Annotated in this window: 58 protein-coding genes and 1 other annotated feature (2 of these 59 cut by a window edge); of the genes, 50 read left to right on the plus strand and 8 right to left on the minus strand. The window is 38.8% G+C overall.

Annotated elements, in window-relative coordinates:
* A protein-coding gene (locus HZ311_RS11955) for a TetR/AcrR family transcriptional regulator (protein WP_023519342.1) crosses the window boundary here: on the minus strand, positions 1-177 show its start. Its footprint begins 360 nt before the window's first position; the window shows 177 of its 537 coding nt (coding positions 1-177); the start codon lies at positions 175-177; its stop codon lies beyond the left edge, outside the window.
* A 146-nt stretch (positions 178-323) separates the two neighbouring features.
* Between HZ311_RS11955 and HZ311_RS11960 the strand changes: the two genes are divergently transcribed.
* The 4 genes from HZ311_RS11960 to HZ311_RS11975 all read left to right on the plus strand — a co-directional run bounded on the left by HZ311_RS11960 (position 324) and on the right by HZ311_RS11975 (position 3,788).
* Positions 324-929 carry a GNAT family N-acetyltransferase gene (locus HZ311_RS11960; protein ID WP_010736018.1) on the plus strand — a complete coding sequence of 202 codons (606 nt, stop codon included), beginning with the start codon at positions 324-326 and terminating at the stop codon, positions 927-929.
* 283 nt (positions 930-1,212) lie between these two features.
* Positions 1,213-1,572 carry a DUF1304 domain-containing protein gene (locus HZ311_RS11965; RefSeq protein ID WP_010736017.1) on the plus strand — a complete coding sequence of 120 codons (360 nt, stop codon included), beginning with the start codon at positions 1,213-1,215 and terminating at the stop codon, positions 1,570-1,572.
* Positions 1,573-1,696: 124 nt separating this feature from the next.
* Positions 1,697-3,331 (plus strand): SulP family inorganic anion transporter, encoded by a 1,635-nt coding sequence (locus HZ311_RS11970; protein WP_023519344.1) that lies wholly within the window; start codon positions 1,697-1,699, stop codon positions 3,329-3,331.
* A gap of 82 nt (positions 3,332-3,413) precedes the next feature.
* On the plus strand, positions 3,414-3,788 hold the full coding sequence (locus HZ311_RS11975; protein WP_010736015.1) for a MerR family transcriptional regulator: 375 nt from the start codon (positions 3,414-3,416) through the stop codon (positions 3,786-3,788).
* 70 nt (positions 3,789-3,858) lie between these two features.
* Here HZ311_RS11975 and HZ311_RS11980 read toward each other — a convergent pair whose 3' ends face one another.
* On the minus strand, positions 3,859-4,503 hold the full coding sequence (locus tag HZ311_RS11980; protein ID WP_010736014.1) for a uracil-DNA glycosylase: 645 nt from the start codon (positions 4,501-4,503) through the stop codon (positions 3,859-3,861).
* A 127-nt stretch (positions 4,504-4,630) separates the two neighbouring features.
* Positions 4,631-4,710, plus strand: a sequence feature (ribosomal protein L21 leader region).
* A gap of 20 nt (positions 4,711-4,730) precedes the next feature.
* Between HZ311_RS11980 and rplU the strand changes: the two genes are divergently transcribed.
* From rplU to HZ311_RS12100, 24 genes are all read left to right on the plus strand, one after another.
* On the plus strand, positions 4,731-5,039 hold the full coding sequence (rplU, locus tag HZ311_RS11985) for a 50S ribosomal protein L21 (protein ID WP_019723824.1): 309 nt from the start codon (positions 4,731-4,733) through the stop codon (positions 5,037-5,039).
* Positions 5,040-5,067: 28 nt separating this feature from the next.
* A complete protein-coding gene (locus HZ311_RS11990; RefSeq protein ID WP_010736012.1) occupies positions 5,068-5,412 on the plus strand; it encodes a ribosomal-processing cysteine protease Prp in 345 nt (114 codons plus the stop codon).
* A gap of 12 nt (positions 5,413-5,424) precedes the next feature.
* On the plus strand, positions 5,425-5,718 hold the full coding sequence (gene rpmA, locus HZ311_RS11995; RefSeq protein WP_010736011.1) for a 50S ribosomal protein L27: 294 nt from the start codon (positions 5,425-5,427) through the stop codon (positions 5,716-5,718).
* 380 nt (positions 5,719-6,098) lie between these two features.
* Positions 6,099-8,954 (plus strand): sigma-54-dependent transcriptional regulator, encoded by a 2,856-nt coding sequence (locus tag HZ311_RS12000; protein WP_010736010.1) that lies wholly within the window; start codon positions 6,099-6,101, stop codon positions 8,952-8,954.
* 163 nt (positions 8,955-9,117) lie between these two features.
* Positions 9,118-9,609 carry a mannose/fructose/sorbose PTS transporter subunit IIB gene (locus tag HZ311_RS12005; RefSeq protein WP_010736009.1) on the plus strand — a complete coding sequence of 164 codons (492 nt, stop codon included), beginning with the start codon at positions 9,118-9,120 and terminating at the stop codon, positions 9,607-9,609.
* A gap of 100 nt (positions 9,610-9,709) precedes the next feature.
* Positions 9,710-10,681 carry a mannose/fructose/sorbose PTS transporter subunit IIA gene (locus HZ311_RS12010; protein WP_010736008.1) on the plus strand — a complete coding sequence of 324 codons (972 nt, stop codon included), beginning with the start codon at positions 9,710-9,712 and terminating at the stop codon, positions 10,679-10,681.
* A gap of 32 nt (positions 10,682-10,713) precedes the next feature.
* A complete protein-coding gene (locus HZ311_RS12015) occupies positions 10,714-11,520 on the plus strand; it encodes a PTS mannose/fructose/sorbose transporter subunit IIC (RefSeq protein WP_010736007.1) in 807 nt (268 codons plus the stop codon).
* 16 nt (positions 11,521-11,536) lie between these two features.
* Positions 11,537-12,451 (plus strand): PTS system mannose/fructose/sorbose family transporter subunit IID, encoded by a 915-nt coding sequence (locus tag HZ311_RS12020; protein ID WP_019724014.1) that lies wholly within the window; start codon positions 11,537-11,539, stop codon positions 12,449-12,451.
* 315 nt (positions 12,452-12,766) lie between these two features.
* Positions 12,767-13,141, plus strand: coding sequence for a DUF956 family protein (locus HZ311_RS12025; RefSeq protein ID WP_010736005.1), 375 nt, complete (start codon positions 12,767-12,769; stop codon positions 13,139-13,141).
* A 77-nt stretch (positions 13,142-13,218) separates the two neighbouring features.
* Positions 13,219-13,464: a GlsB/YeaQ/YmgE family stress response membrane protein gene (locus HZ311_RS12030; RefSeq protein WP_010736004.1), complete on the plus strand. Its 246-nt coding sequence runs from the start codon at positions 13,219-13,221 to the stop codon at positions 13,462-13,464.
* 152 nt (positions 13,465-13,616) lie between these two features.
* Positions 13,617-14,681 (plus strand): M24 family metallopeptidase, encoded by a 1,065-nt coding sequence (locus tag HZ311_RS12035; protein ID WP_010736003.1) that lies wholly within the window; start codon positions 13,617-13,619, stop codon positions 14,679-14,681.
* A gap of 213 nt (positions 14,682-14,894) precedes the next feature.
* Complete coding sequence (locus tag HZ311_RS12040) at positions 14,895-15,320, plus strand: Asp23/Gls24 family envelope stress response protein (protein ID WP_010736002.1); 426 nt, start codon at positions 14,895-14,897, stop codon at positions 15,318-15,320.
* Positions 15,313-15,762: a transcription antitermination factor NusB gene (gene nusB, locus HZ311_RS12045; protein WP_010736001.1), complete on the plus strand. Its 450-nt coding sequence runs from the start codon at positions 15,313-15,315 to the stop codon at positions 15,760-15,762. The genes HZ311_RS12040 and nusB overlap by 8 nt, the downstream gene beginning before the upstream one ends.
* A gap of 94 nt (positions 15,763-15,856) precedes the next feature.
* Complete coding sequence (locus HZ311_RS12050; protein WP_010736000.1) at positions 15,857-16,711, plus strand: bifunctional methylenetetrahydrofolate dehydrogenase/methenyltetrahydrofolate cyclohydrolase; 855 nt, start codon at positions 15,857-15,859, stop codon at positions 16,709-16,711.
* The gene (gene xseA, locus HZ311_RS12055) at positions 16,708-18,048 is read left to right on the plus strand and encodes an exodeoxyribonuclease VII large subunit (RefSeq protein WP_010735999.1); all 1,341 of its coding nucleotides are present in this window, start codon (positions 16,708-16,710) and stop codon (positions 18,046-18,048) included. Before HZ311_RS12050 ends, xseA begins: the two co-directional genes overlap by 4 nt.
* 1 nt (position 18,049) lies before the next feature.
* Entirely contained in the window at positions 18,050-18,277 is a 228-nt protein-coding gene (locus tag HZ311_RS12060; RefSeq protein WP_010735998.1) for an exodeoxyribonuclease VII small subunit, read from the plus strand.
* Positions 18,274-19,161: a polyprenyl synthetase family protein gene (locus HZ311_RS12065; protein ID WP_023519346.1), complete on the plus strand. Its 888-nt coding sequence runs from the start codon at positions 18,274-18,276 to the stop codon at positions 19,159-19,161. Before HZ311_RS12060 ends, HZ311_RS12065 begins: the two co-directional genes overlap by 4 nt.
* A gap of 8 nt (positions 19,162-19,169) precedes the next feature.
* A complete protein-coding gene (locus HZ311_RS12070) occupies positions 19,170-19,991 on the plus strand; it encodes a TlyA family RNA methyltransferase (RefSeq protein WP_010735996.1) in 822 nt (273 codons plus the stop codon).
* A gap of 99 nt (positions 19,992-20,090) precedes the next feature.
* Positions 20,091-20,540: an arginine repressor gene (locus tag HZ311_RS12075; protein ID WP_010735995.1), complete on the plus strand. Its 450-nt coding sequence runs from the start codon at positions 20,091-20,093 to the stop codon at positions 20,538-20,540.
* Between the two features lie 17 nt (positions 20,541-20,557).
* Complete coding sequence (gene recN / locus HZ311_RS12080) at positions 20,558-22,237, plus strand: DNA repair protein RecN (protein ID WP_178946723.1); 1,680 nt, start codon at positions 20,558-20,560, stop codon at positions 22,235-22,237.
* A gap of 854 nt (positions 22,238-23,091) precedes the next feature.
* Entirely contained in the window at positions 23,092-24,549 is a 1,458-nt protein-coding gene (locus HZ311_RS12085) for a hypothetical protein (protein WP_023519348.1), read from the plus strand.
* Between the two features lie 54 nt (positions 24,550-24,603).
* A complete protein-coding gene (locus tag HZ311_RS12090) occupies positions 24,604-25,218 on the plus strand; it encodes a hypothetical protein (RefSeq protein WP_010735992.1) in 615 nt (204 codons plus the stop codon).
* Between the two features lie 187 nt (positions 25,219-25,405).
* Complete coding sequence (locus HZ311_RS12095) at positions 25,406-26,608, plus strand: hypothetical protein (RefSeq protein WP_178946724.1); 1,203 nt, start codon at positions 25,406-25,408, stop codon at positions 26,606-26,608.
* A complete protein-coding gene (locus HZ311_RS12100; protein WP_137072067.1) occupies positions 26,595-27,194 on the plus strand; it encodes a hypothetical protein in 600 nt (199 codons plus the stop codon). The genes HZ311_RS12095 and HZ311_RS12100 overlap by 14 nt, the downstream gene beginning before the upstream one ends.
* 131 nt (positions 27,195-27,325) lie before the next feature.
* Here HZ311_RS12100 and HZ311_RS12105 read toward each other — a convergent pair whose 3' ends face one another.
* Together HZ311_RS12105 and HZ311_RS12110 are read right to left on the minus strand one after the other, a co-directional pair.
* Positions 27,326-27,442, minus strand: a complete 117-nt coding sequence (locus HZ311_RS12105; protein ID WP_010735989.1) for a DUF4044 domain-containing protein — start codon at positions 27,440-27,442, stop codon at positions 27,326-27,328.
* 71 nt (positions 27,443-27,513) lie between these two features.
* Positions 27,514-28,470: a magnesium transporter CorA family protein gene (locus HZ311_RS12110; RefSeq protein WP_010735988.1), complete on the minus strand. Its 957-nt coding sequence runs from the start codon at positions 28,468-28,470 to the stop codon at positions 27,514-27,516.
* A gap of 209 nt (positions 28,471-28,679) precedes the next feature.
* Between HZ311_RS12110 and HZ311_RS12115 the strand changes: the two genes are divergently transcribed.
* From HZ311_RS12115 to ileS, 17 genes are all read left to right on the plus strand, one after another.
* Positions 28,680-29,048, plus strand: a complete 369-nt coding sequence (locus tag HZ311_RS12115; protein WP_010735987.1) for a DUF3397 domain-containing protein — start codon at positions 28,680-28,682, stop codon at positions 29,046-29,048.
* A 170-nt stretch (positions 29,049-29,218) separates the two neighbouring features.
* Complete coding sequence (gene mraZ / locus HZ311_RS12120; RefSeq protein WP_034691698.1) at positions 29,219-29,650, plus strand: division/cell wall cluster transcriptional repressor MraZ; 432 nt, start codon at positions 29,219-29,221, stop codon at positions 29,648-29,650.
* Positions 29,651-29,671: 21 nt separating this feature from the next.
* Positions 29,672-30,631 carry a 16S rRNA (cytosine(1402)-N(4))-methyltransferase RsmH gene (rsmH, locus tag HZ311_RS12125; protein WP_010735985.1) on the plus strand — a complete coding sequence of 320 codons (960 nt, stop codon included), beginning with the start codon at positions 29,672-29,674 and terminating at the stop codon, positions 30,629-30,631.
* A 4-nt stretch (positions 30,632-30,635) separates the two neighbouring features.
* Positions 30,636-31,034 carry a cell division protein FtsL gene (gene ftsL / locus HZ311_RS12130; RefSeq protein ID WP_010735984.1) on the plus strand — a complete coding sequence of 133 codons (399 nt, stop codon included), beginning with the start codon at positions 30,636-30,638 and terminating at the stop codon, positions 31,032-31,034.
* Positions 31,035-33,227 (plus strand): penicillin-binding transpeptidase domain-containing protein, encoded by a 2,193-nt coding sequence (locus HZ311_RS12135; RefSeq protein WP_023519351.1) that lies wholly within the window; start codon positions 31,035-31,037, stop codon positions 33,225-33,227.
* A 16-nt stretch (positions 33,228-33,243) separates the two neighbouring features.
* Complete coding sequence (gene mraY / locus HZ311_RS12140) at positions 33,244-34,206, plus strand: phospho-N-acetylmuramoyl-pentapeptide-transferase (protein WP_010735982.1); 963 nt, start codon at positions 33,244-33,246, stop codon at positions 34,204-34,206.
* Between the two features lie 12 nt (positions 34,207-34,218).
* Entirely contained in the window at positions 34,219-35,589 is a 1,371-nt protein-coding gene (murD, locus tag HZ311_RS12145; protein ID WP_023519352.1) for a UDP-N-acetylmuramoyl-L-alanine--D-glutamate ligase, read from the plus strand.
* Positions 35,590-35,607: 18 nt separating this feature from the next.
* Positions 35,608-36,696, plus strand: a complete 1,089-nt coding sequence (gene murG, locus HZ311_RS12150; RefSeq protein WP_023519353.1) for an undecaprenyldiphospho-muramoylpentapeptide beta-N-acetylglucosaminyltransferase — start codon at positions 35,608-35,610, stop codon at positions 36,694-36,696.
* A 14-nt stretch (positions 36,697-36,710) separates the two neighbouring features.
* A complete protein-coding gene (locus HZ311_RS12155; protein ID WP_137072070.1) occupies positions 36,711-37,886 on the plus strand; it encodes a cell division protein FtsQ/DivIB in 1,176 nt (391 codons plus the stop codon).
* 154 nt (positions 37,887-38,040) lie between these two features.
* On the plus strand, positions 38,041-39,369 hold the full coding sequence (gene ftsA, locus HZ311_RS12160; RefSeq protein WP_019723318.1) for a cell division protein FtsA: 1,329 nt from the start codon (positions 38,041-38,043) through the stop codon (positions 39,367-39,369).
* Positions 39,370-39,390: 21 nt separating this feature from the next.
* Positions 39,391-40,638, plus strand: coding sequence for a cell division protein FtsZ (gene ftsZ / locus HZ311_RS12165; protein WP_010735977.1), 1,248 nt, complete (start codon positions 39,391-39,393; stop codon positions 40,636-40,638).
* Between the two features lie 15 nt (positions 40,639-40,653).
* On the plus strand, positions 40,654-41,340 hold the full coding sequence (locus tag HZ311_RS12170) for a YggS family pyridoxal phosphate-dependent enzyme (protein WP_010735976.1): 687 nt from the start codon (positions 40,654-40,656) through the stop codon (positions 41,338-41,340).
* Positions 41,340-41,939, plus strand: coding sequence for a cell division protein SepF (locus HZ311_RS12175; protein WP_023519355.1), 600 nt, complete (start codon positions 41,340-41,342; stop codon positions 41,937-41,939). The genes HZ311_RS12170 and HZ311_RS12175 overlap by 1 nt, the downstream gene beginning before the upstream one ends.
* A gap of 30 nt (positions 41,940-41,969) precedes the next feature.
* On the plus strand, positions 41,970-42,239 hold the full coding sequence (locus HZ311_RS12180) for a YggT family protein (protein ID WP_010735974.1): 270 nt from the start codon (positions 41,970-41,972) through the stop codon (positions 42,237-42,239).
* A gap of 33 nt (positions 42,240-42,272) precedes the next feature.
* The gene (locus HZ311_RS12185; protein WP_178946725.1) at positions 42,273-43,055 is read left to right on the plus strand and encodes a YlmH family RNA-binding protein; all 783 of its coding nucleotides are present in this window, start codon (positions 42,273-42,275) and stop codon (positions 43,053-43,055) included.
* Positions 43,056-43,075: 20 nt separating this feature from the next.
* Positions 43,076-43,783 (plus strand): DivIVA domain-containing protein, encoded by a 708-nt coding sequence (locus HZ311_RS12190; RefSeq protein WP_010735972.1) that lies wholly within the window; start codon positions 43,076-43,078, stop codon positions 43,781-43,783.
* A gap of 244 nt (positions 43,784-44,027) precedes the next feature.
* Positions 44,028-46,820, plus strand: coding sequence for an isoleucine--tRNA ligase (gene ileS, locus HZ311_RS12195; protein ID WP_178946726.1), 2,793 nt, complete (start codon positions 44,028-44,030; stop codon positions 46,818-46,820).
* Between the two features lie 130 nt (positions 46,821-46,950).
* Here ileS and HZ311_RS12200 read toward each other — a convergent pair whose 3' ends face one another.
* The 4 genes from HZ311_RS12200 to HZ311_RS12215 all read right to left on the minus strand — a co-directional run bounded on the left by HZ311_RS12200 (position 46,951) and on the right by HZ311_RS12215 (position 51,343).
* The gene (locus tag HZ311_RS12200) at positions 46,951-48,246 is read right to left on the minus strand and encodes an ISL3-like element ISEfa11 family transposase (protein ID WP_010734358.1); all 1,296 of its coding nucleotides are present in this window, start codon (positions 48,244-48,246) and stop codon (positions 46,951-46,953) included.
* A 187-nt stretch (positions 48,247-48,433) separates the two neighbouring features.
* Entirely contained in the window at positions 48,434-49,957 is a 1,524-nt protein-coding gene (gene zwf / locus HZ311_RS12205; RefSeq protein ID WP_175401358.1) for a glucose-6-phosphate dehydrogenase, read from the minus strand.
* 14 nt (positions 49,958-49,971) lie between these two features.
* The gene (gene efaR / locus HZ311_RS12210) at positions 49,972-50,619 is read right to left on the minus strand and encodes a transcriptional regulator EfaR (protein WP_178946727.1); all 648 of its coding nucleotides are present in this window, start codon (positions 50,617-50,619) and stop codon (positions 49,972-49,974) included.
* Positions 50,620-50,998: 379 nt separating this feature from the next.
* On the minus strand, positions 50,999-51,343 hold the full coding sequence (locus HZ311_RS12215; RefSeq protein WP_010735968.1) for a DUF4828 domain-containing protein: 345 nt from the start codon (positions 51,341-51,343) through the stop codon (positions 50,999-51,001).
* A gap of 173 nt (positions 51,344-51,516) precedes the next feature.
* Here HZ311_RS12215 and sfsA point away from each other — a divergent pair, with 173 nt between their 5' ends.
* From sfsA to HZ311_RS12240, 5 genes are all read left to right on the plus strand, one after another.
* Positions 51,517-52,245, plus strand: coding sequence for a DNA/RNA nuclease SfsA (gene sfsA / locus HZ311_RS12220; RefSeq protein WP_019722912.1), 729 nt, complete (start codon positions 51,517-51,519; stop codon positions 52,243-52,245).
* Between the two features lie 15 nt (positions 52,246-52,260).
* Entirely contained in the window at positions 52,261-53,274 is a 1,014-nt protein-coding gene (locus HZ311_RS12225; protein WP_010735966.1) for a Gfo/Idh/MocA family protein, read from the plus strand.
* Positions 53,274-54,551 carry a DEAD/DEAH box helicase gene (locus HZ311_RS12230; protein ID WP_010735965.1) on the plus strand — a complete coding sequence of 426 codons (1,278 nt, stop codon included), beginning with the start codon at positions 53,274-53,276 and terminating at the stop codon, positions 54,549-54,551. The genes HZ311_RS12225 and HZ311_RS12230 overlap by 1 nt, the downstream gene beginning before the upstream one ends.
* A gap of 62 nt (positions 54,552-54,613) precedes the next feature.
* Positions 54,614-57,316 (plus strand): sigma 54-interacting transcriptional regulator, encoded by a 2,703-nt coding sequence (locus tag HZ311_RS12235; protein WP_178946728.1) that lies wholly within the window; start codon positions 54,614-54,616, stop codon positions 57,314-57,316.
* 151 nt (positions 57,317-57,467) lie between these two features.
* Positions 57,468-57,671, plus strand: the 5' portion of a protein-coding gene (locus tag HZ311_RS12240) for a PTS sugar transporter subunit IIB (RefSeq protein ID WP_010735963.1). 114 nt of this gene lie beyond the right edge of the window; only the first 204 of its 318 coding nucleotides appear in the window; the start codon lies at positions 57,468-57,470; its stop codon lies beyond the right edge, outside the window.

Genomic DNA, 57,671 nt, shown 5'->3' on the forward strand with positions numbered 1-57,671 from the left:
AATGATTTTTGAACGCAAATCATAGATATCCTCATAGTGAGTATAAAACGTCCCTCTCCCGATATCTGCTTGTTGTGAAAGCTCCGCAATCGTGATTTTATTGATGGGTTTTTCTTTCGTTAAATCTAAAAAGGCTTGTTTGATTGCGTGCTTCGTTCTTTTGCTTCGACGATCCATTTGTATCTCCTTTTTTAGACAGTATCTTTCTAAGTGTTCATTATTGGACAGATGTTGAATCATTGCCTATAGGAAGTCACTTTTTAAGTAATTATAATAAAGTTACGTAAAGAAAGAAAGTTTTGTTTCAAAAGGAGTAGATGGATATGGAAAAATTAACGATTCGTTCAATTGATAGAAAAGACTTAAACAAAGCAAGTGAATTTGCAGCACAAGGGATGAATTTTTCGAGCTATACAGAAAATCCTATTGCACTTTATCTCTATCGTCAGTATGCACTTACAGGCGCATTGATGAAATCAACCGTCACATTAGGTGCGTATCTAGACGGTCAATTTGTCGGCTTTCTTTTTGCTCGCTTCGATGGGGAAACAAAAGTGCCTGTTGGATGGGGGAGACGCTTGTTTGTCAACGTAGCAGAAAAATTGATGGGATTGACCGGATATCGAGAGGCGATAGGAACTTATGACCAAGCCAATCAAACAATGTATCATGAATTTGCATCCACTCATCCAGAAGGCGAAGTCACTTATTTTGCTGTTGATCCCACATTGAAGGGTAAGCGGATTGGTTCACGCTTGTTAGAAGAAATAGAGAGACGTTATAAAAATAAGCGAATATTTCTCTATACAGACTCTAATTGCAACTACCAATTTTACTTAAAAAAAGGATTTACCATTTTTGGCCGCCAACCAGTCGATCTAGGTGGAGGAGAATCAATAACCTGTTACTTATTAAGCACGACCTTATGACTAAATAAAGACTACTGCTAGAGGTCGGGACAGAAATGTTTAGCCTTATTTCCGAAGAGGTTACTTCTGTTCCCGCCGTTTATTCAGTTTTATAATATGCAAAAGGAGTAATGTCCCCGTCACTTGTTTGTATTGTTACACTCTTGATTTTTGAGAGTAAGTTGCAGAAAAAAAAAAGCAGTTCCTTTATAATCAAGGAGAGATCGTTTTCGGTTGGTACTCATAGCAATGATCCAGCTAAAAAAAGACGGTCGATCGCCGATTTTAGAAAGGAAGAAAACAGATGACATTATTATCTCAAATTTTAGTTACACTTGTTGCCTTGGAATTTCTTTATATCATGTATATTGAAACTTTTGCGACGGAATCTGCAACAACTAGTCGAGTCTTCAACATGCCAAAGGAAGAATTAGGACGTCAGTCCGTACAGACTTTATTTAAGAATCAGGGGATCTATAATGGGTTACTTGGTGTGGCATTGGTGTACGGCGCTTATTTTTCAAATGCACCAAAAGAAATCACGGGGCTATTATTGATCTATATTTTGCTGGTGGCGGCTTATGGTAGCTTTACTAGTGATCGCTTGATCATCGTCAAACAAGGTGGGTTAGCAGCGATCGCACTCATTACGTTATTCTTTTAGGATATAAAAGAATAACTGCTGAAAAAAATTATGAAAGTTTGTGAAAAAACTTACTTTAATCAACAAAATATGCTATCCTGTAACGTGCATTTTATCAATTTTTTATGAAAATGGGGTAGTAGTGTTGTTAAAGAATTATATTGGTTTATTGAAAAAAGAATTTTCTGGTTATAATCTTTCAGTATTTCAAAAAGATTTATTGGCAGGTATTACAGTCGCGGCGGTTGCTTTGCCACTCGCTTTAGCTTTCGGTGTTTCAAGTGGAGCAGACGCAGCTGCTGGTCTGATCACTGCTGTAATTGCTGGTCTAGTCATTGGTGGTTTATCTGGTGGGTTCTATCAGATTTCTGGTCCTACTGGCGCGATGGCAGCAATCTTGATGTCGATTGCCGCAAAACAAGGAATGCAAGGCGTCTTACTGGCTACTTTTTTGGCTGGAGTTCTTTTACTCGCTGCGGGTGTCTTACGATTAGGAACGCTGACTTCATTTATCCCTGCACCTGTCATCACAGGGTTTACCTCTGGTATTGCAATCATTATTGCTTTAGGTCAGATCGATAATTTATTCGGTGTTCATTCAGAAGGGGCCAATGTGATGGAAAAATTGGCTAGTTATCAAAACTTAGGCTTTGAAATTTCCTTGCCAACGATTTTAATGGGAAGTTTGGTCATTATTGGGATGTTGGTCTATCCTAAAAAATGGGGGCAAAAGATCCCAAGCTCATTGTTGGCAATCATCCTCACAACTGCGTTGATGATGATCGTTGATTGGCCAATTGCGACCGTAGGGGAAATTCCCCAAACGTTGATCAGTAGTAACCGTTTGGTACTTGGTGATTTTAGTTTGTCAGCGATCCAAACAGTGATTGTACCAGCAATCAGCATTGCACTGTTAGGTATGATCGAAAGTTTGTTGTGTGGTGCTTCGGCAGGCCGAATGGCGAATCGTCAGTTAGATAGTAATCAGGAGTTGGTCGCACAAGGAATTGGTAATCTACTGTTACCATTTTTTGGTGGGATTCCAGCTACAGCAGCCATTGCTCGAACGAGTGTCGCAATTAAATCCGGTGCTCAAACAAGAGTAGCTGGAATGATCCATGCAATCGTATTGTTTCTATCCATGCTTATTTTTGCACCAATCATGTCGAACATTCCGATGCCAGCATTAGCAGGTGTATTGATCGTCACAGCTTGGCATATGAATGAATGGGAAACGATCAAAGAACTATTCGCTAAAAGATACTGGTCAGCGCTTCTTCTATTTTTCTTGACGATGGGGTGTACAGTGATTTTTGATCTAAGTATTGCAATCGTTATAGGAATTATTAGTGGGTGTGTATTTTTTATTGTTAAGAGTGCAGCCATCACGATCTCAGTGGAGGAAATCGACTGGCAGCGAATGAGCTTACCGGAAACGAAAAAGTTGGATAATTGGGCAGTTGTTTATATCAGTGGTCCTTTATTCTTCATGTCCGCCGAACGATTGAAAGCGACGTTAACAGAATTAGCAGATAAAGAAGGAATCATTTTTTCAATGCGCGGGGTGCCAAGTATTGATTTGACGGCGCAAAGTTTATTTGAAGAATTTCAAGAAAAAGCTGCTATGAAAGAACAAACGATTATTTACACCTCGTTACAACCAGAAGTGGAAAAGCAATTGCAACATCTTTGGGAAAAACAAAAGACAGAACAACATCTTACGGTGGCTCATGCGCTGACCTCTTTACACAAACAATATATGTTAGACAGTGAAATATAGTCAGTGGATTCGCTAAAAAAATTGTGGCTGCCGCCTGTTCTAAGGTAAAATAAGTTTATAGACGTTCGGGAGGTAGGAATGGATGAATATCAAACAAGTGAGTGAAGAAAAAGGAATCTCTGCGGATACGTTACGCTACTATGAACGAATCGGTTTGATCCCACCGGTGAACCGAACAAACGGAGGTATCCGAGATTATACGGAAGAAGATTTACGTTGGGTCGATTTCACCTTATGTATGCGTAGTGCAGGTTTATCGATTGAATCTTTGACTGAATATATTCGTTTATATAGCGCGGGTGATGAAACAATTCTTGCTCGTAGGGATCTTCTTATGGAAGAAAGTGAACAATTGGCAAAAAAAATTGCAGAGATGCAAGCTTGTCAGGAACGTCTCCAAAAGAAAATCGCGCGTTATAACCAAGATTTGGTCAAAGGAGATCCAATCTTAGCTTGATTTAGTCGCTAAAACCAAGAACCAACCAATCGATCATGATTTGAGAGACTGGTTGGTTCTTTTGTAGCCTTTACTTTTTTTCAACAAGTATTTTTCCAAGTTCTTGCCAATCTTCTAAAATCGTTTCTGTCAGTGTTCGATTATAAAAAATGGCCGCCGGGTGGAAGAGGGGAAGAACACGATACTGTTTAGTGGAAAATTGATAAGCATCATGCTGTGGATTCAACTCTAAGACTGGTCCGGTATACAGTTTCCCATGATTTTTTGAAATCGTATAGCCGTTACCTAATAAACGTTGTAGCCCAATATTGCCTAGCGTGGCAATCAAAGAGGGCTGTATATGTTGCAGTTCGTAATCTAAGATTGGTGCATGAGCAAAAACTTCCGTTTTACTGGGCGTTCGATTCGGATAAACGATCTCTGATTTTTTTGTCCGTCCATTAATGCGTTGGACGATTCGATAAGGACGGCTTCTGACAGCGCTAGTAATATACACTTCATCTCGAGATAAACCGACTGATTTTAGTGCGTTCATCAACTCTTTGCCAGCTTGGCCGCTAAATGGAATGTGATTTTCAATTTCTGTTTTACCAGGGGCTTCGCCAACTAACATCAATTTGGGTCGGATAGGACCTTGCCCAGCGACAAATCCTTCCACACGGTGTCCTTGAATACGCCGAGTTGCTTCGTCAATCAAATGTTTTGGGTAATCCATAGTATCAACTCCTATTCTTGTCCATTATAGAAAGAAATCGTTCAATTGACGAATGATTGGCAAAATAAAAAAGTTGTTGACTATTATAGTAGGATTTGTTATTCTAGTAATGTTGTAATTGTGGTCTCCACAGCTACAACCGCACAGAATGAGTTTGATTAAGTACAGGACACCCTGTCACTCTGGATGGCGAGTCTAAGTATGAAAATAAGGAGGTGCTTTAAAGCATGTACGCAATTATTAAAACAGGTGGTAAACAAGTAAAAGTTGAAGTTGGACAAACAATCTACATCGAAAAACTTGACGTTGAAGCAGGCGAAAAGGTTGTATTTGACGAAGTTATTCTAGTAGGTGGCGAAACTACGAAAGTAGGCGCTCCAACCGTTTCTGGTGCAACAGTTGAAGGTACAGTTGAAAAACACGGCAAACAAAAGAAAGTCGTTACTTTCAAATACAAACCTAAAAAACACTCACACCGTAAACAAGGTCACCGTCAACCATACACAAAAGTGGTTATCGACGCGATCAACGCTTAATCTGCGTTTGAGAAAGAAGGCCTAAACAATGATCAAAGGGACTTTTAAACGAAATGACGCTGGTCAAATCGTTTCATTTACTTTGACTGGGCACGCTGATGCCGGTCCTTACGGAAGTGATATCGTTTGTGCAGGTGTTTCTGCTTTAGCGATCAGCACTGTCAATGGGATTTCATCATTAGCTGGTTTTGAACCGATTGTTGACATGAATGAAGAAGAAGGCGGCTATTTGTACGTCGAAGTAATTTCACGATTGACACAAGAGCAAAACAATATTGCGGAAATCTTATTGGAGAATCTCCTATTAGGTTTACAATCGATCGAAGCTGAAAACCCAGAATATATCCAAACAAAAACAATTAATGATAAATAGGAGGTGCAGACCATGTTGTTAACAATGAATCTACAATTATTCGCCCACAAAAAAGGTGGCGGTTCTACATCTAACGGCCGTGACTCAGAATCAAAACGTCTAGGTGCAAAACGTGCTGACGGACAAACAGTTACAGGTGGATCAATTCTTTACCGCCAACGTGGAACAAAAATTTATCCAGGTGTGAACGTAGGTATTGGTGGAGATGACACTTTATTTGCTAAAGTTGACGGTGTTGTTCGTTTTGAACGTAAAGGCCGCGACAAAAAACAAGTGTCTGTTTATCCAGTAGCTCAAGAAGCTTAATGAACAGTTGGCTCTATTCCTTGCCTAGCGAGGGATAGAGTTTTTTCATTTTTTCTGAATCAATAATGATTTCCGGCTCAAACAGAGTCAGGCTTTTTTTGCGTTAGGAGAATGATTGGCTGTAAAAATAGTTGGTTTACTATTTTCGCTAGTTCTAACTGGAAAAAGATATCGCGCAAAGTAAAAAAGAGATAATCGTTATCTGTTATCTGAAAAAATAGTACACGTTTAGACTTGTCTAAATTGCTTAATAAATAAACAACGAATGTTCTTTTTTATTTTAAGCGTGTCTTGTTTTCTTTTTTGATATAAATAGTTGACGAATAGTGATTAAATCAATAGTATTAGGTTTTAAGGACAAGAGAAGAGGGGCGAAAATATTGGCAAAACGAATTGACCGAATTTATACGTATGTCAAAGAAAAGACCGCTCATTTATCTATAGATGAAAACGATCAAGGTGTAACGACCCAAGAGATCGCGGAAGTTTTGGGTATTCAACGTACCAATAGTAGTAAAGATCTCAACAAATTAGTACGTGAAGGAAAACTAAAGAAAATGGATGGTCGTCCAGTTCGGTATGTCTATCAAGAAAGACCGACCATTGAGAAACCATTATCCAAATATGTACCTAGTTATAAAGAAGAATTGACTCACGTGAAAAAAACGAGTCTTCAAGTAGATACGAAAGATATTTTTGCCAAAATCATTGGCGCCAATGGTAGTATGAAAAATTCAGTGGAACAAGCAAAAGCTGCCATTTTGTATCCTCCCAGAGGGTTGAACTGTTTGATCACTGGTCCGACTGGTTCTGGAAAGACTTATTTTGCTCATGCGATGTTTCATTTTGCTAAAACCAACCATGTGGTGGAAGAAGACACAGAGTTGATCGTCTTTAACTGTGCGGACTATGCTAACAACCCTGAATTACTGATGAGTCATCTTTTCGGGTATGTCAAAGGTGCGTTTACAGGTGCGGAAGAAGAAAAAATGGGAATCATAGATCAAGCGGATGGCGGGATGCTTTTTTTGGATGAAATTCATCGACTCCCACCCGAAGGACAAGAAATGATTTTTTACTTTATGGACCATGGTACCTATAGTCGATTGGGCGAAACAACGAAATCTCATGAAGCGAATGTTCGAATCGTCGGTGCAACGACTGAAGATCCAGGTTCGGCATTACTTGAGACATTTGTACGCCGTATCCCGATCAATATCAAGTTGCCTGCTTTTGACCGACGTCCAGCGAATGAAAAAATCGATTTAGTCAAAATCATGATCGCTCACGAAGCGAATCGTACGCAAAGAAAAATTTCTTTAACAGAAGATGTTGTGAAAGCGCTAATAGGCAGTGTTACTTATGGAAACATTGGACAGTTGAAGTCGAATATCCAATTGGTATGTGCGCGAGGATTTCTAAACCACATGAACAAACCTGAAATATCGATCACGATCGATGATTTAACTGAAGGGATTCGAAGTGGTTTGATCCAACTAGCAAGTAATCGAAAAGAAATGGCAGAGTTATCCAAGATACTTGATCCTAAAATCACCGTTTTTCCAAACGATGATGTGATGCAGTTACAGGCAGACTCCTATGAGTTGCCTTATAATCTTTATGACATTATTGGTGATAAAGCTGCTTTGCTCAAGTCAGATGGCTTGGACCAAGAAGCAATCAATCACTTTATCTCAACAGATATCAATATCCATTTAAAGTCATTCTATAAAGATCACGGTTTTTCATTTAATGCAGATAATAAGTTGGCGGAATTTGTTGACCCTAAAATTATTGAAGTAACGAATCAGATTTATCTCATGGTGAAGCAATCTTTACCATATGAGTTTCAACAAAATTTTATTTATGCGATGAGTCTGCATATCAGCTCTTTTCTAAAACGAATCCATTTAGGAGAAGAGCGGCATACAAATGATAATATCCGAGAAATGGCCATTGATTTTCCTGAGGAATACGCACTGGCGAAAGAAGTACGGAAACATATCGAAATGTATTTCCAAGTGGAGATCCCAGAAAGTGAAGATTACTATTTGACTGTATTACTTGTTTCATTACGAGCCAATCAAGCAAGTGGTCGGATCGGGGTCGTTGTGGCTGCACATGGCAATAGTACCGCAAGCAGTATGGTGCAAGTGGTTCAACAGTTGCTAGATGCGGATAACGTCCGGGCAGTGGATATGCCACTAGACATGGACCCTAAAACTGCTTTAAGTCGGATTGAGCGTAGTGTGCAAGAAGTAGATGAGGGGAGTGGAACGATTCTTCTGGTGGACATGGGTTCGCTTGCGTCCTTCAATGCTCAGATACAGCAAGATACGGGTATCCCTGTCCGAACAGTCGATATGGTCACGACTTCTTTAGTTTTAGAAACAGTACGTAAAGTGTCGGTGCTGGGAACAGATCTTGACTTGCTTTATGAATCCTTGAAGAATTTCCGAGGGTATGCTGAAGTCTCAAGTGGAAATGTTGCAGAAGCGGACGACAAACAACGAAAGGCGGTAGTGGCGATCTGTGCCTCAGGAGAGGGAACAGCACAACGAATCAAATCATTGATCGAGCGTGCAGTCAGTAAAAGACAAGAAGCTCAATTGGAAGTAATTGCTTTGTCCATCGTTGATTTGAAAACTAAGCTACCAAAGATCCAAAAAAATTATCAAATCATTGCGACGACTGGGATTACGGACCCACATATCGATGCACCATTCATTCCTTTGGAAAGATTTATTGATCAAAACATTGAGGTGATTTTAGATCAATTACTGTTAGAGTCAGAGTTAGATGAAACCGAAGATGTTTTATTAAATGAAGAAACAGCCAAAAGTACATGTGTGTCATTTATCGCAGATAATTTTACATTTATCAATGGAGAAAAGTTAATCGATCCTCTCTGGAAATTTGCAGATGGGTTAATGGATTCAGCAAGCATTGATGTAAAAGAATACGGATTTATGATCAACCTTGTTCTACATGCGGCGGGAATGATTGAGCGTGTCATCTTAAATGAACCGCTCTCTTTAGAAAATCAAGATAATCGTTCGATTAAAAACGATCCGCTCTATGTTAAAATTGTTGAGCCACTAAATGATTTAGAAGAAAAGATCAAAGTGAAGTTTCCGTTAGAAGAAGTGTATTATCTATTGAAAATGATCACTAACCATTTGGAGAAAAAAGAATACACTAATGAAGATATACACAAAAACGATACACTAAAATAGTGTATCGTTTTTGTGTATTGTATAAGAAACCATTAAATAAAGTAGTGTATCTTTAAAAAGTTGGCACGGTTCTTGCTTTTAATAAAGTGTGCTTAACGGAAATGCTTCCGACAGAAGTGGGAAGATGTTTTGAGTAGTGATTTAATAAAAAGGAGATTTACGAATGGATATTCGATTAGCACGTATAGATGATCGTTTGATCCATGGGCAAGTTGCAACTGTCTGGTCTAAATTGACTGGCGTTGAACGTATCATCGTCATAAGTGACGTAGTAGCGAAAGACAAGTTAAGAAAGTTTCTTTTAAAAGAAGCTGCTCCACCAGGGATCATGGCAAATGTCATCACTGTTGAAAAGATGATCCAGATCTTTGAGAGTGGACTCTTAGCGCGAACGAAAGTGATGCTTTTATTTACTAATCCTAAAGACGTTGAGAAAATTGTCCGAAGTGGTATCCGAATTGATTCTCTAAATATCGGGGGAATGAGTTTTTCTGAAGGGAAGACCATGATCACAAATTTTGTGTCCGTCGATCAACGAGATATCGAAGCCTTTCATTTTTTGGATGGTCAAGGTGTGGAGTTGGAGATTCGGAAGGTACCCGCTGATCGGAAAATCTTTTTAATGGAATTGCTGGCCAAAGCCAAGAAAGCATAAAATTGTTGTTGCGTAACGGTCAAATGTATCTGTTGTAAAAGGCAAGCACTTATTTTTATTTTTGATTTTGTTACAACAAAAAGAAGTAGGAGGTATAAATATGGTAGGGATTATCCTAGCAAGTCATGGGCAATTTGCTGAAGGAATCTTACAGTCGGGTTCAATGATCTTTGGCGAACAAGAAAATGTCAAAGCTGTTGTTTTACAACCGAGTGAAGGTCCAGATGACTTGAGAGCCAAATTAGAAGAAGCAGTCGCTTCCTTCGATAACCAAGACGAAGTCTTATTCTTAGTTGATTTATGGGGCGGAACACCGTTCAATCAATCAAACACATTATTTGAAGAACACAAAGATAAGTGGGCAATCGTAAGTGGTTTGAACTTGCCTATGCTGATCGAAGCATATGCTTCACGTTTTTCAATGGAATCAGCACATGAAATTGCTGCTCATATCATTGAAACAGCAAAAGAAGGCGTGAAAGTCAAACCGGAAGAATTAGAACCAGTAGTAGAAACAAAAGCTGCGGCACAAGAAGCTGCACCTTCAGGAACACCTGGTAAGTTCACTTATGTTTTAGCACGTATTGATTCACGTTTGTTGCATGGACAAGTAGCAACTGCTTGGACAAAAACAACAAATCCAACACGGATCATCGTTGTATCTGATGCTGTAGCAAAAGATGAGTTACGTAAAAAATTGATCCAACAAGCTGCACCTCCTGGTGTAAAAGCACACGTTGTACCAGTTGAACAAATGATCAAACTTGCAAAAGATGATCAACACTTTGGCGGACAACGCGCATTGCTATTGTTTGAAAATCCTCAAGATGTCGTGCGTGCAGTTGAAGGTGGCGTACCATTAGAAACAGTGAACGTCGGATCAATGGCACATTCTCCAGGTAAAGTACAACCGAACAAAGTACTTGCTTTCAGTCAAGACGATATTGATTCATTCAATAAATTGAAAGAATCTGGCGTGAAATTCGATGTACGTAAAGTACCGAATGACTCTAAAGGAAACATGGATGAAATTTTGAAAAAAGCGCAAGAAGAACTAAAAAATCGTGCTTAATTAATTATCAGAAAAAATGGAGGATTACTATCATGGATTTAAATATTATTCAAGTGATCTTAGTCATCATCGTTGCATTTTTAGCTGGTATGGAAGGAATTCTTGATGAATTTCAATTCCATCAACCAGTTGTTGCATGTACGTTGATCGGCTTAGTAACTGGAAATCTAGTTCCTTGTCTTATCTTAGGTGGTACATTACAAATGATCGCTTTAGGTTGGGCAAATATCGGTGCCGCTGTCGCTCCCGATGCTGCATTAGCATCTGTTGCATCTGCAATTATTTTAGTTTTAGGTGGTCAAGGTTCAGCCGGCGTTTCTTCAGCAATCGCGATTGCTGTGCCACTTGCTGTTGCTGGTTTATTATTAACAATCATTTGTCGTACGATTGCGACAGCGTTTGTTCATTTGATGGATGCTGCTGCAAAAGATGGTAACTTTAGAAAAGTTGAATTATGGCATATTGTTGCAATTTGTATGCAAGGTGTTCGTATTGCGATCCCTGCTGGTTTGATCTTAGCTATTGGTGAAGGTCCAGTAAGAAGCTTGCTTGAATCTATGCCTGTTTGGTTGACAGACGGTTTAGCTATCGGTGGTGGAATGGTCGTTGCCGTAGGTTACGCAATGGTTATCAACATGATGGCTACAAAAGAAGTATGGCCATTCTTTGCAATCGGTTTTGTATTGGCAACTGTATCAGAAATCACTCTTATCGGTCTAGGCGCAATCGGTGTTGCTTTAGCTCTTATTTACTTGGCACTTTCTAAACAAGGTGGTTCAGGTAACGGCGGAAGCTCAAACACTGGTGACCCACTAGGCGATATCATCGATAACTATTAAAGGAGGCGTTCACGAAATGGCAGAAGAAAGAATTCAATTATCTAAAAAAGATCGTATTTCTGTTTGGTTGCGTTCGACTTTCCTTCAAGGATCATGGAACTACGAACGTATGCAAAATGGTGGTTGGGCATTCTCAATGATCCCAGCGATCAAAAAATTATATAAAACAAAAGAAGACCGTGCGGCTGCGTTGACTCGTCATTTAGAGTTCTTCAACACTCACCCATATGTTGCTTCACCAATTCTAGGGGTGACTCTTGCACTGGAAGAAGAACGTGCAAATGGCGCACCTGTTGATGATGTTGCGATTCAAGGGGTTAAGGTTGGTATGATGGGACCTTTAGCTGGTATCGGTGATCCAGTCTTCTGGTTTACAGTAAGACCAATCCTTGGAGCTCTAGCTGCTTCTCTAGCGATGGCTGGAAATATCTTAGGCCCAATCATTTATTTCGTAGCTTGGAATATCATCCGTATGGCATTTATGTGGTATACACAAGAATTCGGCTATAAAGCGGGTTCTAAAATCACAGAAGATTTATCTGGTGGTTTGTTGCAAGACATCACTAAAGGTGCTTCGATCTTAGGTATGTTCATCTTAGGTTCATTAGTTAACCGTTGGGTATCAATCGGCTTTGCGCCAGTAGTATCAAGCGTTAAACTTGACGAAGGTGCTTACATTGATTGGAGTAGTTTACCTGCAGGTGCAGAAGGTATCAAGAGTGCGTTGGAACAACAAGCAGCTGGACTTTCTCTATCTGACTACAAAGTAACAACATTACAAGACAACTTAGACAGCTTGATCCCTGGATTAGCTGCGTTGTTACTAACATTGTTCTGTATGTGGTTATTGAAGAAAAAAGTTTCACCAATCGTTATCATTCTTGGATTATTCGTAGTGGGTATTGTTTTCCACTTGATCGGATTAATGTAATCTAAGGCAATAAAAGACTAAATAAGCTGTGACAGAAATCAATCATTGATTTTTGTTGCAGCTTTTTTCATAGAATGCGACGAGACTTTACTTCAGCTTTCTTCTGATCGAATGGTGGACGATTGTGGAGAACCGTTTATTGGAGACAGTATCTATGCTCGAAAAGGTATACTATTTATGATAAGATGTCTTTGATATAGAAGTAAAAAACGTGAAATTAAAAGGATGGCTAAGCTGAACGAATAGCCAAATCATTGAAACGGTACGACTTCTAAGTACTGTAACTTTAGATTGATTAGAAATGGAGTGCTTGAAATGGTACAATCCCTGAATACAAAAGTTGACTTAACGATGAATGCGACATCTTATCTAGGTGTGGCAGAATATGGGAAGATCATGATTGGTGATAAAGGTTTTGAATTTTACAATGATCGTGATGCGCGGAAATTCGTCCAGATCCCATGGGAAGAGGTAGATGTCGTGATTGCCTCTGTGATGTTCAAAGGAAAATGGATTCCACGTTTTGCGATTCGCACAAAGAAAAACGGAACTTATTCATTTTCTGCAAAGCATCCCAAGGAAGTTTTGCGAGCAGTCCGTAAGTATGTTGATCCAAGTCACATGGTTCGCTCTTTAAGTTTGATCGACGTAGTCAAGCGAGGCATGATCGGTATTTTCAAGCGTAAATGATTTGTAGTTAGCCCTCATCGTTTGCCTGCTATTTATTTCTTATGATAAAATTAAAGAGTAAAGAGGGAGGTTATACGATGAGTTGGTTATGGACATTGATTGTTGGTGCAATCATTGGAGCGATTGCTGGAGCAATCACAAGTAAAGGAAATTCAATGGGATGCATCACAAATATTATTGCTGGTTTGATTGGTTCAACGATCGGTCAAGCGATTTTTGGCAACTGGGGACCAAGCGCTGCTGGTATGGCACTTATTCCATCTATTTTAGGGGCAGTGATCTTAGTTGCAGTTGTCTCATTTTTCTTTGGTAAAAGATCTTAGAAATGAAAGTCTAAAGCGTTTTGACTTGAGGGAAAAGCTCAAGCCAAAACGCTTTGTTCGTTTCTATTGAAGGAATTTATCTTTCCTATGCCTTTAAAAAAGAAAGTTTGCTATAATGATAAAAAGAGTGCAAAGAAAGAAGGAATTTACACATGATGTTACGAGTAGAAAAGTTACGCAAAAAAATGCGAGAAGCGAATCTAGATTCATTTTTAGTGACAAGTCCTTACAATCTCCGCTATTTGACTAATTTTACAGGAACGACTGGGTTAGCGGTCATCACATTAGAGAAAGCCTTCTTTATTACGGACTTCCGTTATACAGAACAAGCAGCTGCGCAAGCGCAAGGTTTTGAGATCATCAAAAATGTCGCGCCGATTTTTGAGGAAGTCGCTGATTTGACTCGAAAAGAAGGATTGAAGAATCTAGCATTTGAAGAACGTACAGTTTCATTTTTAGAGTATTCAGTATTGGAAGAATTACTGGATGCAGAGTTGATCCCAGTTTCTGACATGATCGAAGAATTACGGGAAGTAAAAGATGAAGATGAATTAGTGATCATTGAAAAAGCTTGTAGCATCGCTGATATGGCTTATGATCATATCCTTAAAATGATCCAACCAGGGATGACAGAGATCGAGGTCGCGAATCAATTAGATTTCTATATGCGTTCACTAGGTGCATCAGGTGTGTCTTTTGAAACCATCGTGGCAAGTGGTGTTCGTTCAGCAATGCCACACGGAGTGGCTAGCCAAAAGATCATTGAACAAGGTGATATGATCACGATCGATTTTGGTTGCTATTATGAAGGATACGTTTCTGACATGACACGTACGTTTGCAGTCGGCGATCCTGGAGAACAATTGAAAGAAATCTATCAAATCGTTTTAGATGCCCAATTGGCAGTTCTAGAAGCAGCGAAACCTGGAGTGACAGGTATCCAACTGGATGCAGTAGCAAGAGACTACATCAGCAAATACGGCTATGGAGAAGCATTTGGCCACTCCACTGGACATGGTATCGGCTTAGAGATCCATGAAGGTCCTAATGTATCTGCGCGAGCAGAGAAACCATTTGTTGTGGGCAATGTCATTACGGATGAACCAGGAATCTACTTACCAGGAATCGGTGGCGTCCGGATCGAAGATGACTTATTGATCACTGCTGAAGGAAACCGGGTATTGACTCACTCACCAAAAGAATTGATCATTTTGTGATAATCAGCGTTTTTCAATAAATGTAAATGTCAAAACTCAGACTTTGTTATAGAAAATGGGCTCATTTAATGATACACTATAAGAGAAATCAAGCGATTGTAAACGGCGCGTTTTTTCACGCATGACTGATTTACAGGCGACAGTTTTCCTAGGTACATGACTTCGCTTTTTGAAGTGAAAGATGTATGTAGGCAAAAGGAGGAATAAATAAAAATGGCAGACGAAAAAAACTTAGTCTTACATGCTAATCAAGATTTAGGAGAAATCGTGATTGCACCAGAAGTGATCGAAGTCATTATCGGTATTGCAGCTTCTAAAGTCGAAGGGGTCTACGGAATGCGTGGGACTTTTGCTAGCAATGTCACAGAATTGCTAGGTCGCGCAGCGCATGGTAAAGGTGTATATTTAGTCAATGACGAAGAAGGTTTGAAAGTTGACTTATATTGTTATTTAGAATATGGCGTATCAGTACCAAAAGTAGCGATGGAAATGCAGGATCGTGTTCACCAAGAAGTACTTTTCATGACCGACATTGCATTAGCTGAAGTCAATATCCATGTCGTAGCAGTTGTACCAGAAAAATTGGAACAACCAGCAATCGATGAACTTTTTGAGGACGAAGAGGAAGAAAATGAATAAAGAGTTATCAAGACACGAGATCCGCGAGATGGCATTACAGGCATTGTTCCCATTAGATTTTAACACTGATCTGACAAAAGAAGATGCAATTTTCAATGCGATCGAGTTGGACCATCAAGAGATGATCAATGAAGAGCAATCAGAATTTGTTCCAGTATATCTAGACACACTAGTTGGTGGCGTCTGTGCAAAAAAAGCATCGTTAGACACGATCATCGAAAAGCATTTAAAAAATAATTGGCGGATCAACCGCATTTCCAAAATGGATCTGATTATTTTAAGAATCGCAATTTTCGAAATGATGTACGTGGATGACGTGCCTGCAACTGTTGCATTGAATGAAGCAATCGAGTTAGCTAAAACATTCAGTGACGACCGTTCACGTAAGTTTGTAAATGGTATGTTATCGAATGTGTTAAAAGAATTAGAAGCTGGGGCGTAAGTCCTAGCTTTTTTCTATGATAGTTAGTAAATCTGGTTATGTTACAAGTGGTTTATATGGTAGAATGAAAGCAAAAATATCTGGGAGTGATCGTATGTCAGAATTGATGAATGGAAAAGAATTAGCAGAAAAAATGCAAGCAGAACTTGCGTTAAAAGTAAAAGAGCTTAACGAACGACAGATCAATCCCGGATTAGTTGTTTTATTAGTTGGAGAAAATCCAGCAAGTCAAGTCTATGTTCGTAACAAAGAACGAGTTGCGAATCAATTAGGTATTTATTCAAAAGTAGAGCGTTATAGTCAAAAAATCTCCGAAGATGAGCTTCTAAATGAAATTGAAAAATATAACAATGATCCACGCTTCCATGGGATCCTTGTGCAGTTGCCTTTACCAAAACATATTGATGAAGAGAAAGTGTTATTAGCAATCGATCCTAAAAAAGATGTTGATGGTTTCCATCCATTTAATCTAGGACGTCTATTTGCAGGGAATCCTGATAAGATTCCTTGTACGCCTTATGGGATCATGAAGATGTTTGAAGCATATGATATTGATTTGACTGGCAAGCGTGCAGTAGTGATCGGTCGCAGTAATATTGTCGGTAAACCCATGGCGCAACTTTTGTTGATGGCTGATGCGACAGTCACCATTGCTCATTCAAAAACGAAAGACCTTCCAGCGTTAACACGTGAAGCAGATATACTCGTAGTAGCGATCGGGCGTGGCCATTTTGTAACAAAAGACTTCGTCAAACCAGGTGCGGTAGTTGTCGATGTGGGGATGAATCGGGATGAGGATGGAAAACTGATCGGTGATGTCAAATTCGATGAAGTCGCTCCTCTTGCAAGCTATATCACGCCTGTCCCTAAGGGAGTAGGTCCAATGACGATCACGATGTTGATGGCACAAACGGTCCAATCAGCTGAAGCAGAGCGAGGAGAGTTATGACGCAAGAATATTTAACAGTTACCACCTTAACCAAATATTTGAAACGAAAATTTGAAGCAGATCCATATCTGGAAAGAGTTTATCTAACTGGCGAAATCTCGAATTTCCGTATGCGAGCGAATGCGCATCAATATTTCAGTTTAAAAGATGATCATGCAAAAATCTCTGCGATCATGTTCAAAGGTGCTTTCCAAAAGTTACGTTTTCAACCAAAAGAGGGCATGAAAGTGTTGGTGATCGGTCGGATCTCCCTTTACGAGGCCAGCGGTTCTTATCAAATTTACGTGGAACATATGGAACCTGATGGCGTCGGTGCGTTATATCAAGAGCTAGAAGAACGAAAAGAGAAATTGATGAAAGAAGGTCTATTTGCTGGACCTAAAAAGGCATTGCCGAGATTTCCAAAACGCATCGCCGTTTTAACAAGTCCTAGTGGTGCGGTCATTCGTGATATTATCACGACGGTCAAACGCCGTTACCCAATCGCGCAACTTGTTTTGTTCCCAACTGTTGTGCAAGGAAACCAAGCAGCAGATGATGTCGTCCGCAATATCCAACGCGTTGAAGCGTTAGGAAATTTCGATACAATGATCATCGGACGTGGTGGTGGGTCGATCGAGGATCTTTGGCCTTTCAATGAAGAACGGGTGGCTCGTGCGATTTATCAAGCAAAAACACCGAGCATCTCTTCTGTCGGTCATGAGACAGATACGACGATTGCTGACTTAGTGGCTGATGTTCGAGCAGCGACACCGACGGCAGCAGCTGAGCTGGCTGTTCCAGTATTATCGGAAGAGTTGATGCGGATCAAGGAAAGACAAGCCCGCTTAGAGCAAGGGTTTTTACGCCAAATCCAACGAAAACAAGAGCGGTTTGCCCGCTCAAGACAATCCTATGTCTTTCGCCAACCTGAACGACTTTATGAGGGACAAACGATCAAGCTAGATCAATTGCGGCAACGCTTGTATCAAGCAACGCAACAAATTTACCATGCGAAAGAAAAACAAACCATGACCTTAAGTCATCAGTTGCAACAAGTTGCACCAATTTATCGAGTGAAATCAGCCAAGCAAGAAACAAGCTACTTAGAAAAACGACTAGAAGAAAAAATGTACCAATATATGCAACAACAGCAACAAAAGTTTCAACAGACGGTTCAATCACTTGATTTACTTAGTCCTTTAAAAATCATGGGTAGAGGGTATAGCTACACCACGTTGCATGATCAGGTGGCAAAAAGTGTCGATGAGATCCAAGTCGGTGATGAGTTAGTCATTCATTATGCAGATGGACAGGTCAAAGGCAAAGTGGAACAGATCAAAAAGGAGACAGAATAAGATGGCAAATCCAACATTTGAAGAATCATTGCAAGAATTAGAAAAAATCGTCATGCAATTAGAGCAAGGAGACGTTCCATTAGAATCAGCGTTAGATGCGTTCAAAAGAGGAATGGAATTAAGTAAGCAATGTCAAGATACTCTTTCTAAAGCAGAAGAAACCCTTACAAAAATGATGACTGAGACGAATGAAGAGATCACTTTTGACGAGAAAGAGGGGACACAATGAAACTAACCGATTTTTCTGCGACTCACCTTCCTTTGGTAGAAGAAGAAATGGTTTCTTTCATTACGGAATATACTTCGGATGTATGCTTGAAAGAAAGTATGATCTATTCGATCCATGCAGGAGGAAAAAGAATCCGCCCACTTGCTTTATTAGCAACCGTGGCTTCTTTTGATGCCAAGATCGATGCTTCAGCTTATCAAGTAGCAGCAGCATTAGAGATGATCCATACGTATTCATTGATCCATGATGATCTTCCAGCAATGGATAACGATGACTTGCGTCGAGGAAAACCAACCAACCATAAAGTCTATGGGGAGGCAATCGCAATTTTAGCAGGGGATGGATTATTGACGGGTGCCTTCCAGTTGATCAGCATGACCCACTTAGCGAACTCACCAAAATTGTTATTATTGCAACAATTGGCTGTTAGTGCTGGGACACAAGGCATGGTTGCAGGCCAAGCGGCAGATATCCAAGGGGAAACGAAAGATTTGGCGCTAGAAGAACTAGCATTGATCCATGAACGAAAGACTGGACGTTTGATACGTTATGCTTTGCTAGCAGGTGGGATTTTAGCAGAACAACCAGAAGAAGTTTTGGTACAATTACAACAAATTGCCGCTCATCTTGGGTTAGCTTTTCAGATCCGTGATGATTTATTGGATGTGACTAGTACGACAGAAGCATTAGGGAAAACAGCTGGCAAGGATGAACGAGCGGATAAAAATACGTATCCACGTTTATTAGGGATCGAGCAGACAAGAGCTGCGTTGCAACGAGAAATCCATTCCGCCAATAGGATTATTGCCGAGTTAGAACAAGAAGTTTGTTCATTTGATGGAGAGATTCTTCGTCAGTTGGTCAAACGATTTGATGAGAAGTGAGGAAGAGGATGGAAAAAGAACGAGTAGATGTATTAGCCGTCAAACAAGGGCTATTTGAAACAAGGGAACAAGCAAAACGTTCCGTGATGGCAGGGTTGATCTATAATGAAAAAAATGAACGTTTTGATAAACCAGGAGAAAAAATCCCCGTTAGTAGTGAATTAAAAGTCAAAGGGAAAAAATTGCCGTATGTTTCTCGTGGTGGGTTGAAACTAGAAAAAGCATTAAAACAATTTGATCTAACAGTCAAAGATAAAGTATTGCTTGATATTGGGGCATCCACGGGAGGGTTTACCGATGCTGCCTTACAAAATGGAGCAAAAATGAGCTATGCCTTAGATGTAGGCTACAATCAGTTAGCATGGAAAATCAGACAAGATCCAAAAGTGGTCGTGATGGAACGTGTTAACTTTCGTTATGCAAAACCTGAAGACTTTGATCAAGGTGTACCAGAAGTCGCTGTCATTGATGTATCATTCATCTCTTTGAAGCTGATGCTACCGCCATTACATGCAATTTTGAAGCCAGAGGGTGAAGTAATTGCATTGATCAAACCACAATTTGAAGCAGGTAGAGAAGCGGTCGGTAAAAATGGCATTGTTCGAGAAGCAACAACCCATCAACAAGTCATCGAACAAATTTTGACGTTTGCCACAGAGCAAGGGTTTGATGTATTAGATCTAAGTTACTCTCCTATTACAGGTGGAGAAGGAAATATTGAATTTTTAGCGCACTTAAAAAAAGTATCAGATAAAGGAACAATCTATGCGAACGTTGATCCAGCTCACATCGTTGAAATGGCTCATGAACAATTCACGCATAAGCGGTAGTCTGGAAATTGACAAAAAAGACTATGAGTTCTTCTTTATTAAGCGCTTAAAATAAGCTATCATTGAAAGAAGAAGGATTGGTGAAGGAGCGGATTGAGCATGAGAAAAAAAGATCGACATCGTTTGATTACTCGATTACTAAATGAACAAGATATACGTAAACAAGAAGAATTTGTTGAAATATTAAAAAATAAAGGGATTTCTGTTACACAAGCAACGATCTCAAGAGATATCAAAGAGCTTAAATTGATCAAAGTTCCCGCAGTTGATGGTGGCTATCGCTATAGTCTGCCTGCTGAAACAAGTGAAGATGTGAGCACAAAGCTAGAAAAACTATTGAAGGACGCATTTGTAGCAGTTGACCAGATGGAAAAATTTGTTATTTTAAAGACTTTGCCGGGCAATGCTTCTGCAGCTGCAAATTTAATCGATAAACGTTACAAAAAAGAATTATTCTCGATTATCAACGATGATGACAATGTGTTGATGATCACACGATTGGAAGAAGATGCTGTTCAATTAAAGAAAGATTTTCTGCATTACCTTTAATCTAAGGAGTGATTGCAATGCTACAAGAAATCAGTATCACCAATTTTGCGATTATTCCTGAATTGCGTTTGTCGTTTCATGAAGGAATGACAGCATTAACAGGAGAAACCGGAGCCGGTAAGTCAATTATTATTGATGCTTTGGGCTTATTAGCAGGTGGTCGCGGATCAAGTGATTATATTCGTCAAGGTGCCGATAAATGTATTCTGGAAGGGTTGTTTGAATGGCCTAAACAAGAAGGTTTTGAAGCTTTGATGAAAGAGTTAGGGATTGAGTCCGATGGTTCAAATCTGATCGTCCGTCGAGATATGTCTTTAGCAGGTAAGAATGTTTGTCGAGTGAATGGACATATCGTGACATTAGCGAATTTGCGACGCGTAGGTAGTTATTTAGTGGATATCCAAGGTCAAAATGAACATCAGGAACTATTACAACCTGAATCACATCTTGTGTTACTTGATCGTTTTGGAGACTCGACATTCCAACAGAAAAAAAGAGCGTACCAAGAAGCCTATCAAGCGTATCGTGAACTTGAAAGAAAAGTACGTAAGATCCAACAAAACGAAAAAAACTATGTCCAACGTATCGATATGTTGAATTTCCAACAAGAAGAAATCGCAGCCGCCCAATTAGAAGTTGGTGAAGAAGAAAAACTTCGAGAAGAGCGCGATAAATTAAGTAATTATCAAAAAATCGTCGATGGTTTAGCTACTGCTTATGGGGCGCTCAGTGAAGGTGAACAAAGTAGTCTTGATGGGGTGGGAATGGCTGTTTCCGAGATCCAAAGTATTGCCCACCTTGATTCAGAGTATGAAGCAATTTTTGATAATATCCAGAGTGCCTATTATTTATTGCAAGATGCAGTAGGGGACATGAGCAGGCAAATCGATCTGCTTGAACTGGATGAGAATCGTTTGGAAGAAGTGACGCAACGCATGGAAACGATTCGCCAATTGAAGCGTAAATATGGCGATTCAGTTGAAGCTATCTTAGCCTACTATGAAGAAATCACAGAAGAATTGGATTCATCTGATTTTACAGAAGGTCAACTTGATAAAATGAAGAATGAACTGACTCAAAAAGAAGAGTGGGCGTTTCAATGTGCAGAAGAACTCCATCAAGCAAGAAAAGCGATCGCCAGTGACTTAGAACAGTCGATTCTGCGTGAATTAAAGAGTCTTTATATGGAAAACACCGAATTTGAAGTTCGTTTTTCAACGCAAGCAAATGGACGCTTAGATGAGCAAGGTTTTGATATTGTCGAATTTTATATCACGACAAATCCTGGAGAACCATTGAAGCCACTAGTCAAGGTAGCATCAGGTGGGGAATTGTCACGAGTATTACTTGCTCTGAAAACCATTTTTTCTTCGGAACAAGGTGTGACTAGTATCATTTTTGACGAAGTTGATACTGGTGTTAGTGGCAGAGTGGCACAAGCCATTGCGGATAAAATATTGAAAATATCCAAATATTCCCAAGTACTTTGTATCACGCATCTTCCTCAAGTGGCGGCGGTAGCGGATTATCAATATTACATTGTAAAAGAAGTCGTCGGCGGAAGAACACAAACATCCGTCGCCGAATTAGCTGCAGCTGAAAGAGAAAATGAAATCGCACGAATGTTAGCGGGAAGTGAAATCACGCCTTTAACGATCGAACACGCCAAAGAGTTGTTACGTTTGGCGAAAAAATAAATAAAAAATAAAAATCACCCTTTGCCTACATTGGCTAGGGTGATTTTATTTTGCTTTTTAGGGAATAGAGGTAAAAAAACAGTTGAAATCTTTCCCGACAGAAAAAGTAATTAGTTATTTTTATATTGTATTTTATTATATTTTTTTTTTGATTTTGAGAATGAAATTTGTAAATCCAAAAGCTGTCGATAGTCAATCAATAGTTAATTCGCTTACAAAGTCCTATCATTTTTTAATCATAAAAATTTTTTTTAATGACAAAAAGATAAAATCAGTAGTAATGTTTTCCCAGATTTTGATTATGTTTGAAAAAAAGCACTACACATAAATTAGTTTAAACGTATGATTATTGAAAATAATTCTTTTTTGAACGCTAAGAACAGATACTTGAGGTTAGTAGGAAAAGGATGTCATAAATAGTCTAAAGTATTTCTGTAAATAAACAAGAAATATTATCTCTGTAACTACTACGGATAAAAGATAGGTTTGTAAGAATGTAATAGATTAGTAAATGAATAACACGAATATTCTTAGATCAATAAAAGCTATCATTGATTCGCTTAAAGTATTGTATTAAAAGTATCGTCATATCGTCTATGTAAATGATTCGTTTCCGCTGGTGATTTATTTGTTATAGAAATAGCAAACTCAATGATTATTGTTCGTTGTTTTTGTCCAAATGGTGGTTACGTCGTATTTTTACTCATAGAGAATACCTACAAGAAAGGGAGGAAGGGACAATTCATCTAAAATTTTTTTGTAAATGGGTGATTTAGGAACATCCACTTTTAGAAGTTTCCTAAGAAAAAGGATTGGAACAAAACAAATACATAAAAATGCGAGGAGTGTAAGATATGCCAATAATTGATTTCAGAGAAACAGGTGGAAAGTTCATTAATCGAATGCATGACGCTAATAAGACAAATACTCAAGAAGATTTGAGTAGATTAGCTGTTCGGACAGGAAATGAATCCCTAAATGTGAGAGCAAACCCAATTATTTCTTATCTTTATTATTCGACAGGTATTCTTCAAAATATAACACTACAGCCGATAAATCAAAGGAATGATCGAATTGTAGGAAATGCAAGCACCTCATTTGGAGAAAGAAATCAAGAAAATCCTTCGTTTGATTTAAATACTAGAGCAAATGCAACTCAAAGCTATCGTAATGTATTACAGATCATTCCCCAAGTCAGTATAGATCAAAGAGTTACAGCGCCAAATGAGCTAGCTAATATGACAGGTACGCTTCCTAAACAATTTAATAGTGAGTATGTTTCTAAAAAGAAATTGAAATTTAAACGTAAAGAATCTAGTGAACATAAGGGCAATACATCTCGCAATACAAGTGATGTAATGCAACAATCCCTAAATGAAAGTAGACAGATCAATCCAAGACATCACCGAGCGCTCTCCAAAAAATCCTCCTATTTAATTAAGAAAGTCACAAGTGAGTTACATGATCAGAGAGTAAAAATTCTGAATAGTATTCAAAATGATGAAATGTTTAAGTCTGAAGTAAGATCATCCAACCAAGAGCAAACATCCCAAACAAAAGACAATGAGCTAACGAATAATGGGAATACTTCCTGGCAAGAAGAAAAGTTTCACTTGTCACAGGAAGGTGTAGATTCAATTAAGAAAGATACAAGTGAACTACATGATCAGGAAGTAAAAAGTCCGAATACTATTCAAAAAGATGAGACTTCTTTTGTTTATAAAATCCCTAAGTTTGAAGCAAGAACATCCAAGCGAAATCAGGAAACAGACTCTCGTAATCGAACAACCAATATGGAAAATCAGGGAATGACAAAGAAATTTGTACAAGGTTCTCAGCAAGCCTCTTCATCCCAAACAAAAGATAGTCCAAATTCAGATTTTAGATTGCGAGAAGAAAATGAGTCAACAAGCACTGGAATAGCGTCATGGCAAAAAGGAAAGTATCACTTGTCACAGGAAGGTGTAGATACAACTCAGAAATCGACGATTGAACTACAGGATAAGGTAATACAAAGTTTGAAGAGTATTCAAAATGATGACATATCTAAGTTTGAAGCAAGACCATCCAAGCGAAATCAGGGAACAGACTCACGTAATCGGACAATCTATATGGAAAAACAGAGAATGACAAAGGAATTTGTAGAAGGTTTACAGCAAGCCACTTCATCCCAAACAAAAGATAATCCTGTATTTGAAGCAAGAAATGTAAGAGGTGAAAACGAAGAAAGCTTAACACACGGTATAGGAGAAAGTCTAATCAAGTTCGGAGAGCAAGCATATCCTTATCGTTCTAAGGCTGAAATATATTAACAGGCGATTCCTACGCAACTGTCTCAAAATAAATCACAGGATCTGTATAACAGCTTGGCGAATCAAAAAACTATTGATTTAAAAGATACACGGACAGGTGAATATATTTTAAAAATGATAGAATCATCGGATGGACAGAATTTCCCCGCAGAATTGAAGGATTTTTTGAAAGATTTACAGCAAGCTCCTTCATCCCAGACAAAAGACATTCCAATTCCAGAGTTTAGATTGAGAGAAGAACATCATATAGCAAGCAATGGGATCGATTCCTGGCAAAAAGAAAAGTCTCATTTGTCACAGGAAAGTTTAGAACCAAATAAGAAAGAGTCAAGGGAACTATATGATCAGTTGGTACACGGCACGAGCAGCATAAAAAAAGATGAGACTTCTTTTGTTTATGGAATGCCTAAATTTGAAGCCAGATCATCCAAGGGGGATCAGAGAGCAGAATCACTCGATCGGCTAACGAATATAGAGAATCTAGGAATCTTTAAGAAGTTTTCAGATGGGCTAAGCATCGATAAATTTTCGTCAGCCAAAGCAAAAAACGACATTGATAAAAACCTACAAACGTTTATTGAAAAACAAAACGGAAATAAGCCAAGGTTATCTGTGCTTGTAGGGAATGCTAAAGTAAAAAGTCAAAATATAATTAATCAAGAAAAATAGCGTTCAAGAGCAAATCGAAAAGAACCAAGTTTGAGCATATAGTTAATTGAAGACAATAAAAAGATGACTAAAAAATTAGGATAGTAGTACTTTTCTACCACAAACGTTATCAAGGCTAATGGGAAAACAGAATGTTGACTACGGTAAATAATGAATGCCAATTAAATAAATAGAAGGAGTGAAAGGAATGCCAGGAGAAAATCATAACGAGAGAATAGGACGATTCGACAACAGTGTTATAGACAAGCAAGATCCGCATGGGTTAGAGCGTGAGTTAAGGGCTCTGAGTAATCAAAGAAGATTTCATCTGAATAGAGGGGAATTTTCTGCTTTCACGGGAGCGGTATACGCAACCAGTGTGTTAAATATGTTAACACCAGTGGTTGCGCATGGCCCTAATCGATTGAATGTACCAAAAGAAAAAAACAACGAAATGAAAAGAACTTCCGAACAATCAATGGATTATCTACGTACCTCCAACATCACAGCTAGTCATACACAGAGCAATAACGTTTCCCCTCACAACATGACAATTGATTTAAAAAATACACTTAATCACTGGGACGTTGAACTTAACAATTTAATGGTTTCAAATAAAAAGGATATTAATAAAAATGTTCATCAGAGACCACGAAGAACACTAAATCAGCGAAGCCAATTTAGAAATCTTACAGCAGAAAATGTTGCAGAACAAATTAAAAATACTTTGAAAGGTTTTGTTGAGGAAATCCAGAAGCCCCCGACGTCGGTTGGAGCAGCAAACCTACCTTTAGAGGAAATCCAGAAGCCCCCGACAGCGGTTGGACAAGTAAATCTACCATTTGGGGAAGCCCAGAAGCCTCAAACAGCGATTGAACCAGTTAAAAAAACGTTTGAGGAAATGTACACGCCTAGCACAGCACTTGAACGATTGGATCACCCTCCCAAGATAAACGAGGCATTTTGGGATAAAGTAACTAAAGTCTTTACTGATTTTTTCAGGCAATATGAAATACCTACTGATAGAGGTGGTGGGCAAGGAGCAAAGGATCAATCCATGTTGTCCTATGTTTCAAATTTGATGTCTTTTGCATTGCCTGATCTCCAATTATTTACTATTAACCTAGGGAAAGCAAATAAAGACAATATATCACCCCAATCGTTTGATCAACCTACTTCCTCTGACCATAGTTTGGGACAAGAAAATTTTGCAACTCAAATTTTGGATGCAACGAAAATACTAATCAATGAGTTTACGAATCATGATTTATCCAAAAGCTTATCGAAGGATATAGCAAGTTACAAAAACCTCAGGGATGAGCAAAATTCAGGGCTTACGCAAGAAGCGAAGATTTCAAGCCAATCCAATCAACGCCAATTTGATTTCTCAGCCTGGAATGAGCAATTTTAAAAATACTGAGGTAATTCTTCATCCTCAGGCTACTGATACCCCGGTTCCAAGTAAGAAAGAATTGGAACAGGAGTACTTAAAAAGAAGAAGACGGATGATAAAGGAATGGGATGAGCCAGATAGAGTGAAGAATCAAAGAGAAATGTCCGCAGATCGCGAAAATTCACATCTGGCAAACAGTGTGGAAAGAATGACGACTAATAAAGAAGTGGGGATCGATCCGAATAATTTCGATCCGAGATTAGAAAAAAACTTTAATAAATTTAAAGAAGCTATGAAAGGAACACAGAAAAATTCTCGGCAGAATTTGGCTTTAAATAATCGACATTCGAATCCATTGCCCAATACTTTGATGAACCAACAATCTACTCAAACAGCAACAGGTAAAAAAGTGTCAACCTTAGAGAATAGTGGGGCTCAATATCAGAAAAAGCAAAAAGAAGGAAGTAATCAAGTAAGATTCGAACAAGTGGGTCATTCAACACGGTCGGGGGCTGGAGTTCGAATTGAAAACAAGAAAAGTTTTTCGATGCTAACAAGTGATGCGAGAGTAAAAGCCAACATAAAAATATATCGAATCAAGTAAGACAGCAACCAAGAACAAACAAAAAAGAGGTTAGTTTAAGTATGTAGTAACCAATGTGACAGGCTCTTGATGATAATAATTAATAACAGGAAATGGAGGTTACGCCAAATTTGGCGCAACCTCCATTATTTTTACATGACACTGATTACAGCAGTTAGAACGACTGAACCGATTGTCAAAATCAACATTGTCCAAATCACTAATTTTGTGACTTTCGCAAAAGTGCTTGTTTGTTTTTTTTCTCGCATCGTGATTACCTCGATTTATTATTGTTAAGTTGATTTTACATGCTTTTCATTGATTCTACAAGAGGGCATCTCTATAAAAACTTACCTTTTTTCAAATAATAAGTGGTCAGAAGTGAAATGATCACGGTCAATAGTATCAACCAAAGAAAAGCATCATCCCTTTCGGCAATTGGTAGTTTAATATTCATACCGTAAATACTTCCAATGATTGTTGGAATCGTTAAGATAATCGTTAAAGAAGTTAAAATTTTCATAATATTATTTAAGTTGTTTGAAATGATGGCAGAGAATGTTTGGTTCATCTGTTCGACAAGCTTTAAGCGGATACGAGCGGTGGTCTTTGCTTGTTCTGTTTCGATAATCACGTCTCTGAGGTGATTCATCATCGCGTGATTATTTTTTACCGATTGGTTCTCGGCTAGTTGTTGTAACGCTTCAAGATTCGAGGCAGTCGCTTCTTTGAAATAAACCAAGCTTTTTTGGATATCCATGATTTGATACAATTGCTTATTTTCAGTTGAGACTTTTAGTTGTGTCTCCAACAGATCACATTGGGCAAGTAAGGTAGAAAGATAAGTGTTATAGGACTGAGTGATCTGCCAAAGTAACTGCATAAAAATATTTAGAGTGGTCGAAAGATCGTTTCTTTGAAACGTTTGATGAAAGACTTTTTTCAAAAAAAGTGGTTCGTGATTCGTAATTGTGATAAGCTTCTTTTTGGGCGTGAGAATAATCGAAAACGGATAAGTATCTACTTGGAAATATCCGCTAGGACTTGTTTTTGGAAAAGGGTATTGTAATAATACCAATGCTGGTTTTGTCAGCTTTTCTTGATTAAATTCTTCTACCCTGGAGTTTTCTGCATCGTCTAAGACAGACGTGAGGTAATCTTTAGGTATTTGGAACTGTTTGATCAATTGATTGATTTCTTCTTCTGTGGGTCGCTCGACACAATACCAAATGGTTTCAGCCGTTTCTTCCATTGAATCAACCAATTTCTGGTCTTCAAGTGTAAAATACTTTATCATTGGGAACCTCCTCAATACTTCTTTCTTCTATTATAACCAATTCTTGAAAAGAACACATTGAAAGAGACTACCCACTGATCATCAATCTTGATTTGTCAAACAACGGCTGCAACAACATAATAAAACAGTATAAATTTAAACTAAATGAAATCGTTGTGTAAACTAAATTACGTATACTGAACGCAACGATAAAAAAGGAGATTTGTCGAATGGGTAGTTTTTCACCACTTGTATTGTTTTGGTACATCTTTCCGGCAATCGTGATTTTTGGTTGTCAATTTCTAGTAAAAATATTTGCATTGACTCGGCGTTTCAAAGTCAAAGCACCTGATTTAGCCGTTCCTTTTTTGTGGGGAGGCATCCATGCATTGTCTCGTAATACCGATACGTCTTCATTTTTGCCCTTTTTATTGATCACTATCCTTTTAATGGCAATCTGTATCGCGTTATTCCAAGCTTATTATTATGACGAACTTGTGTATTCACGTTATTTCAAAATGACTTGGCGTCTTACTTTTTTGGTAACCTTAGTCATGTATATCGTTTTGATCGTCCTAAACATTCTTTCGTTTCTCTAGTATGGCGCAATCAGGCTGTTAAAAGACTTTAAAAAATCTTTTATCAGCTTGATTGTTAAAATTTTTTTTACTAATCAAAAAGTTATTCTCAGATTTCCCATAAAAGGTGGTAGAAAGTGGGGGATTGTGGTAGACTGATTTTAGTTAGTGGAGGATTGGGGGTAGTTTCGATGTTAATGGGCGAATTTCGGCATAATATTGATGCAAAAGGTCGCTTGATCGTGCCTTCAAAACTGCGTGAAGAATTAGGCGAACAATTCGTGTTGACTCGTGGATTAGATGGTTGTCTTTTTGGCTATCCGATGAGCGAATGGAACGAATTAGAGTCGAAACTCAATGATATGCCTCTAGCAAAGAAAGACGCTAGAACCTTTGTCCGTTTTTTCTACTCAGCAGCTACAGAATGTGAGTTGGACAAGCAAGGACGTATCAATATCCCTAATACATTAAGAAACTACGCAACTATAACGAAAGAGTGTGTCATTGTTGGAGTGTCAAACCGGATCGAAATTTGGGATGAAGCCAAATGGCAAGAATTTTCAGAAGCTGCGGAAGAAAACTTTAATGAAATCGCTGAAAATATGATTGATTTCGGATTATAAGAAATAGGAAGAGGCTGACCAATGACTGAAACATTTCAACACTATACAGTCATGTTAAAAGAAACGGTAGATGGACTTGCAATCAAACCGAACGGAATTTATGTGGACTGTACACTCGGCGGGGCCGGACATAGCGAATACTTATTAAGCCAATTGAATACAGAGGGTCATCTTTATGCATTTGATCAAGATCAGATCGCAATCGATCACGCAAAAATCCGTTTGGCTGAGTATGTCGAAAAAGGTATGGTCACTTTTATCAAAGCAAATTTCCGTGAGCTTGAAGAGCGCTTGACTGAATACGTACCTAAGGTCGATGGGATACTTTACGACTTAGGCGTATCTTCGCCACAGTTAGACGAAGCAGAACGTGGATTCAGTTATCATCAAGATGCGCCTTTGGATATGCGAATGGATCAATCGGCACCTTTGTCAGCATATCATGTGATCAACGAATATCCTTATAACGAATTAGTAAAGATCTTCTTTCGTTATGGAGAAGAAAAATTTTCAAAACAAATTGCCAGAGAAATTGAACGGGTGAGAAAAGATCATCCGATTGAAACAACCGGGGAATTAGTAGAAATCATCAAACAGGTGATTCCTGCCCCAGCAAGACGAAAAGGCGGTCATCCTGCAAAACGCATTTTTCAAGCTGTGCGAATTGCAGTCAATGATGAGCTAGGTGCGGAGCAAGCCTCCTTAGAGCAAGCAATCCGCTTATTGAAGGTCGGTGGCCGGCTCAGTGTGATCACTTTCCACTCATTAGAAGATCGGATCGTCAAAAACATGTTCAAAGAATATAGTACGATCAAAGATTTACCACCAGGGTTGCCGGTCGTACCTGATGAGTTCCAACCTGAATTAAAAGTGATAACGAGAAAACCGATGTTACCATCTGAAGAAGAAGTGGCAGAAAACAATCGTTCTCGTAGTGCAAAATTGCGTATCGCTGAAAAAATACGAGAGAAAGAGGAGTAGAAGAATGGCAGAACTAAAGAAAGTCCAACAATATCCATATGATTTACAAGAAATTGAACTACCAGAGCAACCTCTGCCAGATTCACCCTCAGAGAAAGAAATCGTTCTTCCTCAATCTCCAGCAAAACGTTTGAAGCAAATCTCTATTTTCGAAAAGCTTGCCGTAGTGTGTATTGCTTTTTCTGTCATCGCACTTTGCGTATTAACAGTGATGTTACGAACTAATATTAGTGGTATGGAAAAGCAAATCGGGGCGCTACAGGTTGAATATAATGAAAAAAATCAAGAAAAAATCAGTTTGGAGCAAGAGAAAAGTGAACTTTCTCGTACCGAGCGTGTTAAAAAAATCGCAGAAGAAAAAGGGTTGTCAATCAATGACGACAATTTAAGGAAAGTGAAGTAAATGAGTCTTAAAAATAAATTCCGGCGGTTTATGGAAAAGAAAAATCTAAATCCGATGAACAATCGCAAAAAAGTAGGTATCATTTTATTTGCTACGAGTATTGGATTGTTCTTTTTATTTGCCGTTCGTTTTGCATACATCGTGATCGGTGGACATGTGGCTGGTACATCATTAGAAGAAAAAACGAACCAGCTTTATCAAGGTAGTGAAGAGGTCAAGGCAAAACGAGGCACGATCTTTGACCGTAATGGGGTGGCACTAGCAGAAGATGCCACGTCTTACTCGATCAAAGCAATTCTTTCCGAAACATACACGACTGGAAACAAAAAATTATATGCACAAGAAAAAGATTTCGATACACTTGCGGATATTATCAGCAAAAACCTTTCAATGGAAAAAAGTAAAGCCTTGAAGGTGCTACGCGATGGAGCCGAGCAAAATCTCTACCAAGTAGAATTTGGGAATTATGGACGTAATATCACCCAAGAGACGAAACAAAACATCGAAGTAGAGATGAAAGCGGCTGATGTTAATGGGCTTTATTTCGATAATCATCCTGCACGTATGTATCCTAGTGGGATATTTTCTTCCCATTTTATTGGCTATGCGGTACCGGATGAAGAAGAAAATGGTCTGGTTGGCCGACTTGGGATCGAATCTGCTTATAATGATATTTTGAGTGGACAAAACGGAAAGATCTATTATCAAAAAGATAATTTCCAAAATCCATTACCAGGTACTGTAGCAGAAGAAGAAAAGGCAACAGACGGTAAAGATGTGTATACGACTCTTGATAGTCGTCTGCAGAGTTACTTAGAAACATTGATGGATCAAGTCAATGAAGAATATCAACCTGAAGAATTGACTGCGATATTGATGGAAGCTAAAACTGGCGAGATCACTGCGATGAGCCAACGCCCGACGTTCAATCCTGAGACGATGGAAGGGTTGACTGGTGAAGATGCTGTGTGGCGTAACATCCTTGTACAAGATTCTTATGAACCAGGTTCAACAATGAAAATCTTCACGACAGCAGCAGCAATCGAAGAAGGTAAATTCGATGAAAATGAGTCTTTCCTATCTGGACAGATCAAAGTAGCTGATGCCACGATCAATGACCATGACTTTGGTAAAAAAGGAATGCTGACCATGCGTCAAGCTCTTTCATGGTCTAGTAACGTGGGTATGGTAATGCTGGAACAGCGTTTAGGTGGCAAGTGGTTTAACTATTTGCAAAAACTAGGATTTGGGCAAAGTACTCACTCTGGTTTAGATGATGAAGTTGCGGGTGCTTTACCAACTGCTAATATCGTTGACCAAGCGATGAGTGCGTATGGTCAAGCGATTGGTGTCACGAATTTCCAAATGATGAAAGCTTTCAGTGCGATCGCCAACAACGGCACTATGATCCAACCACGTTACATTAGTAAGATCGTTGATCCAAATACTGGAGAAGAAGTCTCTACTGAAACGGAAGTGTTAGGACAGCCATTTTCGAAAGAAACGACAGAAAAAGTTCGTGAGTATATGCGAGATGTCATAGAAGATGAAAATTACGGTAGTGCTTACGGAGTATATAATGTTCCGGGATACAATATTGCAGCTAAAACAGGAACAGCCCAGATTGCTTCTGATACAGGAGGATATCTAACAGGTGATACCGCGTATCTGTATTCGATCGTCGAAATGGTACCAGCTGAGGATCCCGAATATGTCCTTTATCTGACAATGAAACATCCTAAGACATATGACCGCACGGCTTTAGCAAAAATTGCGAACCCCTTACTGAAACGAGCAATGGATTTCAAAGAAGCTGAAACAGCTACGCCAGAAGAGAAAAAGACGGAAAATATCACTGTTTCTGACTATCGTAATTTAAATCCTGATATTGCCGCTGCTGATGCACAAAAGAGCGGTTTGCAACCAGTAGTCATTGGCGATGGAAATAAGGTAGAAGCGCAATCCACAGCAAATGGGGATGAGCTGATATCGGGAGAAAAATTGATTCTATATAGTGGTGGTACTGCATTGATGCCTGATGTGACAGGTTGGTCAAAGGCGGATATCATGAAATTAGGAAAAATACTTGGTGTCGAAGTGACATTCCACGGTGATGGTTACTGTACAGAACAAAGCCTCGCACCTTATGAAAAAATATCTGACGAAACATTAAGTTTCCATCTAAAAGAATAATAGGAGAGAAGAGAGCATGGATTTGACACAAACATTAATTCCCATTGCGAGTAGTTGTGCAATGACGATTGCAACAATGCCGTTATTTATTGGTTATTTTCAAATGAAAAAACAAGGCCAAGCCATTCGTGAGGAAGGACCTAAATGGCATAATGTAAAAGCCGGAACTCCAACGATGGGGGGATTGGTGTTTTTAGTCAGTGCGCTCTTGACTGGTATCTGGGTAGGCGCTTGGCAACAACAGTTAACGCCTACTCTTTTCATCCTACTTTTTGTACTTGCCCTATATGGAGCAATTGGTTTTTTGGATGATTTCATCAAAATCTTCAAGAAAAGAAATATGGGATTGAACTCAAAGCAAAAATTGATTGGCCAAATTGTTGGGGGAATCATCTTTTATCTCGTTTATCGTGGTGAAGGATACCCTGGAACACTGAATTTTTTTGGAATTGCTCTTCCATTAAGTTGGTTGTACGGATTATTCGCGATTTTCTGGTTAGTTGGCTTTTCCAATGCTGTTAACTTAACAGATGGTATTGATGGCTTAGTAGCTGGATTAGGAAGTATTTCTTTTCTGACCTACGCAGTTATCGCTTGGCACCAACAGCAGTATGATGTCTTAATTATCTGCTTGAGTGTTTTAGGTGGTTTACTAGGATTTTTCGTCTATAATCGCAAGCCTGCCAAAATATTCATGGGGGATGTCGGTTCCTTAGCATTAGGAGGATTGTTAGCAGCAATCTCGATCATGCTCAATCAGGAATGGACATTACTATTGATCGGTCTGATGTATGTCATCGAAACAGCTAGCGTGATGTTACAAGTATCTTCTTTCAAGTTGACTGGTAAAAGAATCTTTAAAATGTCACCGATCCATCATCATTTCGAGATGAGTGGTTGGTCTGAATGGAAGATAGATACTGTCTTTTGGATAACAAGTGTAATTACTTCATTGATCACATTGTGGATCGTATGGTAGGAGATGACGAGAATGAAAAAAATAACAACTTATGAAAATAAAAAAGTCCTTGTATTAGGATTAGCAAAAAGTGGATTTAGTGCGGCCAAGTTATTACATGAACTGGGCGCACTTGTCACCGTTAATGACGGAAAACCGTTTGATGAAAATCCTGAAGCCCAAGAATTGCTTTCTTTAGGGATCAAAGTAGTGACTGGTAGTCACCCAATTGAATTATTAGATGAAAAATTTTTAATGCTGGTCAAAAATCCAGGTATTCCTTATACACATCCATTAGTTGCAAAAGCTCAAGAAATGGGTATTCCGGTAATTACGGAAGTTGAACTGGCTTACGAAGTAGCGGAATGCCCAATTATCGGCATAACAGGCACCAACGGAAAAACGACGACAACAACAATGACTGGGTTATTGTTGAATGCGGGGAAATCAGCAGGTATCACTCGTTTAGCTGGTAACATTGGCTTTCCTGCAAGTAGTGTGGCACAAGAAGCTAATCCGGAAGACAAGATTGTTATGGAACTTTCAAGTTTTCAATTGATGGGAATTACTGATCTTCGTCCCCATATTGCAGTGATCACGAATATCTATGAGGCACACATCGACTATCATGGCTCTCGTCCAGCCTATGTCAAAGCTAAATGGCATTTGCAAAAAAACATGACGTCAGAGGATTATCTTGTACTGAATTGGAATCAGAAAGAATTACAGGAACTAAGTAAAAAAACAAAAGCGAAAGTGTTACCTTTTGCGACAGATCAAGTCTTAGCGACAGGTGCTTATTCTTTTGAGGGAGTTATTTATTACGACAAAGAAAAAGTCATGGAGATCTCAGAAATAGGTGTTCCAGGGGCGCACAATGTTGAAAATGCGTTAGCAGCTATTACTGTTGCAAAACAATATAATGTCTCAAATGAAGAAATAAAAGAAACATTGAGTCATTTTCATGGCGTACCACATCGTACACAATATGTTGGTGAGGTGCAAGGACGTAAATTTTACAATGATTCGAAAGCCACAAATATCTTAGCAACCAAGATGGCATTAAGCGGATTTCAACCAGAAAAATTAATTTTAATCGCCGGTGGACTTGATCGGGGCAATAGCTTTGATGAACTCATTCCATCACTTGAAGGAGTGAAGGGATTGATCACTTTTGGTGAAACTAAAGAGAAATTGAAGGATGCTGGTGAAAAAGCGGGCATACCAACGGTCTGCACAGCAGAGTCTGTGGAAGCTGCGGTTCCTGTAGCTTTAGAAAATAGCGAACCAGGAGATGTGGTTTTATTATCACCAGCCAATGCAAGTTGGGATCAATATCCTAATTTTGAGATCCGTGGTGATCGCTTTATGGAAGCCGTTAGAAAATTAAAAATAGAAAAGTAGAAACGAGCGATAAAAACTATGAAAATTTTGGTAACAGGTGGAGGAACCGGTGGACATATCTATCCCGCGCTAGCCTTCGTCAATTATGTGAAAACACAAGAGCCGAACGCCGAGTTTATGTATGTAGGTGCAAAACGTGGTTTGGAAAACAAAATCGTTCCAACCACCGGGATTCCTTTTCATACCTTAGAGATCCAAGGATTTCAGCGAAAGTTTTCACTAGCTAATGTCAAAACGATCCAATTATTCTTAAAAAGTATCCATCAAGCGAAAAAAATACTAAAAGAATTTCAACCAGATATCGTGATGGGAACCGGTGGTTATGTTTCTGGGGCAGTTGTGTATGCTTCTGCTAAGTTAGGGATTCCGACAATCATCCATGAACAAAATAGTGTACCGGGGATGACAAATAAATTTTTGAGTCGTTATGTGGATCGAATCGCGCTTTCTTTTAAAGATGCAGCAACCTTTTTCCCAGAGGACAAATCAGTTTTGATCGGTAACCCGCGAGCACAAGAAGTTGCAGATACGATGAAAACAGATATTCTAAAAAAATTTGATCTCGATCCTAAGAAGAAAACAGTCTTGATTTTTGGAGGAAGCCAAGGGGCATTAAAAATCAATCAAGCTGTTACTTCTTATTTGGATACATTTGAAGCGACGGATTATCAGATCCTTTATGCATCAGGAGAACGTTATTATCAAAGTATTAAGGAAAAGTTAGGAGAAACAAAAGCAAATATCAGTATTCAACCTTACATCAATGAAATGGCAGCGGTGATGGCGGCAAGTGATCTATTGGTCGGACGAGCAGGGGCGACCTCCATTGCTGAGTTGACCGCACTTGGGTTACCTGCGATCCTTATCCCAAGTCCTTATGTGACAAACGATCATCAGACAAAAAACGCGATGAGTCTCGTTCGAGTTGGGGCGGCTAAGATGATTGCGGATGGAGAGTTGGATGGTGATTCATTGGGTGCCACGATAAATGAGATCATGACAGATGAAACACTACAACAAAATATGTCAACTGCCTCTAAAACATTAGGTATCCCGGATGCGTCTGAGCGTTTGTATCAACTAGCAAAATCGTTAATCATAGAATAAGGTGGTGGTCATAGATGAGTAAGAAAAAAGAAACAAAAAAAACGCCTGAGAAGTCAAACGATGAAAACTCGCTGACGCCTTGGCAAATGGCCAACCGAAAATACTTAGAAGAACATAAAGAACACACAGATCATCAGACAGGAACAAGTGAAAAAAGCGAGCATAAAGAAGAACAAAAAGAACCTACACCTCCTAAAAAAGAAGAACTACTTGTTGAAGAAGATGATTTATTAGACTATGAAGAAATCGAACATAAGAAAGACGGGGGACCGTATAATGGTTCGTTTATTGATCGCTTGCCTAATTTAAAAAATTATCGAAACAAAGTTTTATACAAAAGGCTGAGTTTAATCATTTCCATTCTTTTGATTCCTTTGTTATTTTTGATTTATTATGTTTCCCCGTTGAGCAAATTAGAGGGCGTTTCTGTTTCCGGAAATGAAGTTGTTTCGAAAGAAGAAATATTGAAGGATACGCAATTAGCATTGAATCAGCATATTTGGGGACAGTATTGGCAGCGCCAAAGTTACATCGATCATTTGAAAAAAGAGCAGCCTCGAATAAAATCTGCTACGATCGGTTTTAGTAGTGTCAATACATTTGATCTGTCTGTCACTGAATATAAAGAGATTGCTTTGATTTTAACGGACGGAAAATATAGCCCTGTGATCGAAGATGGAACAGTGTTGAATGAAATAGTTGAAAGTCCAACAAAAAATCTGCCGATCCTAGAAGGATTTACTGACTCAACAAAAATCAAAGATTTAGCAAAAGAATATAATAAATTATCTCCAGAGTTACAAAAAGCCATTTCGGAAATCAAATATACGCCTCGTAATACGAATCAAAATTTGATCCAGCTGAATATGAACGATGGGAACCAAGTGATCGTCAATATTACTAACTTAGCAACGCAAATGAATTTTTATGCGCAAGTAGCTAGCGAAATGGAAGAAAATGGTGTGATCGACATGGAAGTAGGGATTTTTTCTTACCCTTACTCAAATAATAGCGAAGAAGCGCAAGAAGATGGATCAGAAGAAAGTACAGAGGCAAGTGCGCAAAGTGCGGATCAAACTTCTACTTCAGAAACGGGCGTTGATGAGCCTCAAATAAGTGAGAATCAAGGCGAAATGAATCCAACAAATGAAAATACGACCCCATCTTCGTCAAGTTTAGATGAAAATTAAGAAAACCACTGTAAAATGTGATAATCTACTTTCTAAAAACTGGTAATTTATGGTAAAATTGGAAACAGTGAATATATCTATTAAGTATATTTTTAAAACGGACGTTATTGGTTCGCATGTATATGGAATAGTTAAGTAGGAGGGAATCCCATTCATGGCAAAAACAGGAATGTACGTAGGCCTTGATATTGGAACGACATCTGTCAAAGTTGTCGTGGCTGAATATATCGACAGCCAAATGAATATTATTGGAGTAGGGAACGCAAAATCAGAAGGGATTAACCGAGGCATCATCGTTGATATCGATAAAACAGTACAAGCGATACAGCGAGCAGTGCGTCAGGCAGAAGAAAAAGCCGGCATTCAAATCAAAAGTGTAAGCGTGGGTCTACCAGCAAACATGCTTGAAGTAGAAAACTGCCAAGGGATGATTGCAGTAAACGGAGATTCAAAAGAAATCACCGATGAAGATGTCCGCAATGTGGCTTCAGCTGCACTGGTTCGTTCAATACCTCCTGAACGTCAAATCGTGTCAATTTTACCACAGGACTTTACGGTAGATGGATTCGAAGGCATCAAAGATCCTCGTGGGATGATCGGTGTCAGATTAGAAATGTATGGTCTGTTATTTACTGGACCAAAAACAATCATTCATAACATTCGTAAATGTGTTGAAAATGCGGGATTGATCGTCAATGAATTAGTGATCACACCTTTAGCGTTGACTGAATCAATTCTTTCGGATGGAGAAAAAGATTTTGGTACAATCGTTATCGATATGGGTGGCGGACAAACAACAACAGCTGTCATGCATGACAAACAGTTGAAATTCACGAGCCTAGATCAAGAAGGTGGCGAATTTGTCACAAAAGATATCTCCATTGTTTTAAATACTTCCTTCAACAATGCAGAAGCATTAAAAATAAATTACGGGGATGCATATCCAGAACGTACCTCAGAGCAAGAAGAATTTCCGGTAGATGTGATCGGCCAAACAGAACCTGTTCGAGTCGATGAACATTACCTATCAGAAGTAATCTCTGCTCGAATGGAACAAATCTTCAATAAAGCAAAAGAAGCGTTAGATCAAATCGAAGCGTTAGAGCTGCCTGGCGGTATCGTCTTAACTGGTGGGGCAGCAAGCCTTCCAGGTGTCGTTGATTTGGCACAGGAAATATTTGGCGTAAATGTGAAGCTTTATGTACCAAATCAAATGGGTCTAAGAAATCCAGTATTTACAAACGTGATCAGTATCGTTGATTACTCTGCGAATTTAAGTGAAGTATACCAATTAGCTAAAATCGCTGTTATGGGGGAATCAGCACCTGTTCATTATACAACCAATGAGCCGGAAGCTCACACATCTTATGAACAATACGATGTGGCAGAAGAAACAACGTATAACGAAGAACCAGAAGAAAAAAATTCTGGCGAAAACGTAACAAGTAAAATCAAAGGATTTTTTACCAATATATTTGATTAATCATCGTGGGAGGAAAAAAACATGGAATTCTCAATTGATAATAACATCAATGACGGCGCAGTCATCAAAGTAATCGGCGTCGGTGGCGGAGGCGGAAACGCTGTAAACCGTATGATTGAAGAAAACGTTAAAGGTGTTGAATTTATCACTGCCAACACAGACGTCCAAGCATTAAAAAATTCAAAAGCTGAAACAGTGATCCAATTAGGACCTAAATACACACGTGGTTTAGGTGCAGGTTCACAACCAGAAGTTGGCCAAAAAGCAGCTGAAGAGAGTGAACAATCTCTACGTGAAGCATTAGAAGGCGCAGACATGATCTTCATCACTGCTGGTATGGGTGGTGGAACTGGTACTGGTGCTGCACCGATCGTTGCTGGAATTGCTAGAGAATTGGGTGCATTGACAGTAGGTGTTGTCACTCGTCCATTTACATTTGAAGGACCAAAACGTGGCCGTTTTGCTGCGGAAGGTATCGCACGTTTGAAAGAAAACGTAGATACATTATTGATCATCTCAAACAACCGACTTCTTGAAGTCGTTGATAAAAAGACACCAATGCTTGAAGCATTCCGCGAGGCAGATAATGTCTTACGCCAAGGTGTGCAAGGTATCTCTGATCTAATCACTGCACCAGGTTACGTAAACTTGGATTTTGCTGATGTGAAAACAGTGATGGCAAACCAAGGTACTGCTTTGATGGGTATCGGAGTAGCAAGCGGTGAAGAACGCGTTATCGAAGCAACGAAGAAAGCAATCTCTTCTCCATTATTAGAAACATCGATCGATGGGGCAGAACAAGTCCTATTGAACATCACTGGTGGCTTGGATATGACGTTATTCGAAGCACAAGATGCTTCAGATATCGTAGCAAATGCAGCAACTGGCGATGTAAATATCATCTTAGGGACATCGATCAATGAAGAAATGGGCGATGAAATCCGTGTAACGGTCATTGCTACAGGTATTGATGAAACAAAAAAGGAACGGAAGTCTAGTCGTCCAGCTAGACAAACGTCAACTCAAACGCAATCTTCTGCTCAAAGCAATCGATTAGACATGGACCAAGCAAAACCAATTACTGCTGAGGATGAAAGCAGTTTTGGTGATTGGGACATCCGCCGCGAACAAAATGTTCGTCCAAAAGTGGATGAGTCTAATTACGAAACTATTGAGAAAAAAGAATTTGATACATTCAATCGTGAAGAAACAAAAACAAAAGGTGACGACGAATTGAATACACCGCCGTTTTTCCGTCGTAAAAAATAAAAGGAGGAAGAGCACATGATTGCTGACAACTTGCAGAATATCAAGCAAGACATTCAGGATTCGTGTGCTCTTGTTCATCGTGACCCGAAAGAAGTGACATTAGTAGCTGTTACAAAATCTGTAGAGTCACTCCAAGCTGAAGAATTAATCAATGCTGGAGTCACACATTGTGCAGAAAATCGTGTCGATAAATTGTTGCAAAAAAAACAAGATTTGCTTAAATATTCTGAAGTGAAGTGGCATTTAATTGGTAATTTACAACGCAGAAAGGTAAAATTGATTGTAAATGAAATTGATTACTTTCATGCGTTAGACAGTTTGAAATTAGCAGAAGAAATCCAAAAAAGATTAGAAAAACAGCTAGCTTGTTTTGTGGAAGTCAATGTGTCTGGTGAAGTATCGAAACACGGTATCTCACCAGCGGAGCTTCTACCTTTCTTAGAATCTTTAGCAGCCTATCCAAATATACAGGTAGTGGGACTTATGACTATGGCACCGAAGGACGCTTCTGCTGAACAAATTCATAAAGTATTTGAAACGCTGAGAGAATTGCGTGATCTTGCCCAATCAAAACAATACACACATGCACCATGTACCGAACTGAGCATGGGGATGAGCCAAGATTTTCAACTTGCAATTGAAGAAGGAGCTACATTTATCCGTGTAGGAACAGCGCTATTCAAAGACGAGGAGGAAGAATAATGTCACTTTTAAACAGGGGAGCAATTGCTAATTTTTTCGGATTAGCGGATGAAGAAGAGTACGAATACGAAGATTATCCTGAACAACAACAGGTTGCCAAGCAACCAACTAAATCAAACACACAGTATCAACAACATTCTCCAGCTGTTTCACAGCCGATTGAAAAAAAACAACGTCCAGCGACGACATCTCGTCCGGTTGGTCTTGAGAATGCGCCGATGAACGAAACAAAAAAAGTCATTGAATTACATCAAACTTCTACAAAAAATACGCAAAAAGACCAACGACAAACGAGACCATCTGTTCAACCTAACACACAGGTAGCAGGAAAAATCACAGTGATGGAACCTCGTGCCTACTCTGAAGCGATGACGATTGCTAAAAGGATCATTGCGGGAGAAGCAACATTAGTCAATTTTCGATTAGTAGAAGAAAAGCAGGCTCGACGTATCGTGGATTTCCTAACAGGGACAGTCTATGCGTTAGACGGCGATATCAAACGAGTAGGTGATGAGATTTTCCTTTGCACACCTGCTGGTCTGGAAATCGATAGTTCAACGGCTCAATCTTTCGCAGATGGCAGTATGTTTGATCTGTAAAGAGGAGGAGTAAACATTTATATTCTTTTTATGTTACTTAATTTAATTTCACGTGCTGCATACTTTTACAGCATGATTCTAGTAGTTTATGCGTTACTATCTTGGTTTCCTGGAGGGTACCAATCTAGTCTTGGACGTATATTAGCAAAGATTTGTGAACCATATATCAGCCTATTTGATCGTTTGCCGTTAAGATTTGGACCAATTGATTTTACGATCTTAGCATCGATTTTGATTTTGAATCTTGCCGTACAAGGATTGCAGCATATCGTTTTATGGATGATTACGTTCGCTATTTAGCGTAGAATAAACAGGGAGATAGGAGGGGATCAAGTGGATGCGAATGTATATCAACATTTCCGAGTAGATGAACGTTCTTTTATCGACTCTGTCGGAGATTGGATTGAACAGGTCCAGAGTCAGTATGCACCATATCTGACAGAATTTCTTGATCCGAGACAGTGCTACATCTTAGAGACCCTGATACGTCAAAATAGTGACTTGCGTTTTCAGTTATATGGTGGGTATGAGCAAGCGGAACGGAAAAGATGCTTGATTTTCCCAGACTATTATGAGCCTGTTGATGAAGATTTTGAAATGTCATTATATGAAGTCCATTATCCCAGTAAATTTGCCAATTTAAGCCATGGGAAGATCCTAGGTACATTAGTTGGTACAGGGATAAAACGTTCATATTTTGGTGATATTATTTCAGATGATGAACGATGGCAAGTTTTCATTGCAAATGAAGTCGACCACTTTGTCGTTAATCAAGTGACTAAGATCGGAAAAGTAGCTGTACGCTTAGAGGAAATCAAGTATACAGATATGGTCTTGCCAAAAGATAGCTGGATGCAAGAAAGAGGAACGGTCACTTCACTTAGACTGGACACTGTGATATCGGAAATCTATAATATATCCAGACAACGTTCGAAGCAACTGATCGAAGCAGGTAAAGTAAAAGTCAATTGGACAGAAAATACAAAACCGGACTTTCTACTTGAGTTATTGGAAATTGTTTCGATCAGAGGGTATGGTAGAATACAGATCCAAGACCTTGAGGGGAAAACGAAAAAAGACAAGTGCAGGGTGTTGTTTGGTGTATTACGTAAATAAAACAAGAAGGTGGTTTACTCATGGCTTTAACTCCATTAGATATTCAAAATAAAACATTCCCAACAAAAATGCGGGGATACAATCAAGACGAAGTAGATGATTTCTTAGATTTAGTCGTTCGTGATTACGAAGAAGTAACACAAAGAAATCGTGAATTAGAAAAAGCAGTAAAGCATTCGGAAGAAAAACTTGAGTACTTCAATGAATTGAAAGATGCGTTGAATCAATCGATCATTGTGGCACAAGATACAGCTGACAAAGTAAAAACAAGTGCAAGCAAAGAATCAGAAGTGATTGTTACTTCTGCACAAAACAAAGCGGACGAAATGGTCGCAAATGCTGAAAAACGTGCGCACCAATTAACTACAGATGCTGAAGAAAAAGCACGTCGTATCTTGACAGATGCGACTGAAAAAGCAAGACAATTAGCGACAGAAACAGAGGACTTGAAGAAGAAAACTCGTGTATTCCATCAACGAATCAGCTTGATGTTGGAATCTCAACTTGAACAAGTAAAAAGTCCAGAATGGGATGAGATCCTACAACCATTTTCTAGTTATGTAACAGATAGCCATGAAGTAATCAAAGAAGTTTTGGCAAAACAGCTTGACAATGAAAATGAAAGTGATGTACACTCTGAAACAGGAGTATACGAGTCTCCAGTGACTGCTTTTGATACGCAAGCAATCGATCTTTCGATCATTCCTGGAGAATACGAAGAAGAGTAGAACAGAAAAGCATTTTGACATTCTTAAAGCGAGCCAATGACAGTGTAAGATTGGTAAGACCCTGCAAAGTGAAAGATCCTCTACTTGATTTATTTCTGAACACTAGTAAGAAATAGCGGTTGACCTCGTTATCGGTCTTTGAGAGTTACGATCGTAACTAAATTTGGGTGGTACCACGGCATGTTCGTCCCTAGGATGAGCATGCTTTTTTGCGTTCTGTAAACTATAGTTAAGGAGTGTTTGTATGAAAATGAAAGAAACCTTACAACTAGGAAAAACAAGTTTTCCTATGCGTGGGAATTTGCCAAACCGTGAAGGTGAATGGCAAAAAGAATGGGAAGAAAATCAAATCTATCAACAAAGACAAGCGTTGAATGAAGGCAAACCAAGCTTCATACTTCATGATGGGCCTCCGTATGCAAACGGAAATATCCATTTAGGGCATTCTTTAAATAAAATTAGTAAAGATATCATCATCCGTTCAAAATCAATGTCTGGTTTTCGTGCGCCGTACGTTCCCGGTTGGGATACGCATGGCTTGCCGATTGAGCAAGTGTTGACGAACAAAGGGATCAAAAGAAAAGAAATGACGATGGCTGAATATTTGGAAAAGTGTCGTGAATACGCCCTTTCACAAGTAGACAAACAGCGAGAAGACTTTAAACGTATAGGTGTTGCTGGTGATTGGGAAAATCCTTATGTCACTTTAGATCCTTCCTATGAAGCTGCACAGATCCGTGTGTTTGGTAAAATGGCTGAAAAAGGATATATCTATAAAGGATTAAAACCAATTTACTGGTCACCATCTAGTGAATCCTCATTAGCTGAAGCTGAAATTGAATATAAAGATGTCAAATCTCCTTCAATCTACGTCGCCTTCACTGTGAAAGATGGCAAAGGTCTTTTGGAAGAAGATACTGCTTTCGTTATTTGGACAACTACACCATGGACATTGCCAGCTAACCAAGGGATTGCTGTAAATCCAACATTTACGTATGTCTTAGTAGAAGCTGATGGTCGCAAATTTGTCGTTGCCAAAGATTTGATGGAAACGGTACAACAAGCAATTGGCTGGGAAGCAGTCCAAGTCTTAAAAGAATTTGCAGGACAAGAGATGGAATACATGACAGCGACACATCCATTCTATGATCGTGAATCTTTAGTGATATTAGGAGATCATGTGACGCTGGATGCCGGTACTGGATTAGTTCACACTGCACCTGGACACGGGGAAGATGACTATATTGCAGGAAATCGTTACAAATTACCTGTTGTTTCTCCCGTTGATTCTAAAGGTGTATTTACTGATGAAGCTCCTGGATTCGAAGGAATCTTTTATGACAAAGCAAATCCAATGATCACGGATCTATTAAAAGAAAAAGGTGCCTTGTTGAAATTGGATTTCTTCACCCATAGTTACCCACATGACTGGCGTACTAAAAAACCTGTCATTTATCGTGCAACACCACAATGGTTTGCTTCAATCAATGATTTCCGCCAAAACATTCTTGATGAAGTGGAAAAAGTTGATTGGATCATTCCATGGGGAAAAACACGTCTTTACAATATGGTACGTGATCGCGGCGATTGGGTCATCTCACGCCAACGTGCTTGGGGCGTCCCACTACCAATCTTTTATGCTGAAAATGGTGAAGCAATCATTACACCTGAGACGATTGAACATGTCGCTGAATTATTTGCGGCCCATGGCTCAATCATTTGGTTTGAAAAAGAAGCGAAGGACTTACTACCTGAAGGCTTTACGCATCCAGGATCACCAAATGGCGAATTTACTAAAGAAACAGATATCATGGACGTATGGTTTGATTCAGGTTCTTCTCATGAAGCAGTTTTACGTCAACGCCCTGAGTTATCTTTCCCAGCAGATATGTACCTTGAAGGCTCCGATCAATACCGTGGTTGGTTCAACTCAAGTATCACAACAAGTGTCGCGATCAATGGTGTTGCGCCATACAAAGCAGTTCTATCACAAGGGTTCACGTTAGATGGAGAAGGTCGAAAAATGAGTAAATCATTAGGCAATACGATCGTTCCAGATAAAGTGATCAAACAATTTGGTGCGGATATTCTACGTCTATGGGTATCTAGTGTGGACTACGAAGCAGATGTTCGTGTGTCTATGGATATTTTAGGTCAAGTTGCTGAAGTTTATCGAAAAATCCGAAATACGATGCGTTTCCTATTAGCAAATACGGATGATTTTGACCCTAAGAAAGATGCAGTAGCGTATGAAGATCGTCGTTCAGTTGATAAATATATGACAGTTCGTTTAAATCAAGTCATCAAAGAAATCCGTGAAGAAGGATATGATAAGTATAACTTTATGCAAATCTATCGCACAGTGATGAATTTCTTAACAGTTGATCTTTCTTCTTTCTATCTTGATTTTGCAAAAGATGTTGTTTATATTGAAGCAGAAAATGATCATCAACGTCGTTGTATGCAAACTGTTTTTTATGAAACAGCTGTTTCATTAACAAAATTACTGACACCGATCATTCCTCACACAACAGAGGAAATCTGGTCCTTCTTAAAAGAAGAGGAAGCTTATGTTCAATTAAGTGAGTTACCAGGATATGTTGAATATCCTAACCAAGATGAGTTATTAGATACATGGGCGGCCTTCATGGATTTCCGTGATAAAGTCTTAAAAGCACTAGAAGAAGCAAGAAATAGTAAATTGATCGGAAAATCATTAGAAGCAAAATTAACGATCTATCCAAATCAACAGGTGAATCAATTATTGACAGCAGTTGCTGCTGACATTCCTCAATTATTGATCGTCTCACCAGACTACTTTACGGTTATGCCAGAAAACATTGAAGCGCCTGAAAATGCTTTAGTCTTTGATGATGTAGCGATTTTAGTCGAAAAAGCAGAAGGTGAAACATGTGATCGTTGCCGTCAAATCCGTAAAGATGTTGGAACTGATGAAAAATTACCACACTTATGCGGACGTTGCGCACAGCTTGTTGAAGAATTCTATCCAGAAGCAGTCGCAGAAGGTTTTGAATAGAAGTTAGTAAAAAACAACCAAACACATCTTGTGTTTGGTTGTTTTTATGGCTCTTTGTCAATAAGGACTGATGAGTTGTGCAAAATCAAATCTGGGTCAGAATGAACCTCATTCTGGCTCAGATTTTTTGTTATCTTACTTTGATTAATTGATTGATCAAAAAGATTCTAATTCTCATGTTCTCGAATGATTTAAATCCGTAGGATACTCGTTTCATTGTCTTTATGTGGGTATTCTTCGCTTCTATTTTTCCATTGGAATAAGGATAGATCATTGCGTTGGTGATGCCTTCTTCATAGGTCAGAAGGTTTTGAAGCTTTTCCCGAAAGCTGTCATCCAACGTTTCGGGAAGTTCTGCTAATAAGGAGAAAAATAAGTCAGGGTCTTTGTCTCGAAAGGCTTCAACTAATTCATGAAAAAAGGGATACGCCTCCTTTAGGGGCGTAGAAAACTCAAGCAATCGATCAATCATCATTGCTTCAGTAAGAAATGGGTATTTTGGTGCTCGGAAACTTTTCCATGTTTTGTATTCATAATGGTTGATGTTTGCACGATTTTTTAGCAAAAAGCGCCAGTTCTTTTTCAGTTTTTCTGCCTGGCTTTTCTGTCCTGCTTTACGAAGTTCATTCATTTCACGGATACGCAACTCATTGAACGCTTGATTCATGTGTTTGACAATATGAAACCGATCAATCACTATTTTCGCATTTGGCAGAACACGTTTGGTGAGCTGGAAGTAGGCGGCGTTCATGTCTGTCACCAAGAATTCTACTTCTTCTGGATTGGTACACTTTAAGAAATAGCTTGTTAATCGAGGTAATTTACGCGTAGGCAAAACATCTATTAATTTTCCTGTTTCGCCATCTGCGCAAATAAAGCTCATTTTATCTTCTATGGAAGCATGCGAACGAAATTCATCAACCATCAATACTCTTGGGAGAATCTTCTTAGATTGCTTTGGTAAATAGCTTTTAAACTCTTTCAATGTACGAATAACAGTGGTCAAAGATACCTGACAGCTTTTCGCAATAAAAGATAAAGATACTTTTTCAGTCAGTAAAGAAGCAATTTTATATCTAACATGATTTGCGATTGAATGTCTGGATTGGACAAAATAACTTTGAGCAGTCCAATGGGTTCGGCAGTTTTTACAGGTATAGCGCTGCTTTTTTAGGCGCATAACCAAAGGCATATGATTGTATTGTTCAAAACGGACAATCGTTTCTTTTTTTCCATTTTTCACTATAATTGCTTTCCCGTTTCCATCTACCACAGTAGAACCACAACTTCTACAAGCACGAGGAGTAGGCGAGAGAACAGCATCGACGACCAACGTCTTTTTCTTCTGAAGGGTCTCGTAAGAGACCTCTGTAATCATCAAATCTTTCTCTATTATTCTCAGCATTTTTTTGATAGAATCATTCATATAGCATATCGTCCTCTCAGTTGTTTATTTTGTGGTGATTTAATCATACTAGAGAACGATATGTTTTTTAATACCTAAAATGAAAATGGGACTGAAGAATCAATTCTGATTCATCAGTCCCATAAATTATAGAGCCGTTTTTATTACATCAAAGAGTATTTTTAAGCGAATAGCAAATGATTGGTCACTAATCCAATTTACCACGTTCACGGTACCAATGATCTGGTTGCCAGATCCATTCGAACCCGTCTTTTTCTAAAAGCTCGAATGCTGCTTCAGGACCCATAGAACCAGCTTTATAATTCGGGAAATCTGGTTGTACTTGATCCCAAACTTGGCGGATCACGTCAACGATATGCCAAGATTGTGCGACTTCTTCCCAATGAGAGAAGTTGGTGCTATCACCGTTCAACGCATCTAACATAAGCTTTTCATACGCTTCAGGACTATTTTCGACCATTTCAGCACTATTGCGATATTCCAGTTTGATTGGATCGGTGGCGAAGCCTTGACCAACTTTTTTTCCATTTAATGTAAATGAAAAACCTTCTGTTGGTTGAATATAGATAGTCAAAACATTTGGTGGTAACGTTGGATCACTACAAGGTTCGTCGATCGATGTTTTAAATACATTGATAGGTACTTGTTTAAAGACAATATTGATTCGTGTACCTTTTTCAGTAAGACGTTTTCCAGTACGTACATAAAACGGTACGCCAGACCAACGGAAATTATCGATCGTGAATTTTCCAGCAACAAATGTTTCAGTTGTTGATTCTGGATCAACGTTGTCTTCTTCACGATAGCCTTTGAATGTCTGATCATCTAGTTGACCTGCAGCATATTGCCCACGTACAAAATTTTCTAAGACTTCTTTTTTTTCATAAATACGAATCGCTTTTAACGCTTTGATTTTTTCTGATCGGATTTCTTTTTCGGAAAAGGCAACGGGTGGTTCCATCGCAAGTAATGCTAATACTTGAAGGATATGATTTTGGACCATATCTTTTAACGCACCACTGTGGTCATAGTAGCCGCCACGATCTTCAACACCTAAACTCTCACCAAAAGTGATTTGGATGTTGTCAATGTAACGATTGTTCCATTGAGACTCAAAAATATTATTGGCAAAGCGAATCGCAGAGATATTTTGGATCATTTCTTTACCTAAATAATGGTCAATACGGAAAATATCGTCTTCTGGAAAGACTTGTCGAATTTTTTCATTCAATTCAAAGGCTGAATGGAAATCAGAACCAAAAGGTTTTTCGATAATCAATCGATTGAAGCCAGTTTCAGTGATGATTTTCTGAGATTTCAAATGTGAAACGATCGTACCGAAAAATTGTGGAGCCATGGCTAAATAGTACATTCGATTACCATTCAAGTGGTATTTTTCATCTAAACGATCAGATAATTCTTTTAATGTTTGGTAATGAGAAGAATCATTGACATCATGAGATTGGTAATAAAAATGGCTAGCAAATCGTTCGGCTTCTTCGGCAGAAGGATTTAATGTTTCGATTGTTCCTTTAACCACTTCACGATAGTGTTCATCACTCCAAGGACGACGTGCTGTACCGATCACAGCAAAATGTTCGCTCAAGTTGCCCTTTTTGTATAAACGAAAAAGGGAAGGATACAATTTACGTTGTGCTAAATCTCCTGTACCGCCAAATATAGTAAATAATACGTTTTTTTCATTCATTATTTGGGTAATCTCCTTTACAGTTCATCAACAAAAATTGTGCTGGCGGCTTTAAAGCTGACAGGAATTTTTTTAGTTTTATTTTGGATGGTGATTGGTCCTTCATAGGCCGCTACATCAGTGATTTCATAAGTTTCATCAATATTGACATCGATTGTGACTAAATAGTCTAATAATTCCTTTTCATCAAGGACACGAGCAATCCGAATTTTGGTACCGACTGGGTAGGATTCCAGTGTTTGACGACGCTCTTCATGGACAACCTGTTCCTTTTTAGGGATAATGCCTCCATGTGGGCAATGTTTAGGATGATTTAAATAACTTTCTAAATGATCCGCAAGCTGTTCAGAAGTCACATGCTCAAGGACCTCAGCATCGTCATGAACCTCATTCCAGTTGTAATCTAAATGTTCGACTAAAAAAACTTCCCATAATCGATGTTTACGTATCAGGCTACTTGCTTTTATCAGTCCGCTATCAGTCAATTGTACACCTTGGTAAGGAGAGTGTTCGACTAGTTTTTCTTTAACGAGTTTAGAAATCATTTCGCTTACTGAAGCAGGTGACACTGCTAGGCTAGAAACGATTTGTTTATTATTGACTTTTGTTGTGTCACCGCCTAATTCCAGAATGATTTTTAAATAATCTTCTCGGTTTGGTGTCATATGCGATCATCCTTTCATGGTAAGAAACCATCACTTGTAAGTGTAACAAAAAAAACACAAATTGACTATTTTATAAGAAAAAAATAGGACGGAAATGTCGGTTTTTTTATTTTTCGTATTCCATCGTTTGTCCATCTTTCTAAGTAGTTATTTGAGATGTGTAGTGATCAAATAGCCGCTAATTGAAAAGTACTTTGCTCTTATCATAGCATAATTTGTTCGATCGTTGTGACCTAGAGGAAATTGCATGGATGAAACTTGTAAAACGAGACAAAGGGTTTAGAAAACAGCAATTTTCTAAACCCTTTGTCTCGTTTTTATAAAAAAGAAGTACGTTAATGAAGTGATTGGCAGTGTATCATCTACTAAGCTAGGATAATCATGATTTTTTTGATAATAAATAAGCGGAATCATTTGCTTCATCGTACAATAACATGTCGTTGTAAGAAAACGTTAGGTAAAAGCCATACTGATCTCTAACTATCAATTTTTCGGAGGTAACTTCGACTAATAGTGTTCCTAAAGAACGGTCATCAAGCCAAAAAGAATAATCAGAATGGATGGTCAGTTCATGGTGTGTTTGGCTGGTATCCGTAAATGACCAAGTTCCACAGTATTTATTCAAATGATCGACCTGTGCTTCTTTCTTTTTATGATCGAGTACTTTTTTTCCAGCAAGTGTTGCGATACCGGCAAGTAGGATATAGATGATTCTTTTTTTCATTTTTTTCCACTCCTTTGTCTTCATTTATGATAAAAGCATATTTTGCTTATTGTTCCTTTTCTTATAGTTTACTAAAGAAAGTGCATGATTTCTCTAAGACTTTCGACTGGTTTTTCAAGTGTTTTTAGTAAAAATATGGTAGGATACAGTAGTAGGGAGACAGGTGATGACTATTGGACTACCAAGATGTTGAAATTGCTTACTTCATTGAACGACCAAATCGCTTTATTGCTTTTTGTTTGAACAAAAAAGGAGAAGTAGTCAAAACTCATGTTAAGAATACAGGTAGAGGCAAAGAGTTGTTGCTTCCTGGTGCAGAGGTGGCGTTAGTACACATTCCTGGAACAAAACGTAAAACTGCCTATGATCTAATTGCTGTAAAAAAAGAGCAGCAGTGGTTCAATATCGATAGTCAGTTACCAAACCGATTAGCGATTGATGGAATTTTAGATGGGACGATCCACTTACCAAATTTAAATGGTGATATTGAGTTCTACAAACGTGAAGTGACCTTTGGAAAGTCTAAATTCGATATTTATTTAGAAACAAGTTGCGGTCAAAAAGCATTTGTAGAAGTCAAAGGGATGACCCTGGAAAACAAAGCAATAGGTGCTTTTCCCGATGCACCGACCATTCGTGGACTTAAACACGTCAATGAATTGATCCGCGCGCATCAAGAAGGCTATGAGACCTATATTCTTTTTATTGCACAATTTGAACACTTGCATCAAGCAACGATCCATGAACAGATGCAACCAGAATTAGCCACTGCTTTTCGTTTTGCTCAACAAGCAGGTGTTCAAGTAATCGTATATAATTGTCAAGTAACAGAAAAACAAGTGGTATTGAAACAAGCAATCCCATTTGACCTAAATACAGTTTTTGAAGATCCTAATTTATAGAAAGAAGGCGTAAAGATGATCCATTTAGGTATAATCGGCACAAATTGGATTACCCATCAATTTGTTCAAGCAGCATTAGCGACACGTAAGTATGAATTAACAGCTGTTTATTCAAGACATTTAGAAAAAGCGCAACAATTTGGCGCAGAATATGAAGGCGATATCGCATTCGCAACAGATTTAACTGTTTTTTTTGAGTTAGAACACATGGATACGGTCTATATTGCTTCGCCAAATAGTTTGCATTTTCAGCATGCGAAGCAAGCAATTTTGGCAGGGAAAAATGTGATTGTAGAAAAACCGGCATTTAGTACACCAAAAGAAATGGAAGAGATCATTCATTTGGCAAACCAAGAGAAAGTCTTTTTCTTTGAAGCCGCGCGAAATATCCATGAAGCTGGGTTTAAAAAAATTGCAGAATTTTTACCTTTGAAAGATGAGATCATTGGCGCAAATTTCAGCTATATGAAATATTCTTCTCGTTATGATCAAGTATTAGATGGGGAAGAACCGAATATTTTCTCTCCGCGTTTTTCAGGTGGAGCAATGATGGATCTCGGCGTTTACCTTGTCTACGCAGCTGTAGGTTGGTTTGGCAAGCCGCAAGAAGTCCATTATTTCCCTAGAAAAATAGCTACAGGTGTTGATGGATTAGGTTGGGGGATCTTGCGCTATGCTACTTTTGATGTAGCAATCCAACCGGGCAAAATTGGTGATTCATATCTACCTTCCGAGATTTATTTTGATAGTGGAACAGTGATCATGAATGGCGTCAATGCAATTGAGCAAGCAGAGTACCATGATCGTAACCACGAACAAATTGAAAAATTAGAGATCGTAGCTTCTGAAAATCCAATGAGTGAAGAGGCAGAAGATTTTGCGAATGTGATCATGAACCCTAAAGATCCACAATGGGGATTACAGTATGAAGAATGGGTCGAACTTGCACGAAACGTGAATCAAGTCGTTTATGATTTGCGAATCAGTGGTGGGATCGAATTCGATGCAGATAAAGAGGGAACTGAGTAATGACTGATTTTGTAAAACATTTTCCAACTAATTGGCAAAATAAATGGGAAGAAAAAGGGTTCACTGTCCCATCGTTTATCCAACAAGAAGTATTCACTGACTTAAAAGAAGGTAAAAGCTTGATTGCTGTTTCTCCAACCGGTTCAGGTAAGACCTTAGCTTATCTATGGCCTTTACTATTGAATGTGAAAAAAGGAGAGGCAAGTACCCTATTGATCCTTGCTTCTTCGCAAGAATTGGCGATCCAAGTTGCTGAGGTCACCCGTGAATGGGCAAAAGATTTAGCAATCTCTGTCCAATCTGTTGTGGGCGGTGCAAATGTCAAACGCCAAATCGAAGGACTAAAAAAGAAACCGGAAGTATTGGTAGGCACACCAGGTCGTGTATTGGAGTTGATGAAACAAAAAAAAATAAAGGCTCATCAAATCCAAACAATCGTATTTGACGAGGCAGATCAACTTTTTGATGAAGGAAATCGACCATTTATTGATCAAATCATTCATCAAGCGCCAACCGACTACCAATTAGCTTTCTTTTCAGCAACAGCCGATCGTTCCATCCAGCAAATCGAATCATTGACAAAACAATCGCTGAAAGTGGTCGACGTTACTAAAATGGATGATTCAAGGAAAGGACTTAGTCACTATTTTATCCGTGTTCCTGCTCGAAAAACAGAGGACTATCTAAGACGATTAGCCCATGTGGAAGGTTTCCAAGGTCTTGTTTTTTTCAACCAGTTGAGTGAGTTAGGCATGATGGAAGAAAAAATGAGTTATCGAGGAATCCGCGTGGCGAGTTTAGCATCTGACCAAAACAAGCTGTTACGAAAAGCGGCATTGAATCAATTCAAAGAAGGCAAAATCAGCATGTTGTTATCAACGGATGTAGCTGCTCGTGGGCTAGATATCGCGGAACTGCCTTATGTTGTCAATGTCGACGTTCCAATGACAGAAGAAACATATTTGCATCGTGCAGGTAGAACTGGTCGAATGGGGCAAGAAGGACAAGTCATCACCTTTGTGAATGAACATACACTAAGAGACTTAAAAAAAATGGCTCGACAAACAGAAACAGAACTCACTGAATTATTTATTTATGGGGGAGGCTTACAGACAGAAGCCCCTGAAAAAGCCCCAACAAAAATGCTCCCAAAAAAGAAAGAATTAGGAAAAAAAGAAGCAAGTGAAACAGTTACAAAAAAAGTTGCTTCTTCTCCTAAAACAAAACACAAAAACAAGCATAAAAAAGATAAAAATAAAGGAGCAAGGCGCAAATAAGCGCCTTTTTGTGTTATTATATTGAAAATGGAAACAGGTCGTTTGGTTAAAGGAGAGTTATCATGAACGAAAGACAGGAAGAAATCTTGGATTTACTTACGGAAAATCATAAAGGATTGACAGCAACGGATGTTGCGAAGCAATTAGAGATTGATCGTAGTAATGCAAGTCGTTATCTAAGTGATTTATATAAAGCGCATTACATCGTGAAAAGCACTGGCAGACCTGTAGTTTATTCTATGCCTCCCAAAAAAATAGCTTCAGATAAAGTTCATGTGGACGCTTCTACACAAGTCACTTTTGAAACCCTAGTAGGGGAGAATGAATCATTAAAAGTAAGTATCCAACAGGCTAAAGCAGCGATTTTATATCCGCCAAGAGGATTGCATACGATTATTTTTGGGGAGACAGGAACAGGGAAATCGATGTTTGCTGAATGTATGTACCATTTTGCAATCGATTCGGAAATGCTTTCTCCAGATGCCCCATTTATTTCATTTAATTGTGCAGATTATGCGCAAAACCCACAGTTGTTGTTTGGACATATCTTCGGAATAAAAAAAGGTGCTTATACAGGTGCAACACAAGATAGCCAAGGTTTGATGGCTAAAGCAGATGGGGGGATCTTATTTTTAGATGAGATCCATCGCTTACCTCCAGAAGGGCAAGAGATGCTCTTCACGTTTATCGACAAAGGCGTTTATCGCCCATTAGGGGAGAGCGCACAAGTCCATGAGGCGTCTGTTCAGATCATCGGAGCAACGACAGAATCATCTGAAAGTTTTTTGACGACATTTAACCGCAGGATACCGATGGCAATCACTTTGCCAAATCTGGCCTCTCGTTCATTAGATGAGCGGTATGAAATCATTTCCTTGTTTATCAAGCAAGAAGCGAATCGCTTGAATCAGCGGATCGATATTGAAAAAGAAGCGATTTTAGCTTTTATGTTATACGACGCAGAGGGAAATATCGGGCAAGTGAAACGTGACCTGAAATTAGTCTGTGCTAAGTCATTCCTTCATTATCGTATGCACCAAGAAGAAAAATTAGTCATTCGAAAAGAAGAGTTATCCCTGCAAGTCCAAAAAGGATTATTACGAATCAAAGAAGTCCCTGAACGATTAGATCGCTTCATGGATAGTAAGAGTCAATATTTGACATTTGAGCCAGGATTCGCTGATGTGGTTTGGTCTCGGGACCCAGAAAGAAACATGCAAGTGTACAATGATATTGAAGAAAAGGTGATGTCACTTTCTGAAACGGGTGGCGAAAATATTGATCTTGAGGCGTTGATCTCGAAAGATGTCGATGCCTATTTTCAAACGTATGTAAAAGAATTGACGAAAAGTACGATCCCTAAAGATTTACTTCCAGAAGACATCTGGCGTTTGACAAATGAGCTATACGATGTTGCTGAGAAACGACTAGACCGAATCTATAATCAAAAAGCACGCTTTGCCTTTGCCTTACATTTGCAAAGTACATTGGATCGTGTGAAAGATGGACATATGATCGTTCATCCAGACTTGAATAATATACGAAAGAAGTTCAAAAAAGAATTTCAAGTTGCAATCGATTTGTCTACGATCATTGAAGAAGATCAACAATTAGAGATACCATTTGATGAAATTGGCTTTATCAGTATGTTTTTATCGATCAACCTCGGAGAAAGTGAACCAGTCAAAGAAAATAAAGTCGACGTGTTAGTCTTGATGCACGGGCGACAAACCGCTTCAAGTATGTTGGAGATGGCGCAAGCTTTACTCGGAACAACGATCGGTCAAGCGTTCAATATGCCATTAGAGATGGAAGTTCAATCCATGTACGAAGAAGTATTGAAATATGTAAAGAATCGTCAAAGCAATTTAACAAATGGGTTGATTTTACTGACTGATATGGGTTCACTGAATACATTCAGCGATTTGATCTATGAAGAGACGGGGATACGTACAAAAGCAATTACGATGACCAGTACCATGATCGTCATCGAAGCAATCCGGATGGCAAATGTTGGTAGAAGCTTAGAAGATATCTACCAAAGTATCCAAATGTCTTTTGAATCGATTGTCAAAGATCAATTTAAAATCGAAAAGCAGGAAATGAACGAACGGAAAAAAGCAGTGATCGTGACTTGCTTTACTGGAGAAGGGGTGGCAGCAAAACTGTATCAACGAATTGTGCCCGTTATCAATCAGGATAAAGTTGAAGTGATCCAAATGCAGTTTTTGGAACGTGAATCATTTAAACGCCACATTGATGCGTTATTGGAAGAATATGAGATCAAGGCGATTGCCGGAACTGTTGAGGTAGATTATCAAAATATCCCATTCTTCTCTGCCTATGACGTATTCGATGATGAAAAACTCAATACATTGAAACGCATCGCAGATGACGAAGTTCCGACAGCGAAAATTGTTGATTCATTAAAAGACTCATTGAATGCGATATCATCTGTTGAACGTTTGATTCAAGCTTTGCAAAAAGCGGTCCAACAAATCCAAGCAGACTTATCGATCATCGTTGAACCAGGTGTGGATACGGGTATCGTGATCCATGTTGCTTTTTTGATTGATGGTCTAATCAAACATGAAAAATTGCGTACATTTGATGATTTCCCCATTTTTGCAAAAATGTATCGCTTAGAAATGGATATTGTTCGAACGAATTTGATCGGGATCGAACGTAAATATGGTGTGAAAATCCCAGAACATGAAATTGCTTTTATCACACAAATGTTTATAGAAAATAAAATAAAAAAATGATTGAAATTACACAGTGCACACACTAACAATTAGTGTGTGCACTGTGTTTGCTTGATTAGTGTTGTGAAAACGCTATTTTACCTATTTAGTGTTTGGCATGCTTCTTGCATTATAGTTATAGTGTAAAACCAAATTTAAAGGAGTGGAAAAAATGGAGAAAAAAACAATCATGTTAGTATGTTCTGCAGGAATGAGTACAAGTTTATTAGTAACAAAAATGCAAAAAGCAGCAGAAGAAAAAGGAATGGAAGCAGATATCTTTGCGGTTTCAGCTTCAGATGCTGACAATAACCTTGAATCAAAAAATGTAGATGTTCTATTATTAGGTCCACAAGTTCGCTTTATGAAAGCACAA

This window comes from Enterococcus mundtii (genome assembly GCF_013394305.1).
Taxonomy (GTDB): Bacteria; Bacillota; Bacilli; order Lactobacillales; family Enterococcaceae; genus Enterococcus_B; species Enterococcus_B pernyi.

Coding starts and splice junctions, on each gene's coding strand:
- HZ311_RS12015 (WP_010736007.1), top strand. CDS start 10,714: ATGGATTTAAATATTATTCAAGTGATCTTAGTCATCATCGTTGCATTT.
- mraY (WP_010735982.1), top strand. CDS start 33,244: ATGGATTTGACACAAACATTAATTCCCATTGCGAGTAGTTGTGCAATG.
- recN (WP_178946723.1), top strand. CDS start 20,558: ATGCTACAAGAAATCAGTATCACCAATTTTGCGATTATTCCTGAATTG.
- HZ311_RS12020 (WP_019724014.1), top strand. CDS start 11,537: ATGGCAGAAGAAAGAATTCAATTATCTAAAAAAGATCGTATTTCTGTT.
- HZ311_RS12200 (WP_010734358.1), bottom strand. CDS start 48,246: ATGAATGATTCTATCAAAAAAATGCTGAGAATAATAGAGAAAGATTTG.
- HZ311_RS11975 (WP_010736015.1), top strand. CDS start 3,414: ATGAATATCAAACAAGTGAGTGAAGAAAAAGGAATCTCTGCGGATACG.
- ftsA (WP_019723318.1), top strand. CDS start 38,041: ATGGCAAAAACAGGAATGTACGTAGGCCTTGATATTGGAACGACATCT.
- HZ311_RS11980 (WP_010736014.1), bottom strand. CDS start 4,503: ATGGATTACCCAAAACATTTGATTGACGAAGCAACTCGGCGTATTCAA.
- HZ311_RS12060 (WP_010735998.1), top strand. CDS start 18,050: ATGGCAAATCCAACATTTGAAGAATCATTGCAAGAATTAGAAAAAATC.
- HZ311_RS12135 (WP_023519351.1), top strand. CDS start 31,035: ATGAGTCTTAAAAATAAATTCCGGCGGTTTATGGAAAAGAAAAATCTA.
- ileS (WP_178946726.1), top strand. CDS start 44,028: ATGAAAATGAAAGAAACCTTACAACTAGGAAAAACAAGTTTTCCTATG.
- HZ311_RS12065 (WP_023519346.1), top strand. CDS start 18,274: ATGAAACTAACCGATTTTTCTGCGACTCACCTTCCTTTGGTAGAAGAA.
- murD (WP_023519352.1), top strand. CDS start 34,219: ATGAAAAAAATAACAACTTATGAAAATAAAAAAGTCCTTGTATTAGGA.
- HZ311_RS12175 (WP_023519355.1), top strand. CDS start 41,340: ATGTCACTTTTAAACAGGGGAGCAATTGCTAATTTTTTCGGATTAGCG.
- ftsL (WP_010735984.1), top strand. CDS start 30,636: ATGGCAGAACTAAAGAAAGTCCAACAATATCCATATGATTTACAAGAA.
- rsmH (WP_010735985.1), top strand. CDS start 29,672: ATGACTGAAACATTTCAACACTATACAGTCATGTTAAAAGAAACGGTA.
- efaR (WP_178946727.1), bottom strand. CDS start 50,619: ATGACACCAAACCGAGAAGATTATTTAAAAATCATTCTGGAATTAGGC.
- mraZ (WP_034691698.1), top strand. CDS start 29,219: ATGTTAATGGGCGAATTTCGGCATAATATTGATGCAAAAGGTCGCTTG.
- ftsZ (WP_010735977.1), top strand. CDS start 39,391: ATGGAATTCTCAATTGATAATAACATCAATGACGGCGCAGTCATCAAA.
- HZ311_RS12010 (WP_010736008.1), top strand. CDS start 9,710: ATGGTAGGGATTATCCTAGCAAGTCATGGGCAATTTGCTGAAGGAATC.
- HZ311_RS12005 (WP_010736009.1), top strand. CDS start 9,118: ATGGATATTCGATTAGCACGTATAGATGATCGTTTGATCCATGGGCAA.
- HZ311_RS12230 (WP_010735965.1), top strand. CDS start 53,274: ATGACTGATTTTGTAAAACATTTTCCAACTAATTGGCAAAATAAATGG.
- HZ311_RS12085 (WP_023519348.1), top strand. CDS start 23,092: ATGCCAATAATTGATTTCAGAGAAACAGGTGGAAAGTTCATTAATCGA.
- HZ311_RS12180 (WP_010735974.1), top strand. CDS start 41,970: ATGTTACTTAATTTAATTTCACGTGCTGCATACTTTTACAGCATGATT.
- xseA (WP_010735999.1), top strand. CDS start 16,708: ATGACGCAAGAATATTTAACAGTTACCACCTTAACCAAATATTTGAAA.
- HZ311_RS12235 (WP_178946728.1), top strand. CDS start 54,614: ATGAACGAAAGACAGGAAGAAATCTTGGATTTACTTACGGAAAATCAT.
- HZ311_RS12170 (WP_010735976.1), top strand. CDS start 40,654: ATGATTGCTGACAACTTGCAGAATATCAAGCAAGACATTCAGGATTCG.
- nusB (WP_010736001.1), top strand. CDS start 15,313: ATGAATAAAGAGTTATCAAGACACGAGATCCGCGAGATGGCATTACAG.
- HZ311_RS12095 (WP_178946724.1), top strand. CDS start 25,406: ATGCCAGGAGAAAATCATAACGAGAGAATAGGACGATTCGACAACAGT.
- HZ311_RS12105 (WP_010735989.1), bottom strand. CDS start 27,442: ATGCGAGAAAAAAAACAAACAAGCACTTTTGCGAAAGTCACAAAATTA.
- HZ311_RS12050 (WP_010736000.1), top strand. CDS start 15,857: ATGTCAGAATTGATGAATGGAAAAGAATTAGCAGAAAAAATGCAAGCA.
- HZ311_RS12075 (WP_010735995.1), top strand. CDS start 20,091: ATGAGAAAAAAAGATCGACATCGTTTGATTACTCGATTACTAAATGAA.
- HZ311_RS12110 (WP_010735988.1), bottom strand. CDS start 28,470: ATGATAAAGTATTTTACACTTGAAGACCAGAAATTGGTTGATTCAATG.
- HZ311_RS12030 (WP_010736004.1), top strand. CDS start 13,219: ATGAGTTGGTTATGGACATTGATTGTTGGTGCAATCATTGGAGCGATT.
- HZ311_RS12040 (WP_010736002.1), top strand. CDS start 14,895: ATGGCAGACGAAAAAAACTTAGTCTTACATGCTAATCAAGATTTAGGA.
- HZ311_RS12070 (WP_010735996.1), top strand. CDS start 19,170: ATGGAAAAAGAACGAGTAGATGTATTAGCCGTCAAACAAGGGCTATTT.
- HZ311_RS12025 (WP_010736005.1), top strand. CDS start 12,767: ATGGTACAATCCCTGAATACAAAAGTTGACTTAACGATGAATGCGACA.
- HZ311_RS12115 (WP_010735987.1), top strand. CDS start 28,680: ATGGGTAGTTTTTCACCACTTGTATTGTTTTGGTACATCTTTCCGGCA.
- rplU (WP_019723824.1), top strand. CDS start 4,731: ATGTACGCAATTATTAAAACAGGTGGTAAACAAGTAAAAGTTGAAGTT.
- HZ311_RS12215 (WP_010735968.1), bottom strand. CDS start 51,343: ATGAAAAAAAGAATCATCTATATCCTACTTGCCGGTATCGCAACACTT.
- HZ311_RS11960 (WP_010736018.1), top strand. CDS start 324: ATGGAAAAATTAACGATTCGTTCAATTGATAGAAAAGACTTAAACAAA.
- HZ311_RS12155 (WP_137072070.1), top strand. CDS start 36,711: ATGAGTAAGAAAAAAGAAACAAAAAAAACGCCTGAGAAGTCAAACGAT.
- HZ311_RS12225 (WP_010735966.1), top strand. CDS start 52,261: ATGATCCATTTAGGTATAATCGGCACAAATTGGATTACCCATCAATTT.
- murG (WP_023519353.1), top strand. CDS start 35,608: ATGAAAATTTTGGTAACAGGTGGAGGAACCGGTGGACATATCTATCCC.
- HZ311_RS12035 (WP_010736003.1), top strand. CDS start 13,617: ATGATGTTACGAGTAGAAAAGTTACGCAAAAAAATGCGAGAAGCGAAT.
- HZ311_RS11990 (WP_010736012.1), top strand. CDS start 5,068: ATGATCAAAGGGACTTTTAAACGAAATGACGCTGGTCAAATCGTTTCA.
- HZ311_RS12100 (WP_137072067.1), top strand. CDS start 26,595: ATGAGCAATTTTAAAAATACTGAGGTAATTCTTCATCCTCAGGCTACT.
- HZ311_RS11965 (WP_010736017.1), top strand. CDS start 1,213: ATGACATTATTATCTCAAATTTTAGTTACACTTGTTGCCTTGGAATTT.
- rpmA (WP_010736011.1), top strand. CDS start 5,425: ATGTTGTTAACAATGAATCTACAATTATTCGCCCACAAAAAAGGTGGC.
- HZ311_RS12190 (WP_010735972.1), top strand. CDS start 43,076: ATGGCTTTAACTCCATTAGATATTCAAAATAAAACATTCCCAACAAAA.